The organism is Prosthecobacter sp. (genome assembly GCF_044236155.1).
In the GTDB taxonomy this organism is placed as follows: domain Bacteria; phylum Verrucomicrobiota; class Verrucomicrobiia; order Verrucomicrobiales; family Verrucomicrobiaceae; genus Prosthecobacter.
In genome coordinates, this window is record NZ_JBIIHA010000034.1 from 1 (window position 1) to 46812 (window position 46812).

Below are 46812 nucleotides of genomic sequence, written 5' to 3' on the forward strand. Positions count from 1 at the left end.
AGCGGAGTTTATTTGCCAGTTTGCAGCAATCCCAAAATCATTCTGAAACACTCCAAAAGCCGCAGTGTTGTTAGCCCCGAGGAACGCATTGTTGATCGCCGGCCGCATGGACATACGATCATAAATGGTAATATAAACAGGTCCGGCTTTGATATCGAAAGCCAATGTGCTTCCAGGAAGCAGATTCAGCATGGTGCCACCGCTGCCGTAGGCGGCAAATTCGGGGTGGTCAAAATAATGGTCCACCCCAACACCCGCAGTGAAACTCAAGACATTGTTCTGAGTCACGCGATAATTGGCGCTCACATTGAGCAGCGTGCTGCTAATGAAATCAGAAACAGCAATCGGAGCCCTTTGAACATTGCTATTGTATTCAAATCCTTGATAAAGTCCCAAACCAATATTCACAGGACCTAATTTCATGTTGCGCTTGCCCGAAAGGAAAGGATCCGAAGTGTAAGTTGGAGCAAAGTAACTCAGCCCTTGGGAATATTGTCCGGAATAACTGGTGTAATCCCCGACCGCACGAGCCGCAAAGGCGGAGCTGCCGCTTCTAACGGATGGCTGCGAAATCTCCCGGTCGGAACGCAAAAGCTGCTGAAGGCTTTGGAAGCCCTCCTGATCTTCCTGGCTGACATAGGCACCCTTCTCATAATCATACACAACATCCCCACTTCGGGCGGCTTGGGCATTCTTCTTCAATTGCCCCGTTCGATTACGGAAGTCATTGAAAAAGTTGCTTGTCTGAGATGGTGAGACTCCAAACTGAGCATTTGCAACTGAAGTCATCAGAGCGACAGCAATAAAGGCGCTCGCTTGCCAAAATGAAAGCAACCGAGCGCAATGGGAGAAATTGATCAGCATGGTGGGAGAATGATGGATCGGGATTTAAATGGTCATAAAAGCAATTTCACGGTCTTTTGTCCATACCAAATTTTTTTCCTTTTCGTCACATTCATATGTTCATTTTCAAGTATTTGAGAATCACATCCTTAGTAAAAAAGATTTGGAGGCAAGAATGTCCAGCACCTCTTGTTTAGCAGTCGAATTCGGTAATTCAGTTTTTGCAAGAACGCCAAACAAGCACTTAATCAGTCGACTGTTTCCAGAGTCCCCTCTCACAAATTTCCTTCATCCGAGAAAACGTACACGCGCTTCCAACATAACTCTTTTATCCTCATGCATTTAGACCCATTGATAGCCACCTCCCCTGCCCGCATCAGCATTCCCAAATACGCCATGGCGCTAGCCCATGTGGCCAGCCTCCGGTCCGAGGACCCGTTTCGCAAAGTTGGGGCTGTGGCGATTGACTTCGACAACCGCGTCATCGGAACGGCCTACAACGGCCTCGCCCCTGGGTACAATGCCGACCCGGAATTCTGGGCGGATCGCGATGCGCGACGAAAATACATGCTTCACGCCGAGGTGAACCTGTGCAGCCTCTTTACCCGTGGAAACGTCAAACTCGTCGCGTGCACCACAAAACCGTGCACCAGCTGCATGCAGATGCTCTGCGCCTACGGCGTGAAGGAGGTTTATTTCCGCGACGACTACCCGGAGTCAGAGGCCGACGCCATTGCCGCTCGCTACGACATTCCGCTTATTCAGCTCGCCGACTACCCGCACGTCCTTTCGGAGCCGCAGTGATCAGAGCGCCCTCACCACGCCCTGCGCGTGAGATTCCAGCGCGGCGGCGAAAATCTCCTGCGTGGCGATGGCCTCCGCAACTGTGGCACAGCCGAAGCGACCATTCAGCAGACCCTCCCGCTCCATCAGGAACGCCGCCCACATCTGCTGGATCATGTCCGGGAAGCCAGGCTCGAAAATTCCGCCTGTCACTGCCTTGAAGGGCATGCCGAAGCCGAGGTCCGTCTTCTTCCAGAACTGCTCCTTGCTGTTCTCGAAGAGCCAGAGCGTTTTGGGCTCCTTCGTGCTGTAGCGTACGCCCCCCTCCGTGCCGAGCACCTCGATGAACCATGTGTTCGTCTCGCCGGGGGCTAGTCGCTTCATTTCCAGGCGCAACGGCACCTCGTTAGCTCCGATCTCCGTCCAGCAGTGCAGCAAGGCGTTGTCCCAGGTGTCACAGGCCGCCATGCGGCCCTTCCCGTCCGGGCGCTGCGGAAAACCTTTCTGCAATTGCGCGAACACACGCCGCGGCCTCCAGCCCAAACGAAGCGGGATGTGGCATGCATGCATGCCCAGATCTCCCAGGACACCGATCTCCCCGCAAGTCGCCGACTTGCGCTTCCAGTTCGCAGGTTTCGTCGCATCCAAGTCACTGCTGTGATGAAAACCCGATACCACCTCCAGAACACGTCCAAGCTTGCCACTGGTCGCCGCTTGCATGACGCGCTGCGCACCCGGCAGGAAGGGAAATTCCGAGCTGCACCGCACGAAACGCCCCGAAGACTCCGCCGCCGCCGCAATACGACGCGCTGAACCGAGATCGACGCCAAAGGGCTTCTCCGCGAACAAATCCTTTCCGGCCGCGAGCACATCGCAGTAAATCTTTTCGTGAAGGTTGTGCGGCACCGCCACATACACCACCTCCACCGACGGATTCGCCAGCAGTTCGTGGTAGTCCGCCGTGATTTGCACGCAGGAAGGGATGCGCCGGAACCAGTTCCGCACATCCTCCACGAGGTCGGCCACCGCCACCAGCTCTGGCTGTACCTCCACGTCCATCAGGGCGCACCAGCGTGCGAACGCGCTCGCCATTTCCCGGCCCATGAGGCCGCCGCCGATGATGCCGATGCCGACTTTTTTCATGATCCTCTTCTTACGTTCGAAAATTCACAGTCCTGCGGTCGCGTTGCGCACAGCCAGCTCATGCCGCGCCAGCTCCAGGTCGGCGTCCACCATGATCTTGACCAGTTCCTTGAACTTCACCTTCGGCTCCCAGCCCAGCTTCTTCCGCGCCTTCGCCGGGTCACCGATGAGCAGGTCCACCTCCGCCGGGCGCTCGTAGCGGGCGTCGTACTTCACATGCTTCTCCCAGTCCAGGCCCAGCAGGCCGAAGGTCTCCTGCACGAACTCTTTCACACTGTGCGTCTCGTTCGTCGCGATCACGTAGTCATCCGGCTCGTCCTGCTGGAGCATCATCCACATCATCTCCACATAGTCCTTCGCGTAGCCCCAGTCGCGCTTCGCGTCCATGTTGCCGAGGAAAAGCTGCTCCTGCAGGCCCATCTTGATGCGCGTAGCCGCACGCGTGATCTTGCGTGTCACGAAGGTCTCCCCGCGCCGCGGGCTCTCGTGGTTGAAAAGGATCCCGCTGCTCGCGTGCAGCCCGTAGCTCTCCCGGTAGTTCACCGTCAGCCAGTGGCCGTAAACTTTTGCGCAGGCATACGGCGAGCGCGGCCAGAACGGCGTCGTCTCGATCTGCGGCACCGCCTGCACCTTTCCGAACATCTCCGACGAGCTTGCCTGATAGAATCGCACCCTTCCCACCAGCCCCGTCTCGCGGATTGCCTCCAGAATGCGCTGCGTTCCCAGACCCACGATGTCCCCAGTGCTCTCCGGCACGTCGAAGGAAACCCGCACATGGCTCTGCGCCCCGAGATTGTACACCTCGTCCGGCTTCAAGTCGTAGAGCAGTTTCACCAGCGCCACCGAGTCCATCAGATCCCCGTAATGCAGGTGCAGCCGGTCCGCCGGCAGATGCGACTCCGGCCGGAACAAATGCTCCAACCGCCCCGTGTTGAAGGACGACGCGCGACGGATGATCCCATGCACTTCATAGCCTTTTTCGAGCAGCAATTCGGTGAGGTAAGATCCGTCTTGGCCGGTGATGCCGGTGATGAGTGCTTTCTTCATGGTCAAAAAATCGAGCGCGGATGAGACAGTACCACCCCTGCTTCCGCAAGGGGAAAAGCAGGAACATATCAGTTGCGCCCCGCCCTGCTTCCCTTATTCTCCGCCCCCTCCGAAACCCGCCCCGTATCTTCCCATGAGAGCCGACCTCGTCGAACAAGCCGCGCAAATCGTCAAAGACCCGCCCATCCTCATCAACATGGTCTCCAAGCGCGTCCGCCAGATCGCCCAAGGCCGTCCCCCGCTCGTTGAGCGCCGCCCCGGACTGCGTGAGGCCGACCTCGCCCTGCTCGAGATCATCCAAGGCAAGATCACCGTGCAAAACATCGACGGCAACTGATCCATCCGGCCGCACAGGCCTCCGATCCCTTTCTGGCTCCATGTGTCCACGGTCACATGGAGCTTCTTTTTTTGCGGCGCTCAGCATCCCCTTTTTGCTCTTTTCTCTTTTTCAGCCATCCCTGATCGTTGATCCCTCATCCCTCTCGTGAACCGCGACCCGAAAACAGCGACTCCCACCATCGAGATCGCCACCAACCGCAAAGCTCCCCGCGACTACCACATCCTCGAAACCTACGAGGCCGGCATCGAGCTCCGCGGCACCGAGGTCAAATCCATCCGCCTCGGCAAGCTCAACATCTCCGACGCCTTCGCCCGTGTCGAACGCGGCCAGGTCTGGCTCTACGGCTGCGACATCCAGCAGTATGAAAAGGCCAGCCACGAGACCCACGAGCCACGCCGCTCCCGCCGCCTGCTCCTGCACAAAAACGAGATCATGAAGCTCCTCGCCGCCACGCAGCAGAAGGGGCTCGCCCTGCCGGTGCTGCGCGCCTACTGGAAAGGCCCCCGCATCAAGCTCCAGATCGGCGTCGGCAAAGGCAAAAACAAAGGCGACCAGCGCCAGGACCTCAAGGAAAAGGCCGAAAACCGCGAGGCCGCCCGTGTCGTCGCGAGCTTTAACGACAAAAACCGTCGCTGAGCCGGGCCGCCATCAGCGGCTGCGTTTGGTCACGGACATTCTCACCGCTCCACCTCCGCCGCGCCCGCTGCCGCTTCACGTGCGTCCGCCGCCACGGCCAGGGCCTTCACCTGCCGCAGGTCCGTCTTCCCGGTGCCCAGCACGGGCAGCGACTCCACCTTCACAAACTGGTCGCGTTTCGGCTTCCACAGATTTGGCAGATCGGCCTTCGCGAGCGCTTCTAGCACGCCCTCGAGGGCCGCTTCACCCAAGACATGCAGCACCATCAGCTTCTCACCCTTCTTCTCATCGGGCAGGCTGGTCACCGCGAAAGCCTGCGTCGGCATTTGCGCGATCTCCTGCAGTTGCTCCTCGACCTTGATGTGCGGCACCATCTCGCCGCCGATCTTGCTGAATCGGCTCAGCCGGTCCGTGATCGTGATAAAGCCGTCTTCGTCCACCGCGGCAATGTCCCCCGTGCAATACCAGCCGTCCTTCAGCACCTCCGCGGTCTTGGCCGCGTTGTTCAGGTAGCCGCGCATGATGTTCGGCCCCTTCAGCAGCATCAGCCCGGATTCTCCCGTCGGACGCTCGACCCCGGTTTCCGGATCGACGATCCGCACGCTCACGCCGGGCAGCGGATGACCGATCGTGCCCCGCTTGCCTCCCACCTGCCGGAAGCCAGCCGCGCGGAAGTCCTCGCGGTTCACGCTCACCGCCGGCGCGCACTCGGTGCAGCCGTAGGCTTCCATCGGACGGAAGCCAAACCGCTCCGCAAAGGCCGCCGCCAGTCTTTCCGGCAGCTTCTCCGCGCCCACCATCGCAAAACGCACGCTGCCGAACTGCTCCGGCTGGCAGCCGCGCATGTAGAGCTGGAGGAACGTCGGCGTGGCCAGCAGGAAGGTGATCTCGTGTTCCAGCACCAGCTCTCCCACCACCTTCGAGTCGGTCGGGTTGAAATGATACGCCACTCCCAGCCCCAGCACCGCCGACGCGCCCAGCGTGCCGGTGAAGCCGAACGAATGAAAAAACGGCAGGATGCCCAGCACACGATCATCGCCGGCAAAGTCGAACACCTGCCCGATCTGCTCCACGTTCGAGACGACGTTGTAGTGCGAAAGCATCACGCCCTTGGGCTCTCCCGTGCTGCCGCTGGAGAAAATCACCGTCGCCAGATCATCGATCTCACGCTTGCGGCGGCTGCCCAGCACCCGTTCGATCAGCGCCACGGGAAAGAGCAGCGCCATCGCCAGTGCCACCATCTTCTCGCCCATGCCGGGCTTCGCCGCCACGTCCTCCAGCAGCACCGTCTCCACCGGCAGCTTCAAATTCAGCCGCGAGAGGAATTTCTGCGAGGTCAGCACCGTGCGCACATCGCTCTGGCGGACGCATGAGGCGAGCGCCTCCTCCGGCAGCGTGTAGTTCAGATTCACCGGCACCTTGCCCATCAGCAGCGCGGCGTAGTTGGCGAGCGCTCCGGGGACTGACGGCGGCAGCAGCAGCCCCACCGTCTCCTGCCCCTTCCAGACCGTTTTGAGCCTTCGCCCCAGAAAAAGCGTCCGCGTCAGCGCCGTGAAAAAGCGCAGGCGCGGCGAACTCGCATCCGCCATCGCAAAACGCAGCGGATGACGCCGCGCCGTGCGCACAAAAGCACGATGCAGCGTGGGCAGATGGTCTTTGCGGAACTCCCAGGCGGCCGCGCCCAGCTCCGCCACCGCCCGGCGCACCTTCTGCGGCTCCGTGCTCGCCGGCAGCGCCGCTCCGAAACTCACCGTCACCGGATAAGGCAGCGTGCGCGGCAGCTTGGTGTGAAAACGGCCCTTCTCGAAGCTGAAGATGCTTCCCCACACCTGATCCAGGTTCACAGGAATGATCGGCGCCTCCACGCCATCCATGATCCGGCTCATCCCGCGCCGGAAAGGCAGCATCTGGCCGATGCGCGAGATCTGCCCCTCCGCGAAGATGCACACCACATGCCCCTCCTGGATCCACCTCGACGCCGTCTTCAACGACTGCAGCATCTCCTTCGGCCTTGATTCGGGGCTGATCGGCAGCGTGTTCAGCACTCGCGCCAGCGGCCGCACCCACCATTTCTCGTGAATGCCCTTGTAAAGCATGAACCGGATGCGCCGCCTCGTGGACACCATCAAAAAGCAAGCGTCCATGAAAGACAGATGATTGCACACCAGCAGCGCGCCGCCATGCCGCGGCACATGCTCCTCTCCGACAACGCGGACGCGGTAGAACACGCGGACAAACAGCCGCACGAAGGCGCGGAGCAAAAATTCCGCCACGAGGGAGCACGAGGAAGGCTTGGGATTCATGCAGTAATGCTCCCACCACCATCTCCAAGTCACCAATTGATATAACATGACTACTCATTGAGCCGGGCAATCGCGCCTTCATCCCCATCGACGCGGCCGATCACATCATCGCCATTAACGATTCGCCGGTCATTCCAAAGCGCGTGAGGCTCTCTCCGCATCCCCAGCCACCCGCACCTCATCCGCCATGACACTCCGACAAGTCACCCTCCTCGCCCTCATCGGCATCATCACCGCTCTCGCTTGCTCCCTCACGAACTTCGCTGCCAGCATCGCCCGTGGCAGCCTCCACTCCAGTTTCTGGTTCGCCTTGGGCAGCGTGCTACTCCGCGACGGCTCGCTCATCCTCCTCCTTTCCCACCTGTACAGCCGCAGCGCTCCCAAGTCATGAACTCCGAGTCTGAATCCTTCCTTCAGCTCGACGACGAGCCCAAACCCGCCCGCGCCTGCGGGCCGCTCTGGAACATCCTCTCGATCCTCCTGCCTGCGGTCGGCTGGTTTGTCGGCTGGGCGTTTCTGAACGGCCCCTCGGGCCACGGCTTCACTCTCTACAATGGCAGCATGGGCGGCACCGGCCTTCTTCTCGCCGCATTTCTAGTCGTCCTTCCCTCCGCCGTCATCGGATTCCTCTGCACCATCATCGCGATTGTGCGGCAGGAGCGGCTCATTCCCCTCACCGTCCTCGGATTCCTCATCAATTTCCCGCCCCTCATGCTCCTCCTCGCCTTCACCATCTACCTGATCTGACACCCGCACGCCTCATGCCGGAGCAATCTCATCCAATGCGAAAAGGAGGCAGCAGGTGCAGCGACTCAGCAGCCTGACATCCGGCAAAAGACAGCGCCGCGCCCAGCACCACGCTCGCCGCCAGCAGGAAAAGGCACATCAAGACCACGAACCACAGTCCATGGCCGCGCTTCCGCGCCACGCACCGCGCCAGCCAGATCGACGTTCCTGTATGGCAGATGAGTGAGACAGCCAGAAGCCATGGCGCCAGCCACCGGCACCCCAAAACCGACAGTCCATACAAAACCGGCGGCACCACGCAGGCCAGCAACCAACCAAACCACGGCTTGGCTGTGGACGTCACCAGATCAGCCGTGGGCTTCATGTCAGGCACCATGGGATCACCCGCTCCAAACGCAAACCCTGCTTTTTGCCGCCGACGCCACGGCTTGAGTGCCATGTGACATCGATTCCGGCTTTCATCTCCCTCCGCCATCCGCTAATCAGCCTCCACCATGAGCCGCTACGCCAGCAACCAGGATGTCGTCCGTTTCTTCGCCACCCACGGCATCACCGTCACTCATGTCCGGCGCGAAGGCGATCTGCGCCACCTCCGCGTCCACGGCAAGGCACTCACCCTCCCCATGCCCGCCAGCCCCGACGAATGCCTCCGCATCATCCGCGATGCCATCGCCGCCCAGGGCCCCTCATGCGCAGACAGTCCTCAGTGATCTGTCATCCGCATTCGGCAGACGGATGGCCGCCCCCCCCCTATGCGGCCACACGCAGCGGACGCGCTTCACTTTTCGGGGCTTCCCCGAGCAATTCCGCCCCATCCAGCCTCGCCCCGCGCAAATCCGCGCCCACCAGTTGCGACCAGAGCAGCCGGCAGCCGCCCAGATCCGCGTCACGCAGATCCGCGCCCGCGAAACTCGCTCTCCGCAGGTCCATGCCGTGAAAATTGCAGCCCCGCAGACACGCCCCCGCGAGTTTAACCCCGTTGCACCGCGCCCCGCGGAAGTCCGCGCCCTCCGCCCTCGCGCCGCTCGCATCCGCGCCGTCCAGATTCGCCCCGCGCAGATCCGCAAAGCTCAGGTTCGCCCGCGTCAGTTGCGCCAGGCTCAGCTCCGCCCCGCCCAGGTTCGCATCCCGCAGATCCGCGTCCGCCAGGTTCGCCCGCCGCAGCATCCGGCCCGCCAGTTCCGCGCTGCGTAGATCAGGACTCGTCAACTCCTGGTCGAGACGGAACGCATTCCAGGCAAACGGCCCTTCTTCCAGGAGGTCGGCAAACACTTGGCTGATCATGCCGCAAAGTTGCCGGGACGCACCAGCCGCATCAACGCCCGTATTGTAATCTCTTTGTGCCGCGCTTGTCAGACGAATCTCTCGCAAGCACCTCGTCCCCTGTTGCGGCACCTCTCACCAACCCTCGGGATCCTGCGCTCCCGTCGGATCATAAAACAGCGTGCCGTCCGGACGACGGCCCAGGTAACGATATGTGCGCCGCGCATCCGCCGCCGACATCGCCGCCACAAACAACCGGTGCGCGAACGCACCCTCCCTCGGCTTGCGACCCTCCACCACCGCCGCCACCACTGTCGCCACATTGCCCGGCGGCCATGGCACCCGCGCCGCGCTTCCCAGGCTGTAACTCTGCACGATCGCCTGCGCATGGCGCTTGTCCCGCTGGCGCTGCTGCTCCGCCTCCATCCGCAGCACGATCACCGACGTCATCACCCCCAGGATCATGAGCACTGTCACCAGTTCGATCAGGCTGAAGGCAGCGCGGCGGCAGCGGCGGCGTTCATCATCTGGGAGATGGATCATCATGGCGGCAGCAGGAGAAAGTGGCGGACTCCGGAGAAAGCCACCGCTTCCACTGTGAGCCGCATGTAAATTTCACCTCATCCGCGTCAGCGTCTTGTAAGACGTTTGCAAACCTGCTCAAGCCCCGCTGAAAACTCCTCGTTCCGCATCTTCAACTTCTCCCAAACGTCCGCGCCTCCATCCATGCTGCCACCTGGCGCGCATGCAGCACCTCCAGCCGCTCGTTAACAGCCCGCCACCTCACGCCACGTCCTGATACAGATACTTCTGGAAGCCCTTGAAGGCTTGTCCCACATCGTCTCCGAGATCGGCCACGGCATCCTGGATGGAGTCGTGATACTTGAGTTTGAGCAATGGCGCGAGCTTGTCTGGGGCCAGCTCCTCCACACCGACGCTGACGTAGTGCGATAACACGAAGTCGAGGAAGACCTGCTGCTTGCTGTTGAAGTGCGTGCTGATCTCCACCTTCGCCTTGGCGGCACGTTGCTTGCGGGTAAGCGGCGGCAGTGTCCAGGCAACGTAGGCCAGCACGTCGAAAAGGTCGCTGTGGGTGGCGTCGATCACCGTTTGCATCTCGGTGAGCTGGTCTTTGCCGAATCCCTTCTCCGCCAGACCTTCGAGCAGTTTCTTCCGTGTGTCCGGCTGGCTCCAGAGCGTGCGCAGCTCGGCCTCGTCGTGGAAGAACTCGGGCAGCTTGCCATACAGCAGCTCGATGAACTTCTAGGCGCTCATCCAAGCCGCGACACGATCGGCTGGCAAGGGCTCTCCACTTTGAGCCCCACCCCTTCCCCTCCGGTCCGAAAAAAAGGGCTCGATATGGGCAAGTCTGCCAATAGACGAAATCGCCGCAACCCCTGAAAATGCACGCCCCAACCCAGCGCGCGTGCCATGAAGACGAAGTCCTCTTCACCCACGGAACCTGAACCGAACGGCCGGAAGGCCCCCAAGCCGCGGAAGCACCGCCTCCGCGTGCCGGAGGTCAAGGCGGGCGAAGGCATCGTGGGCCTGCTGCCGGAGGAGGAGGCCTTCATCCAGGAGGAGATCGCCCTGCGCACGGAGCTGGGCTGGTCGCAGGCCAAGGTGGCGAAACTGTCCGGCCTGGACCGCGCCACCGTGCAACATTACGAGCACCGCCGGCGCGGTCCCAGCCTACGGGCGGCCATTCTCATCAGCCGCGCCTTTGGCCGGAAACTGGAGGACTACCAGCGGCAGGCGCGGCGCTGGCTGCCGACGCTGCAACTGCTCTTTGGCTCGCTGGTCCTGACCGCCGTCGCGTGAGCGTCAAGGCGACATCTGTCGCGGCGACCCGGCGCGGCGGCGGCTCCAAGATCGCCCCATGAGCGCGACACCTCCGCCCGGCCGGCATCTTCCAGGCTCCCGCCGGAGCTTTCCAGCCTCGCGCCGGAGCTTTCCAGCCCCGCGCCGGAGCTTTCCAGCCCCGAGCCGGACCTTTCCAGCCTCGCGCTGGAGCCTTCCAGCCCCGCGCCGGAGCTTTCCAGCCTCGCGCCGGAGCTTTCCAGCCCCGCGCCGGAGCTTTCCAGTCTCGCGCCGGACCTTTCCAGCCTCGCGCCGGAGCCTTCCGGCCTCGCGCCGGTGCTTTCCAGTCTCGCGCCGCAGCCTTCCGGCCTCGCGCCGGTGCTTTCCGGCCTCGCGCCGGTGCTTTCCAGCGGCTCGTCGGCAGCCGCCGGTGCCGCGCCGGAAAGCCTCTGCCACCCTTTGCCGGAGGTCCGGATGATGCCGCGGTGGAACGACGGCAGCACCTGGAACTCCGGAGCCCTCTGGGGACCGGCAGCCCCGGCCAGTCCCCTCATTCCCAACCCAAAACGCAACAAACGCACCATGAAACGCCAGCCCTACTACCCCAAACTCATGCCCCAGCAGCCCGAGTGGCACCACAACTTTGCCAGCAAGCTGCCCGGCTATGCCACGGCGCTCGGCCTGGACACGGCCGAGGTCAACGCCGCCGTGGCGGACAACCTCCTCCTGGCCTACGCGCTGGGAGACTGGATCACGAATGTGCGGAACTTCGCCCCGTCCTGCACCTCCGCGCTGGAAGACCTGACCGGCGGCAACGGCAGCGAGCCCTTTGCCTTCCCGGCCTACGCCGCCCCGACACCGCCGGCGCTGCCTAGCGGGATCACCGAGGTGGCGCCCGGCGCGCTGGACCGCACCTTCCTGCTGGTGAAGGAGATCAAAGGCAAGAAGGCCTACAATGAGACGATGGGCCTGGACCTCCGGGTGGTCGAGGAGGAGGACGCGGCGGAGCACCCGCGGCCGGAATTCGCCCTGAAGACCGAGGCCGGGGACGGCTGCCACTGCGTGAAGGTGCGCTTCAAGAAATTCGGCCACTACGCCGTGGCGGTTTACAGCAAGCGCGGCAGCGGCGGCTGGGAGCTGCTGGGGATCGACTCCAGCAGCCCCTATGAGGACGACCGCCCGCTGCTGGTGGCCGGCCAGCCGGAAATCCGGGAATACAAGCTGCGCTTCTGGGACGCCGGGGAGGAGAACGGGGACTGGACGGACGTGGCCAGCATCACGGTGAGCCTGTGAGCCGCCCGGTGTTCCACAGGGGTGCGGAAACGCTCCTTCGCCGCAGGTTTTCCCGACCTGCGGCCAGGAGCTCCCCCGCCCCCCGCCCCACCCTCGGCGACCGTGCCAGCACTGCGGCTGGGGCGGCACTTAGCATCGCTCAAGCCGTCACTTCATCGTTACATTCCAGCTTATGAACAACTTGTTCACAACCTCCCGGCAGGACGCCAGGGCTGCCACTCGACAAGTCTGGCGGCCTGATAGAAGACCGCCATGTCTTTTCAGGTCAACCGGCTTCCGCAGATGCTTTTCGGTCTAAACGATGAATCATGCCATTTGCGTGTTTAATTATCCTTAACCGCTTATTCGATTGATTTAAACCTTGGTTATCCAAACTCATTTGACCCGCCAGAATGTAACGCTTCCAAAACACCCTTCCAGGAAGCCTAGTAGAACTCTACTAACTTTAGTAACGTTACATTCAAAGCAATTCACAGCAGACCTGAAACCGCTTTCCGCCGCCCGCCAATGTCCCGCTAGGCTCATTCTTCACCTCAGAGGGTTACCGCCCGTCAGTCGCCAAAACAGGCTCGACGCAGGAGGCGCGAGCCCCGGCCTGCTTGCACTTCCTCACCCGTGAACCGTTACATTGAACCCGTCAACGACGCCTGACTTCTCCACCGTCCGCACCGCCTACCAGCGTCTCCATCCTGGCTGTTCCACAGTCTCAACCCGACGCCCGTTCACTGGGCCTCGGAAGCATTTCATTACGACTTCATCGTTACATTTTAACCCGCCTACATGCTCAAAACGGCCAACTCGAGAAGGGAGCGCGGGCACTCTTGCCCGCTATTGAGGAACCACCAAAGCGGGCAGGCTGCGAAGCCGCGAAGCGAACGCCCGCGCCCCTCTCAACCACTAACCCATATCCCGTAACTCATAACTCGTAACTCATAACCCCCAACCAAGAACCAGGAACGCCCCATCTCCTTCTCTTCTGAAACACCATGTCCTACGACCCCACCCTGCCCCAACCCGGCACCGAAATGGACGCCGACCAGATGCGCGCCCAGTTGAACGGCCTGAAGGCTCTGATCGACGCCGTGAGCGGCGTGACCAGCGCGGTGGTGGACGCCGTGAACACCCTGCCCGCCGGGTCCCCGGCGGCGGTGACGGTGGGCGTGAGCGGGAACGTCCTGCACCTCACTTTTGACCTGCCTCAGGGCGGCGACGGACCGCCGGGAGCCGCGGGCCAGAACGGCAGCGACGGAGCCCCAGGCCAGCCGGGAGCGCCGTTCACGAACTTCATGGTCGATGGCGTGAGCACGCTCAACCCCGGCGACAACGCGACGGTGCAGGCGAACTACGACGGCAGCGCCGTGCGGCTGAGCTTCGGCATCCCGCGCGGCTATCAAGGCGATGCGGGGCCGCCCGGCACCAACGGCATTGACGGCTCCCCCGGACCGCAGGGACCGCCCTTCACGAACTTCGTGGTGGATAACGTCACCCAACTGCCCCCGGGAAGCTGGCCGAACGTGTCGGCCAACTTTGATGGCAACGCGGTGCGGCTGAACTTCGGCATCCCGCAAGGCCCCGAGGGGCCGCAAGGCTCTCCAGGCCCGCAGGGGCCGCCCTTTGCCGGCACGGTCGTCGATGGCGTGACGACGCTCAATCCCTGGGACGCGGCTTATGTGAACACGAGCTTCGACGGCTACAACGTGCGCTTCACCTTCGGCATTCCACGCGGCCAGACCGGCACCGATGGCGGCCCGGGACCGCAAGGCCCGCCCGGCGAGGTGACCCAGATGCAGCTCGACACTGCGATCGGCAACACGAGCCGCAACAGCAACGCGGTGGCGCTCCTTGGCATGACCGTGAGCGATCCACCCGCGCAGTGGGAGGTGCAGCAGATCGCGAACAAGCTCGATGAGCTGATCAACGCGCTGAGGAGGTAGGAGGGCAAGACAAGGAGACCATCAGACAAGGAGATGGGGAGAGCCGACGATTCATCCTTCGCAGATGCTTTCATCCTTCGCAGTAGCCTCCGTTCTCCGTAGCAAGACTGCGAAGGATGAATGCTACGGAGAACGGACCGGAGAATGGATTCATCGGCCTTGCCTGAATGGCGATGAATCATCGCCGCTCCAAAGCGGATGAAGCGCCGCCACTCCAAAGCGGACAAGAGGTTTGACTTCGCTGTCCGCTTCGCCCTCCGGGCTGCCGTTGGCAGTTTGCCTTCGGCTATCTCCACTTTGTTCCGGTTGTCTCGCTCCGCTCGGCCGCGCTCCCCTCATAACCAGTAACCAGTAACCAGTAACCAATAACCATTACCCCCCCTTTCCTCTTTTGGGCCGGCTCATCCCAAGGACAGGACGAGCGCCGCTCGACGCGGTGGTTTTTCTTGCCGGGCTCGGGCGGCGGCCTAGCATCGCCGCTCCCAACCCAGCCGCTCAACCAACCATGACCCACCCCCTGCTGAAACGCACCGGGAGCGGGGCCGCACGGATTTCCGCCGTGATGGCCGCGCTCGTTCTTGCCACCACCTCCGCGCACGCCGCCGACGGTTCCACGATCAACAGCGGGGACACCGCCTGGCTGCTGGTCTCGACGGCGCTGGTGCTCTTCATGATGATCCCCGGCCTGGCGCTGTTCTACGCCGGCTTGGTGCGGGCGAAGAACATCCTCTCCATCCTGATGCAATGCTTCGCGCTGACGGCTGTTTTGAGCCTCGTCTGGCTGGCCTGCGGCTACTCGCTGGCCTTTTCCGACGGCTGCTCGGTCGTCGGACGCTTCGGCAAGGCCTTCCTCAGCGGCGTGACGCCCACCTCGGTGCGGAGCGACTGCCCGACGATCCCGGAGCTGCTGCACTTCGCCTACCAGATGATGTTCTTCCTCATCACGCCGGGCCTGTTCATCGGCGCGTTCGCGGAGCGCATGAAATTCAAGGCCATCCTGGTCTTCAGCATCGTGTGGAGCCTCGTCGTCTATGTCCCTTGTTGCTACGGCATGTGGCACAAGGCGGGCGCGTTCTTCGGTCTCACAGGCGTGATCGACCTCGCGGGCGGCATCGTCGTCCACATCACCGCCGGCGTGGCCGCGCTGGTGGCCTGTGTGATGGTGGGCCCGCGCAAGGGCTTCCCCGGAGCCCAGCTCATGCCGCACAATCTCGCGCTCACGATCACCGGCGCGGGCATGCTGTGGGTCGGCTGGTTCGGCTTCAACGCCGGCAGCCAGCTCGCCGCGAACGGCGCGGCGGCGATGACGCTCGTCGTGACGCACCTCTCCGCATGCGCCGCCTCGGTGGTGTGGATGCTCATTGAGTGGGTCCGCAATGGCAAGCCTAGCGCCCTCGGCATCGCCACCGGTTCCATCGCCGGTTTGGCGGCGATCACGCCCGCCTCCGGCAAGGTGGGACCGATTGGCGCGGTCTGCATCGGCAGCCTTTCCGCCCTGCTCTGCTGGCTGGCCTGCGCGAAGCTGAAGAAGCGCTTCAATTACGATGACTCGCTGGACGTCTTCGGCGTGCATGGCGTGGGCGGCTTTGTCGGCACGATCCTCGTCGCGGTCTTCGGCTCCACCGCCTTTGCCGGCGGGTTGGGCGACTTCAGCATCGGGAAGCAGCTCGTGACTCAGATGCTGGCCTCCGTTTACACCATCCTGCTCTCCGGCATCGCCAGCATCGTCATCCTGAAGGTGATCGACCGCACCATCGGCCTGCGCGTGAGCCCCGAGGAGGAAAACCAAGGCCTCGACCTCGCCGAGCACGGCGAGGCGGCCTACAACGACTGATCCCGCATCGCATTCATGGCGGAGACGATCCAGCGGGTCGTCTCCGCTTTTTTTGGCTCACGGTTTCAGCCAGTACTCGAAGAAGCGGTAGATCTGCTCGTTCGATTCCTCGTTGGGATCGTGCTTCTCGCGGTTCGTCATCGCCACGCGGCTTTTAGCGCCGAGCAGATCGTTCACGGCGATGGTGTGATTCAGCACGGTCCAGCGTTTCGGCGGGTCCTCCGCGCCGCCGGAGACGAGAAACGGCCGCGGGGCCATCAGCGCGTGCAGTTCCTGCAGGTTGTGGCCTTTTTCGATGAGCGTCTTGTATGCACCCGTGCGCGGACTTTCGGCACTGACGAGGCCCGGTTTGCGTGTGAGTGCCGGATCGAGGCCGAGATACCAAGGCTCCTGGTAGTTGATGCTGCCGCGGGTCTCATCAAAGACGATGCCCGGATCACTCCACGCCGCGCAGGCATACTTTTCCCACAAACAGGAGCCGAACAGCGACCACTTCCCGCCATACGAGTGCCCCACGATGCCGATGCGGGCCGCATCCACCTCCGGCAGCCCGGCGAGCGCATTCCACATGTTCGCGCAAATGTAGCCGAGATACGAGAGCGGCTGGCATTTCGCCTCCGCGCTCAAAACAGGCTTCCGCGCATCACCGCCGGGCGATCCGATGCTCAGCGTCACGAATCCACGCCGCGCTAGCTGCCACGCGAAGTCACGCAGCGGCTTCTCGCTCAGGCCGGCGCTCGTTTCAGGATCGTAGTAAGGCACGAACACCGCGGGGCGCTTCCCTTCCGCCGCAGGCAGCAGCAGGTAGCCCTCGCCCGTCTGTCCCGGCGCGATCTCGACGCGCACCTTCCGCTGCGTCACACCGCCGTCACGTTTCGTCGTCTCCAGCACCTCGATCCCCGGCTTCTCGATCACCGCAGGCCAGGCGCCCATGATCGCATGCCAGTCCGCCAGGATTTCCGCGCGGCGCTTCTGCCAATCCTCCGCGTTCGTCACCTTGCGACCATCATTGAACACCAGCGGTGACTTCCCCGGTGAAAACTGCCCGGCAAACTCGGCGGGCACCTGCGTGAAGGGCAGGTCGGCGGCGGCATGCAGCGTCAAAGCGGCGGCGAGGAGGAAAGAGAAGCGGACATTCATGAGGTTGGAACCCTCATCAACGCTGATTAACGGAGGTTCCATTCTCGCGAACATGCCCATGGAACACAACCTCGTTTGCATACGGAACGATGACTCTCCGTGCGTCCAGAAATGGTCAGGTTACCTTCGCCGCCGCAGGAACAAAATCATCACCCCGGCCAGGCAGAGCAGGATTCTCGAAGGCTCGGGAGCGACGGAGGCCTGGATGGAAAACTTGAGAGCCTGGTTGGGCTGGGAGATCCAGGGATTGAGAGGGGCCCCGGCCGACGTGAGGATTTGGCTGCCTATCGTCCATCCGGACGGACTGACGAAGCTCGTGTCCGTCGTCGTGTCCACGAAGTAATTGGAAAGCGTCGAGCTGCCGTTGATGAAGCCGAGCACCAGCCAGTAGGTCGTGCCAGCCGCCAGCGTCTGCGGCACAAAAGGAGTGTATTGGTAAACACCCGCCGTCGTCGGCGACTGCTCGCCCGTCAGGCCAAAGCCGGAGAGAATGTTGGGGGCGTTTGCAAAGTCCTCCCGGATGGCCACCGGGAATTCGGTGCCGCTGCCGCCACCAGCCATGGACAACGTCAGGCTTTCCAGGTTCACAGCCTCAGTTCCGGTGGTGAACGCCATCGCGGCCTGCGTGTTGCCGGTGAACAGGAAAGGAGTGGTTGAAATCACATAGCTTCCCACCTGGAGGGGCGTCGCGCTGGTGTTCGTCCCATTTCCCAACACCGTGGCCCCCTGCATGGTGGCCGCACCGCAGAGCACCATCAGGAACAGGATCAGTCTCGAAAGAGCACATGTCATAAATGAGCTTTTTTAACACGCCGTCTGCTTCGAAGGCAAAACCATTCAACCAAGCGTGGGCATCTTTAAGAGCTGCCTCAAGAATACGATGCCTCGGCTTGATCTCAGACGGCCTGGGAATGCCTCGGGCCTTTTCTCACCGTGGACTGAATTCTCCCTCCCGAAGATGCTCCCGCAGCACGCGGACGACCTCCTGCACGACCTCGGGCTTATCGACGCAGCCGTGCCAGGCCTGGATGATCTTTTCGGACTCGGCGCTGTCGAGGTGGGAGCTCCAGTAGGGCACGACGCCGTCGGATTCGCGCAGCATGCCGCCGTTGCCCAGGCGACCGATGATGGAGTGGTGCTCGACGGGAATGGGAACGCTGTTGAGCCCCTGGTAATACGGATGCTTCTCAGAGAGCATGCCGAGACTGAGGAAGCTATAAACGCCCCAATCGCGGATCTGCGGGGAGAGCGCGTCGGTGTTCCCGCTGAGCAACTGCTCCGTCATGAGCAGCGTGTCGAACGGCAGGCGGATGAGCGAGGAGAGGCGGCGGATGATGTTCTTGCTGGCGATGTTGCTCCCGCGATGCGGGGTGGTGATGAAGACGAGGCGGTCCACGCCGGGATCAGGCTTGAACTTGAGCGTGCTGACGAGGCGCTGACGCACGGCATCGGAGACATTCAACTGCTCCGGCGACTTCGTGAACATGGCGTTCCAGAGCTTGTCACCGGGGTCGATGGTCTGCATGCGGCTGAGCAGGCCGCCCATGCTGTGGCCGACGAGCACCATGCGGCGCATGCCGGGGTCGTCGTGCTCGGGATCGAAGTGCTCGCGTGCCTGCCGCAGTGACTCGCGCAGACGGGCGGAGGTCTGCGGCACGTCCATGGCGGTGGGATACAGGAAATACCACGGCTGGTAAGCGGCGCGCAGCTCGGGATCGGAGCTGATGGCGTTCACCACGTTCAGCCAGATGTGCGGATCGGAGAGCAAACCATGAACAAAGACGACGGGGATGCGCCGCGGATCATAAACATCCATGCGGTAGAGCTGGCAGTCGCTGAGCGCACGCTCGGGGAAGAACATGCCGAGCCATCTGAAGAAGCTCAGCGACTTTTTCGAGAGCGCGAGCTGCTTGGAAGCGGTGAAGTTCGCGGCGAGCAGTCGCTCGTCTCCGCCCAGCTTCACGGTTTCGACATTGAGTGCGTTGTGCAGGTGCAGTCGGCAGCGGCGGGGCTCGTCGGGGCCGCGCGGCGCTTCACCCATCTCCAAAATCGCGGTGAGGGTGAGATTGCCGCCGTTCGGCGGAAGGAAGGGCAGCTCCTGCCGCGCCTCGCTGGTGCGGCGGATGTGGCCGACGACGGGAATGCCCACGCCGGGCCGCTGGGCGAGCGTGTCGGCGACACGCGGCTTCACCCGCGAGGGAAGGATGATCTCGTCGATGCGCGCGGGCGTCACCTCGCGACGCGGATCGGAGCTCGTGTCGAAGTCGATCTGAAACGATTGCGTTTTCGAGGTGAAGACGGTGCCCGGCCGCCAGTAGCGCGGGCTTTGATGGTCGTCCCACTCCCGCAGGAAGGCGGCGAGCGCCTGGTCGTAACGATCCTGCGCCTTGCGCCGCTCGCTGATTTTTCCGCGCTGCATGCCGTCCCAGCCGGCGGCCATTTCATCGAGCAAACCGGCAATGTGGCGCTTCTCGCGCTCCGTGAGCACGGTTTCAGTCCGTGCGGACGCGTCGCGTGTGAGCGACCCGCATGAAACGAGGCTGCCGCAGGCCGCGAGAGCCAGCACGCGGATCGCAAGGAAGGCGCGCATCACTTCTTCGCCGGGAGGGGCTTGAGCTTCATGTTGCGGATGGCCGCGGTGGTGTTGAAGGTCGTGAGCGAGAGCGGCAGGTAGCTTTCGATGGGGCCGGGCCGCACGCCGATCTTCTTCTCCTGGATGTCTTCGTCGATGACCTGCTTCTCACCGATCCAGACACTGAGGTTTTCCGGCGTGACACGCAGCTTCACGGCATACCACTTGTCATCCTCGTAGCGCTGGTAGCTGGAGGTGTTGTTCTCGGAGGCATCGAGGCCGTTGATGGAGGAGATGCCGGTGACGCTGCCGCCCCAGCCGCCGCAGACGAGCGTGGCGCAGTGCTTCACATCCCCGACGGGAAAGGTGAGGCCGACGAAGAAATCGACGCCCTGCAGGCGCTTCGCCTCCAGCGTGATCTCGTAGTTCGTCATTGGCAGCGCGGCGGCTTTCTTGTAAACAGCGCCGCTCACGCTCTCGCCCTGATTGATGATCATCACCCCGCCCTCCAGCTCCACCATGCCGCTGCCGCCGACATCCACGCTCTCCCAGTCGTCGAGCGACTTGCCGTTGAAGAGCACGAACTCCTTCGGCGCCTCCGCGGCGGGCTTGGCGTCATCGGCGGCAAAAGCGGCTCCAATGAGCAGCACGGCGGGCAAAAGAAGGCGTTTCATGATTTCGCCGCGCATCCTCCATGACCTCGCCATCAACGTCAAGCTGCTACCCGGCTCCCTTTCGCATGCCTTCTCCTGATCTGAAAACCATCATCATCATGGGCGTCTCCGGCTCCGGAAAATCCGTCGTCGGCCGCCTGCTCGCCGCGAAACTCGATGCCACCTTCGAGGACGGCGACGACTTCCACCCGCCCGCAAACAAAGCGAAGATGTCCGCCGGTACACCGCTCAACGACGACGATCGCTGGCCCTGGTATGCCGTGCTGCGCCAGCGCATCGAGGACATGCGCCATGTCACGCCCATTTACATCCTCGCCTGCTCCGCGCTCAAACCGATCTACCGGGAGAAATTGCGGGCGCATGATGCAGATCAAACGCTGCGCTTCGTGCTGCTCGACGGCAGCCGCGAGTTGATCTCCAGCCGCATGGCAGCGCGCAAAGGCCACTTCATGCCGCTCAGCCTGCTGGAGAGTCAGCTCGCCACGCTGGAGCCGACGCCCGACCTCATTCGTGTGCCCATCGACGGCACGCCGCAGGAAATCGTGGCCGACATTGTGCAGAAACTCGCATGAGCAAAGCCGTCCAGCGCCTCTTCTGGGGATGGGACGCGCCGGTCCTGGAGAAGGCCGTGGACTTTCTCTGCCGCGGATGGGATCAAGCCCGCGCGCTCGACCTCGGCAACACGCTCATCCTCGTGCCGAACGGCGAAGCCGGCCGCCGGCTGCGTGAAGCGCTCGCGGAAGTGACCGACAAGGCCGGCACCGCCGCCAGCGTGCCGCACCTCTGGCTGCCGGAGCAGGCGCTGCTGCCGCAAAGCCGCCGTTTCGAGGCCGCGACGCCGCTGCAATCGCAAATGGCCTGGCAGCGCGCGCTGGAACGCGTCGCGCTCGAAAAACTCGACGCCCTCTTCCCCAAACTACCCGCCGAGCGCGGCTGGGGATGGCATGCGGAGACGGCGCGCATGCTGGCGGATTTGAAAATGCTGCTCGGCACCGGCGGCCTGACCTTCGCCGACACGACTGCCATGCCCGCCGTCCAGCGTGACGCGGCACGCTGGCGTGATCTGGCCGTGATCGAACGCGCTTACTTTAACGAACTCGCCAAGGCGGGTGTCGCTGACGCGCAATCGCTCAAACGCCGCAACGCGACGGCTCCCGCCCTGCCGGAAGGTGTGAAGCGCGTGGTCGTGCTCGCCTCGCCGGATTTACCGCCGCTGCTCGATGACTGGATCACCGCATGCGCGGAGCGCGGCTTGCAGGTCGTCATCGCCATCCACGCGCCTGCATCGCATGAGCACAGCTTTGACCGCTGCGGCCGTCCCCTGCCCTCGCATTGGGGCGAGGATGCCGATTTGAACCTGCCTGTCGGCAACGAGCAAATCCACGTCGCCCGTGATCCCGCCGCCCAGGCCACACAGGCGCTCAATCTCATGCGCGAACTCGTTCCGCAGGGCAAAACAGCCCTCGGCGTGTGCGACAGCGAGGTAGGCGGCCTGCTGCTGGAAAAACTCACGCTCGAAGATGCGCGCAGCTTCGAGCCCGGCGGCATTCCCGTGCAGCGTGAGGGCTTGTGGCATGTGCTCGACTGTTTCCGTGTGCTGCTCGGCGCGGGTTCATGGCGCGCCTTCGCCGCGCTGCTGCGGGTGGCCGAATTCCGCGACGCCCTGATGCCCGAGGGCACGAGTGTGAGCCAGTTGCTCAAGGAGGCCGACGATTTCGCCGCCAGTCATCTGCCCGTCACACTCGCGCATGCCACGGAGCTGCCGCTGGGTGATTTTGAGGCCTTGCAGCCCATCGTGACGGCGACACTCGATCTTCTCGGCTCGCTGCGCCGCCTGCCGCCGTCGAAGGCCGCGCGCGCGCTCATCCTCAAACTTTTCGGCGAGAAGGAATTCCGTCCCGCATCTCCGGAACAGCATGCGCGCGCCGAACTCGTCGCAGAATGGCTGCGCATCACCGAAGAACTCGAAAACGAGGCGAAGCGCTTCGAATTGAAGCCGAAGGCCGAGGACGCCTACACACTCTCGCTCGAATGCCTGTCGCAAAGCCGTCTCGCCGAGCCCCGTGGAGACATCGACCTCGTGCTGCAGGGCTGGCTCGAACTGCTCTGGGAAAAAGCGCCGAATCTCGTCGTCACCGGACTGAACGAGGAAAACGTGCCGGGCATCTTCATCAGCCATCCGTTTTTGCCTGACGCGCTGCGCGAGGCGCTCGGCCTGCCCTGCCAGCAGACACGTTTCGCGCGTGATGCCTTCATCCTCGCCGCGCTCGCGCATCAACGTGAGTCCAAAGGCCGCCTCGAACTGCTCTGCGGCCAGTGGAGCGATGACGGCGATGCCTTGCGGCCCTCGCGGCTGCTTTTCCTGTGCGATGACAAAGCCCTGCCTCAACGTGTGGCACATCTGTTTCCCAAGGAGGACGCGCAGCACGTCGAAGCCGAGCCGCCGCGCACACTCGCATGGCCCTTGCGGCCGGACTGGATCACGCGCCCGCTCGAAACCATCTCGCCTTCGCGCCTGCGCGAGTATCTGGGCTGCCCCTTCCGCTACTACCTCACGCATGCGAAGGGCATGAGCGCCGTCGAAACGCAGAAGCGGGAGCTGGATGCCGCCGAGTTCGGCCAGATCATCCACCACGCCTTCCACCGGCTGTTTCTCGAAAGCGGCATGCGCGACAGCACGCATCCGGCAAAGATCGCGGATTTTCTCGAGGAAGCCGCGCGCGAACACGTGCGCGAACTTTTCGGCCAGCGTCCCGCACCGCTCATCACGCTGCAACTTGAGAGCATCCTGCAACGTCTGCGCCAGGCGGCGAAAATCGAGGCCGTCAGCCGCCAGCAGGGCTGGCAGTGCGTCGAAGCCGAGCTGCAAATCGGCACGAAGGAAGATGCAGCGCCGTTCTTCATCGCCGAGGCGCGCTTGTCCGGCCGCATCGACCGTGTCGAACGCCACGCCGACGGCACGCTGCGCATCGTGGACTTTAAAAGCTCCGACAAGCCGAGGAAGCCGCATGAATCGCACTTCAAAGCCATCACGGCCCGTACCAAGCTCAACGAGGCCGACGCATGGAAGTGCTTCGACCTTCCCGAAGGCAGACGCGGGATGTGGCTGGACCTGCAACTGCCGCTTTACGCCGCCGCCTTGCGCCAGCGCGGCCTGAACGTGAGCCGCGTGGCCTACTTCGCCCTGCCCAAAAGCATCCAGGAGACGGAAATTCTCGAATGGGACGGCTTCGACGACGCGCTGATCGACGCGGCGCTCGATTGCGCCGCCGAGGCGGTGAAACGCATCCGCGCCGGTCAGTTCTGGCCGCCTGCGGATCGCTCCCCCAATGACAGCTTCGATGAAATCCTGCTGCACGACCCTCTGCACAGCGTGGAGGCACCTCTTGCATAACTCCGGCAGCCGTTTATCAGCCACCCGTCATGTCCGACCTCAAACTCCTCATCACTGGCTGCAAAGGCCGCATGGGCCAGGCCATCATCCGCGCCGCCGAATCTCAAAACGTCTCCGTCGCCGCCACGATCGACATGGGCGACGCCCTTTCCCCCGCCCTCGCCAAGGCTGACACCGTCATCGACTTCACCTCGCACCACTTTTGCGATGAACTGCTCGGCGAATGCCTCAAGCAGAAGAAAAGCATGATCATCGGCACCACCGGTCACACGAACGCGCAGCTCGCCGCCATCCGCGAAGCTTCGAAGACGCTGCCCATCGTCTTCGCCTCGAACTACAGCGTCGGTGTGAACACGCTCTTCTGGCTCACCCGCAAGGCCACCGAGCTGCTTGGGCCTGAATTCGATCTCGAAGTCGTCGAAATGCATCACCGCATGAAGAAGGACTCCCCCAGCGGCACCGCACGCACACTGGTCGAGATCCTCGCCGACGTGCGCGGCCTCGAATACGACAAGGACTGCCGCCACGGCCGTTTTGGCGACGTGGGAGCACGCACGCCGAAGGAAATCGGCGTCCACGCCCTGCGCGGCGGCGATGTCGTCGGTGATCACACCGTCATTTTCGCCAATGTCGGTGAACGCGTCGAGCTCACGCACAAGGCCAGCAGCCGTGACACATTCGCCAACGGCTCCGTCCGCGCCGCGAAGTGGCTCGCGGGCAAACCGGCGGGTCTTTACGACATGCAGGACGTGCTGGGCCTGAAATAACCTGCCCTCGCATGCGCTTTGGCATCGCACTCGGCTCGAATCTCGGTGAGCGCGCCGAAAACATCCGGCGTGGCATCGAAATGCTGCTCGCAAGCGTGCCGCATGTGAAGCTGGGCGCCAGCGCGCCTGTGTATGAAACGGAACCGGTGGATTGCGCTCCCGGCACACAGTCATTTTTAAACACCGTCATCGAAATCGAGGCGGATTGCACCCCGCAGGAGCTGCACACGCATCTCAAGGCCGTCGAATCCGCGCTCGGACGCCCGGAGCAGCGCGAACGCAACTCGCCGCGCACGCTCGACCTCGACCTGCTCTACGCGGACGATGTGGTGAGTGATGATCCCGCTTTGATCCTCCCGCATCCGCGCCTTCATCTGCGCCGCTTCGTTCTTCAGCCGCTGGCCGACATCCGGCCTGATCTGCTCCTGCCGGGCCAGACGCAGTCCATCGCCGGATTGCTGGCGCGGCTGCCTGCGTGAAGAAGAAACGGTTACGCGCTTGTCGGGCGGGCAAAGCGATGCTTCTTGGCGGAGCATGACTGACGCCCCGCCGACCTCCGCCGACCCTGGACGCTGGATCCGCTTCGCCCTGGTCATGCTGCCTGTGGGCACGATTTTTCTCGGCATCGCGAGCTTTGGCATCTGGCAGTGGAAGAAGGACCAGGCGGCGGACCGCTCATTCAAATACGCGATGGCGCTGCGCCGACCGATCACGCTCGAAGGCATCCAGCGACATGCCGGCATCGTGCGTGAGGCGCTGGCGAAGCCCGACTGGCCTCTGAGCATCCCCGGCTACCTCGAATCGACGATGGGCGCGGAAAACATGGGCTACACCGTGCGACGGACGCGGCTCGGCGACGAGCAGTCGATCATCGACGCGGAACTCACCGGCAAAACACGTCCGCGTGAGATCGTGATGGCCCTGGTGATTTACGATGGCGATCCGACACGGCTCATCCGGACAGCGAACACCATCGCGGCCTTGTTGGGCATCGCGCACGAGACCACGGGCGAGTCTGTCGTGCGCTCGCTGCGTTTTGCGCTGATCCCCAGCAGCCCCGAGGCGCTCACGCGGATGAAGGAACAGCTCCGTCGGGATGACGAGCGGCTCATGCATCTCTTCCTGCTCGGCAATCCGTCCGCCGATGTGCTGAAGCAAATCCATGACACGTTTGAGACCGCCGCCAGGGGGACGCAGGTGGTCGTTCGTCCCGCAACCAGCACGCCGCAGGAAGCGCTGCCAGCCGCGCAGGAACTCAAGACGCTGCTGCTGCAAGCCGCCGAGAAGCCATGATCGTCACCTGCCGCCAGATGCAGCAATGCGAGGAGGCCGCGTTCGCGCGCGGTGTGAGCGCGGCGGCATTGATGGAGCAGGCAGGCAAAGGCATCGCGAACGTGGTGCGTCAGTTCGCGCCACGTCCCGGATCGCTGGTGCTCTTTCTTGGCAAAGGAAACAACGCGGGAGATGCGCTCGTCGCGGCGCGGGAACTTCTCGCCGATGGCTGGAAAACGCATGTGCGGCTGAGTTGCGAGCCCGAGGACATGAAAGAGCTGCCACGACGGCATTTGGCCTCGATTCGCAGCCATGCGCGGGTGATTGAAGATGCGACGACGTTTGATTTCGACGCGGGCCCGATTGTCAGCCTCGATGGTTTGCTTGGCATTGGCGCGCAGGGACCGATGAAACCCGAGTTGCAGGCGCTGGCACGCGAGATGAACGCGCTGCGCGCGCAGAAGCACGCGCTGACCATCGCGATGGACATTCCCTCCGGGCTCGACGGTGATCATGGCGATGTTTGCGAGGACGCAGTGATCGCCGATGTGACCGCCGTGGTCGCGCAGATCAAAGCAGGCCTGCTCGAAGACGGCGCGGATCATCATGTGGGACGCATCGCGCTCGTGCCGCTGGCTGATTTGGCGAAATGCGAGGGCGATTCGTCCGCGCAGGCGCTCACGCCGGCGATTTTGCGTTCCTGGCTGCCACGTCGTGCGAATGACATGCACAAGAGCGAAGCCGGGCGCGTCGGGATCATCGCCGGATCGCGCGGATTTCTCGGCGCGGCGGAGCTGGCCTGTCGCGGTGCCTTGAGCGCTGGCGCGGGCCTGGTCACGCTGCTCGTCAAAGAAGACGTGTATCCGCTCATCGCGTCACGCGTGCCAGCGGAAGTGATGGTCAAGCCCATCGACGACTACCGCGACGTGCTGGAGATGAAATTTGACGCGCTGGCAGTCGGACCGGGCCTGGGCCTTGATCACGAGAAGGAAGTGCTCGAGGTTTTGAAGCAGTCGAATCTGCCGGTGATCGTGGATGCCGACGCGCTGACCATGCTGGCCGAAAATCCGCAGATTCTGGACAAGACGGTCAAACTTCCGCGCCTCCTGACGCCGCATCCGGGCGAGCTTGATCGGCTGCTGCGCAATTATCCGGGCTGGCATGGCATGAGCCGCCGCAAGGTGACCGAAGCGCTCACCGAACCGGCGCCGGGACGCACGCTGCTGCTGAAGGGGGCGCGCACGGTGATCGCCACACGCGGTCAGCCGACCTTTTTCAACACCACCGGTCATCCCGGCATGGCCAGCGGCGGCATGGGCGATGTTTTGACGGGTGTGTGCGCCGCGTTCGCCGCGCAAAATATGCCGCTGCATCGCGCGGCAGGCCTTTCCGCATGGCTCTGCGGCCGCGCGGCGGAAATCGCGCTGGTTCGTGATTGCATCGCCGCTGAATCGCTTTGCGCGGGAAATGTGGCGGCGCGTCTCGGCGGCGCATTGCTTGATTTGAAGCAAGCCTGCTTCTAAATGGCTTCATGAAACGACGCTTTTTTCTCACGGCGTGTTTGGCATCCCTGGCCGCCTGCAAACGCGGCCCCAAACCCGCGCTAATGACAGCTCGTTTTGAAATCTTGGGGAAAGTAGCCGATGTACATGACGGCAGGCCGCTCGACCTTTTCGATGTGCGGGTCACCTTGACCAATCCCGCGCATTCACCGCTTTATCTGGAGCAGTTGAAGACAAACTACCTGTCGGATTACCTAAAGCTGCGCAATCCTGAGAAGGTGTGCCACATCGTGCAACGCCGTTTGAAAGACGACTGGACTGGCACCGGCCAGGGGTACACTGGTTTTCCAATGCAGCGCAGGCTACTGCCGGCAGGCGGCCAGTTTCAATTCGTCTGCACCATCGCCTGGAGGCTCATCAAGACTCCTGACACCTTCCGCATCCTGATCCGTCATTACGAGAGCAGTGACGGCGGCCGGCCTTGCGAACTGTTTTCACCCGAGTTCTCCATCGAAGCCTGATCTCGACGCATGGCCGCCCACGCTGACCAGTTTTCCATCTCCACCCGTGGCAAGGGCACTTACGAGATCACGGAACGCTGCCAGCAGATCGTGCGGACGAGCGGCATTCGCACCGGCACGGCAACGGTCTTCGTGCAGCACACGAGCGCGAGTCTCGTGATCTATGAGAACGCCGATCCATCCGCACGCACGGATTTGCACAGCTTTTTCGATCACCTCGTGCCGGAGGACACGCCGTATTTCGTGCACACGTATGAAGGGCCGGACGACATGCCGAGTCATCTGCGCATGGCGCTGACGCGAACGTCGGAGGTAATTCCCGTGGTGAATGGACGCCTCGCCCTGGGCACCTGGCAGGGCATTTTCCTTTTCGAACATCGCCGCGCGCCGCACACGCGGAGCATCGTGGTCAGCGTGGTGGGAGAATGAAAAATGACGAAACCAGAGCCGAGCGAAGCGAGACAGACGACTGAAAGGAGCCCGCAGGGAAGCGAAGCGTATCAATGGCGAATGATGAATGAAGGGCCGAATGAGCAAATTCGACATTCCTCATTAGGATTTCGTCATTCCGGCCGCTCTCAAAGCGCCCGCAGATAATCAAACGTGTAGAGGCCGGTATTGTGCCCGTCGCTGAAGTCGAACTGGATGGCGTAGCCGCCGACCATGCGCCAGTCCTTCACGGTGACTCCGGGGAAGCTCTTCTGGTTCGTGCCGCCGATCTTGTTGCCAAGCAGGTCGCGCTCTCCTGTGTTTTCGGCGCTGGGTGAGGCGGCGCGGAGTTTTTCCATCGGAATGAACTGCTCCGTGCCGTCCTGCCACAGGATGGCGACTTCAGAGCCGATGAGTTCGAGACGGGTGGGATGCATGGAATAAAGAATGCAGTGATGGATGACAAAGTTCGCCCGGAAAAGCAAAAGGGACGCCCGAAAGCGTCCCTTTTGAAGATGGTCTGCTGATCGGTGAGGATTAGCGGGAGTAAAGCTCGACGACGAGCTGCTCGTTGGCGATCGGGTTGATCTCCTCACGAACGGGGACGCGGTTCACGGTGCCGCTCATCTTGTCGCGATCGACGGTCATCCAGTCAGCGGCCGGGGTGCCCTGGGTCATTTCGAGGAAACGACCGATGAGCTGCTGGCTGCGCTGGCTGCTGGCACGGGCGGCGACGACGTCACCGGGCTTGCACTGGTAGCTGGCAATGTTCACGACCTTGCCGTTCACGGTGATGTGGCGGTGGCTGACGAGCTGACGGGAGGCGAAGCGGGTGTTGGCAAAGCCCATGCGGAACACGACGTTGTCGAGGCGCAGTTCGAGCATCTGCAGGAGGTTCTCACCGGTCACGCCCTTGCGGCGCTGGGCTTCGGCGAAGAAGCGGCGGAACTGCTTCTCCATGAGGCCGTATTGGAAACGGAGCTTCTGCTTTTCAGCCAGCGCGGTGCCGTATTCGGACGTTTTGCGGCGGGTGTTGCGCGCGCCGTGCTGTCCGGGCGGGAAGTTGCGGGTTTCGAGAGCCTTGGAAGGGGCGAAAATGGCAATGCCGAAGCGGCGGTTGATTTTTTCGCGGGGACCAGTGTAGCGAGCCATAATGAGTTGAGAAAAAGGTGCGTGAAAGATTAGACGCGGCGGGCCTTGGGCGGACGGCAGCCGTTGTGCGGCACCGGGGTCACATCCTTGATGGTGGTGACTTCGACACCGAGAGCCTGGACGGCACGCACGGCGGACTCACGGCCCGAACCCGGACCACGAAGACGAACTTCAGCCTCACGAAGACCATGGCCCATCGCCTGACGGCAGGCGTCCTGGGCGACAACCTGGGCCGCGTAGGCGGTGCCTTTGCGGGAGCCGCGGAAACCCATCTTGCCCGAGGTGGACCAGCCGATCACGCCGCCATTGCGGTCGGTGATGGTGACGATGGTGTTGTTGAACGTGGCGTAAACGTGGACAATGCCGCTGGTGACGTTCTTGGCGCCTTTGGCCTTCGTGATCTTTGGTCCTTCGGCGGATTCACCACCGATTTCGAGCCAGATGCTTTGGGAGACCTGCTTGTCACCGCTGGTGGAGGGACGCTGCTCGGCTGCGGGTGCGGCAGCAGGAGCGGCAGGTGCCGCGGCCGGAGCAGGCGCTGCGGCGGCGGGAGCGGCGGGGGTCGTTTCGTCAGCCATAGTGTGGGGAACGGATCGTTGCGTGAATGATTATTTGGAGGCCTTCTGGGCACCGACGGTCTTGCGCGGACCTTTGCGTGTGCGGGCGTTCGTATGGGTGCGCTGTCCGCGCACTGGCAGGCCGCGACGATGACGATGAGCGCGGTAGCAGTTGATGCCAAGGATGCGCTTCATGTGGATCTGAATCTCACGACGAAGGTCGCCTTCAATCGGGATCTTGAGCGCCTGGATGGTCTGCGTGATCGCGGCGATCTGCTCGTCGCTCAGCTCACCCGCACGGATGTTCGGGTCGATGTTGGTGGCGGCAAGAACTTTGCGGCTGAGGGGAAGACCGATGCCGTAGATATAAGGCAGCGAGTATTCGATCTTCTTTTCGTTCGGGATTTCGACTCCAAGCAGGCGGGCCATAATTCAGTAAGGTGTATTGGGGAAAGTTGGATCAACCCTGACGCTGTTTATGGCGCGGGTTTTTGCAGACGACACGGACGACACCTTTGCGGCGGATGACGCGGCAAAGTTCGCAGAGGGGTTTGACGGAGGTACGGACACGCATACGAGGATGAGAGAAAAGAGTGAGTCTGGGGGAACTCAAAACCCCGCCTTGGAGCGGGGGGAGGGATGTCTAACACACCCGAAAACCCGCGCAAGCTGGATTTTTGCAGTTTTACACAGGTGTTTGAGCCTCTCTGAACAAGTGCGGAGAGCAGTTGCCGCCGCGTGGATGGGAGGCATCATGCGCGCGCATGAAAACCGTCCTCTGCTTCGGCGACTCGAACACCTGGGGCTTCATCCCTGAAAGCATCACCGCTCCCTACCCTGCCAGGCATCCGCACGATGTGCGCTGGACCGGCGTGCTGGCGAAGAAACTCGGCCCGGGTTTCCGTGTCATCGAAGAAGGGCAAAACGGACGCACGACGGTGCACGATGACCCCTTTGCCGCCGTGCGCAACGGCAAGGCCGTGCTGCCGGCCCTGCTCGAAAGCCACAAGCCGCTCGATCTTGTCGTGATGATGCTCGGCACCAACGATCTCAAAGCCGTCTTCGGCGTCTCGCCCGGAGAGATCGCCACCGGTGTGAAGGTGCTCGCGCAAATGATCCTCGCCAGCGACTCGGGCCCCAAGGCGAAGCCCCCCAAGCTCCTGCTCCTATGCCCGCCGGCCATCGGGCAGCACAACCATCTGCCGGACATCGCCGCGAAGTTCCCAAACGCTTTTAATGACAGCCGCGAACTGCCACGGCACTACGAGGCGCTGGCCTCCTCTCTCGGCTGCCCTTACTTGAACACGCAGCCGCTCGTCAGCGCCGGCAGCGACGGCATTCATCTCGACGCAACCGCCCACGCCACGCTCGGCAAGGCAGTCGCCACGCTGGTCAAATCCATCCTTCCTCCCGACGCATGACCTTGATCGAAAAATTTTACCCGGTGATGAAGCCGTGGCTCTTCCGCCTCGACGCAGAGAAAGCACACACGCTCACCGTGAAGCTCATGATCGTGGCGCACCGGCTCGGCATGCTGCAGTCCGTTGTCAGCAAGCCGCGGCAGTCTCGCTCGGTGATGGGCCTCACGTTCCCGAATGTCCTCGGACTCGGTGCCGGCATGGACAAGTCCGCCAGCGCGGTCGATGCCTGGGGCGCGCTCGGTTTTGGCTTCGTCGAAGTCGGCACGCTCACACCGCGCCCGCAGCCGGGAAATCCAAAGCCGCGCCTCTTCCGCCTGCCGGAGCACGAGGCCTTGATCAATCGCATGGGCTTCAACAATCCCGGCATTCACTCCGCCGTCGCCAAGCTCAAGCACCGCAAAACCAAAGCCGTCGTCGGGGTGAATATCGGCAAGAACTTCGACACACCGAATGAGAAGGCCGTGGACGACTACCTCTATTGCTTGAAGGCGGCGTATCAGGTGGCCGACTACATCGCCGTGAACATCTCCTCGCCGAACACGAAGGGGCTGCGCGATCTCCAGGCCGAGGATGCCGTGCGTCAACTGATCAGCGCTTTGAAGAAAGAGCAGGCCGCCTTGAGTAAAGAACATGGCAAAACCGTGCCGCTGCTCGTCAAGATCGCCCCCGACCTCAACGACATGCAGATCGAGGCGCTCGCCCGCGTCTTCAACGAGCAAAACATCGACGGCGTCATCGCCACCAACACCACCATCGACCGCGAAGCCGTCGCCGGACATCGCCTCGCACAAGAAACCGGCGGCCTGAGCGGCGCGCCGGTTCGCGAACGCTCAAATCTCGTGCTGCAGGCCTTCCGCATGTTGTTGAAGGAAAAAACGCCTCTCATCGGCGTCGGTGGCATCGTCAAAGGCGAGGACGCGGTCGAAAAGCTGAAGCTCGGCGCGTCGCTCGTGCAGGTTTACAGCGGACTCGTCTATCGCGGGCCAGGACTCGTGCGCGAGGTGCTGGAGCAGGTTCCTCAGTCTTAATCGCGGGGTCTTCGCCCTCTTGACGCTTCTTCCATCTCCTGCCAGACTCGTAGTCATGGAAACACTCCCCAAGATTCACGAGAAACAACCTGTCGCCGTCGAACTGCCTGCTGGAGACCACTGGTGGTGCGCGTGCGGACTGAGCGGTCATCAGCCAAGCTGCGACGGCAGCCACAAGGGCACCGGCTTCGGGCCGAAGAAGTTCACGCTGCCGGAGGCGAAGAAGGTCTGGCTGTGCAACTGCAAGCACACGAAGAACCCGCCCTTCTGCGACGGCTCGCACAAGGCTCTGTAACGCCCTTTTTCAAGCTGATCGGAATAAGGCTGCCGCGGCGTTCTCTCACGCAGCGAACCCCTCCACCCTGCTCCACGCCCATGAAGTACCTTCCCGTCGTTTTTCTCGCCCTGCTGGCCATTTTCGCCAGCGGCCAGGGCCTTCCGCTCGAACCCGGCCTGCTCGGAGCTGGTGCGAATGACAAGGTAGGGCTCGTCACCTCCGCGTTGATCACGGAAGCGACCGCAGCGGCTCCTGGCACGACGTTTCGTGTGGCGGTGAGGCTGGAGCATGCCAAAGGCGCTCACACCTACGGCAAAGTGCTGCCGCCGGAGATCATCGGCAAGCCCACCAAGCTCGTCTGGACGCTGCCGGAAGGCTGGAAGATGGACGAACTGCCCTGGCCTGCGGTGCATCCTTTCAAGGGAACCGATGGATCGCCCAGCGAAGGCTACGATGGCACGGTTTATCTGCCCGCCGCGATCACGCCCCCCGCGAACGCGGCCGCCGGTTCCAAAGCGGAACTGCAAGTGAAGGTGGACGGGCTCGTGTGCGATGACAAAAGCTGCATGCCCTTCAAGCAGGAGCTGAAAGTCACCATCAGCATCGCGGCGCAGGCTGTGAATGACGCGGCGCAGGCCACCGTTTTCGAAAAGCTGCCGCCTGTGAAAAAAAAAAGCGCTGAGCCCGCGGTGACCCAGGGCGTGGAGACGCCGCCGACGTTCCTTTTCATCATGCTCTCCGCCTTCATCGGCGGAGTGATCCTGAACATCATGCCCTGCGTGTTTCCGGTGCTCGGCATCAAGATCGTCGGCATCGTGCAGCAGGCGGGCGAGGACCGGAAACAGGTCGTGCTGCATGGGCTGATCTACACGCTGGGCATTCTGCTCTCGTTTTGGGCGCTGGGCGGCATCGTGGTGGCGCTGGGCAAGGGCTGGGGCTTCCAGCTCCAATCCGCCGGCTTCAATTACGGCCTGGCCGCGTTCTTCCTCATCTTCGGCCTGAACATGGCCGGCGTGTTCGAGATCGGCGCGTCCGCCGTGGGCGTCGGCGCGAATTTGCAGGCGAAACACGGCCTCGGCGGCTCCTTTTTCTCCGGTTTGCTGGCCACGATGGTGTCCACGCCATGCTCGGCACCGTTTCTCGGCACGGCGCTCGGTTTCGCCGTCAAGCTGCCCGCGCCGCAGGCGATGCTGCTCTTCACGCTGATCGGTCTCGGCCTCGCCAGCCCGTTCCTGCTGCTCTCCGCGTTTCCGAAGCTGGTCAGAGCGCTGCCGCGCCCCGGCGCATGGATGGAGAGCTTCAAGCAGGGCATGTCCTTCCTGCTCTTCGGCACGGTGTTTTACATGCTGTGGGTGCTCACCGGCATGGTGGAGGGTTTGCCGCTGCTGTGGCTCATGCTCGGCCTCGTGCTCGTGGCGTTGGGCTGCTGGATCTACGGTCGCTGGTCGCTGCCGCACAAACCGGCGCGCACAAGGCTGATCGCCGTGGTGCTCGCATTGGCCGCGGCGGCGGGTGGATTGTGGCTCGGCTGGCCGCATGTGGAGAAACAGCCTGCCGGGACGCATTCCGCGAAGTTTGAAAACGGCCTGCTGTGGGAGCCGTGGTCGGAGGCCAAAGTCCAGGAACTCCTCGCCGCCGGAAAACCGGTGTACATCGACTACACGGCCAAGTGGTGCCTGACCTGCCAGGTAAACAAGCGCGTCTATCCTGATGCGAAGATTCAGGAGCTTTTCAAAAAGCACGGCGTGGTCGCTTTGAAGGCCGACTACACCAACGAGGACGAGGTCATCAAGAAATCCTTCGAAGCGCTCGGCAAGGGCGCGGTGCCCGTGAACGCGCTCCACATCCCCGGCGTGAAGGAACCCCATGTCCTGCCGGAAATCCTTACCGTGGACAATCTGAGCGCGGCGCTGAAGCTGCTGGAGAAGTGACCCGAGCGCTCAGCATAAAAAACGGAGTGATGCGGCCGGCATCACTCCGTGGCTGGTCAAAGACGTGAAGAGGCGTCTCGTCGCGGATTACTTTTTCGCCGCCTCGGGAGCGGGTTTGTCAGCTTCGGCGGGCTTTTCGCCGGTCACAGGATTGGAGCCGGGCGCGGGAGCTGGTTTGATCTCCGTCTTGGGAGTTTCCGGCAGCGGCGTGGCAGACGGCGTCCTCAAGGAAGGTGCCGGGGTGGGTGCTGGCGCCGGGGCGGCCGCCGGAGCGGGCGCCGGAGCGGGCGCCGGAGCGGCAGGCAATGACTGCAGCATCTTTTTAACATCAGGCAGGCCACCGGCTGGAGCGTCGCCCGTGGCGGGTGCGGCGGGCTTTTCAGGCTCGGCGAGTATTTCGGAGCGCTTCTTGAGCAGGTTGCTCACCGTGTACTCGCTAACCTCATAAACCCAGCCTTCGAGTTTTTTCTCGTTGGCGAGCTTCTCCTCCTTCTTTTTCTTTTCCTCGGCGAAGGCATCGTCGTTTTTCTTTTTGTCCTCGGCCTTCTCATCCTTCACTGGAGCGCGTTCCTTGGCGATGTCCGCGCTGACGGCGACGGTGATGTAGTATTTGTCACCCGCGCCGTCTTTGCCGGCCTGTTTCACGGCCTGAACATTGTAGGTGAAGCCCTCGAAGGTGACGAGCTTCGCCTTCACAGCATCCTTCATCGTCGTGGCGGCCTTGTCCTTGGCGAGCACGTCGTTGAAGGTGGGGCTGGACAGGAGGCTGGTGAGGTTGGCCTTGCCGTTGTCGAGTTTCTCGCCGGGTTTGGCGGCTTCGAGGGTGAACTCGTTGTCTTCTTCTTTGGCGCGGGAAGCCTTCCAGGAGTCCTCGTGCTTCGCGGCGGTGATTTCGACGGACTTGAGCTTCTGCACGTCGAAGAAGGCCTTTTCGAGCCACGAATCGGCCTTGCTTTCGAGATCGGCGAACGTGTTGCTGATCGTCCAGATGGTCTCGCCATCCTCAGGCATGCGGACGAGACGCTCGCTGCTGCCACCAAACGGCGACGCGTTCTGATTGCCGGAACTGGTGACGTTGCCGCCGAGAACGAGGGATTTTTTGAGGTTCCCTTTGGCGTCGAGCAATTCAACGAGGGTGCCGATGCCGTAGCCGTTCGGCTCTCCGGGAGGCTGGACGCCGATCTTGCCCCAGGACTCCTTGCCCACGAACTGCTTGCGGCTGATCTTCTGCTCCTTGAGGGCGAGAAGGGCGCGGCTGATTTTGTCAAAGCTGGCCTCGTAACCGCCACGCTCGGCGACCGTCCAGACGTTGCCGTTGAGCGAGACGTTGACCTCGTTCTGGGCGTCCTTGACGCGGATTTTCTGGATGCTGTTCACGTCAAAGTCCGGAATGAGCATCTCGCGCATCCCCGTTCCCTTGCGGGAGCCTGTGCTGAGGCGGGATTTGCGGTCCTTCTGCTGATAAAGAGCGGCTCCGATGAGCGCGACGAGCACGACGATCAGAATGATGATCTTTTTCATGATGTGTTAAGCAGGGGTGAAAGTGGGAGGGAAGGATCAGACCGCGGCGGTGGCGGCACGACGGCGGATGGCGAGCAGAATGCCCGCGCAGCTGACCAGCAGCGGGACGGCGAGGAAGTTCAACCACTTGAGCATGGTCTTGGTGTACTCGATCTCCTTGTTCTGATCCTTTTTGATCTCACGCACCTTGCGCGAGAGATCGATGTCATTTTGCATGAGCGCCTCGAGGTCCTTCTGCTGCTGGGGATCGACGATGAAGCCCTTGCCTTTGGAGTCGCGCTTCAAACGCAGCGCGCCCATTTTTTCGGCGATCTTCTCGCGCTCGGACTCCAGGGCCATGAGCTGCGGACGATAGCGGCTTTCCACCTTTTCACGCATCTCCTTGAGCGTGCTGAAGGGGCGCACGGCAGACTTGCGGTTGCGGACCTGGAGAAGGTCGCCACCGCCGGAGAGGACTTCCACGGCATTGAGAATGGCGGGCAGGTTGCCGGTGCGGGAGACGAGCATGCCGGTCATGGGATCCTGCTGCACGCAGAAGGCGTCATAGAGCATGTCCACGTCGGAGAACAGGATGACCGCACCCTCGCTGTTGGCGGATTCCTTCAGCGAGCCGTCGTCTTTCTTCGGCTCCTCCTTCTTGGGCTCTTCTTTTTTCTCAGCAGCAGGAGCGGCGGCCGGTGTTGCTGCGGGAGCGGGTGCCGGGGCTGCGGCGGCCGGAGCGGTAGCAGCAGGAGCTGCGGGAGCCGCAGCGGGTTTCGCCTCGTCCTGCGCGCCGCCTGTTTCAGGGCTGCCGGCGGGCTTGGCTGGCTTGCCGTTGGGGAAGGCGGTCTTGAATTTGCCGGTGAGGCGGAGGGCTAGGATCTGCTTGCGGCCTCCAGCGGTGAAGTTGGTCAGGCCCTGCGGCGAGCGCGCTTTTTCGGCGTCGGCGAGGTCGATCATGGCGGACTCCTCCGAGCTGCTGACGAGGGGCTTCGCGTCGATGCCTTCGCGCTTGTCGATGCTGAAAGACCCGGCAGTGACCATGACGAGGGAATTGAGGCCGGAGGTGATGCGATCCTCGCGGTTGATGGCGTCCGCCGGCAGTTGCAATGCGGTGGGGTTGTTGCGGCCTTGCAGCATGCCGCGGTAGTTCATGTCGGCGACGACGAGGTCGTTCTTGAAGCCGACTCCCCAGGCGGAAAGCAGCTTTTTCAGGTCGGAGGAGGTGTTGATCTGACCACCTGGCTGGCCGGTCATCGGATTCGGCTGGCCGCTGAAGGCTTGGGCGACGACGCTGTTGGGATCGACGAGGGCGATGACCTTGCCACCGCCGAGCAGGAACTGGTCAATGGCGTATTCAGCACCTTCGGAGATGTCCGCAGGATGGATGACGAGCAGCACCTTGATGTTGCTGTCGATCTTGTCCGTGCCCATCGGCACTTCGACGACTTCGTAGTCAGCACGAAGCTGCTGGACGACGACCCACGGCTCCTGCCCCCGCTGGCGCTGGAACGGGAACATCGGTGAGCCCATGACCGGGATGGCGCTCATGACGCCGATGACGTTTTTGGCCGGCTTACTGACCTTTGCGATGGCGCGGGCAATGTCATACTCGATGGAAGAACCTTCGCTCGGAGACGGCGGATTGAGGAAAGGGATGACTTCCTTCTGATCGAGGCACTGGATGGCGAGACCGAAGTAGATTTTGTCACCTTCCTGATTCACGGGCCCCATGTCCTGGATTTCGTCCTCACGAGCCTTGTCTTCCTCCTCCGTGTTCGGATTCGGATGGATGGTTTCGAGGATGATCTTGTCACCGGAGGCTTTCACGAGCTCCAGCAGCAGGTCCTCGACGGCGCGGACATGCGGCTTGAGCACGTTCGGCATGACGCGGTCGTCCGTGGTGTGGTAGAAGCGGATGGTGACCGGCTCGTCCTCGTTGAGGCGGCTGAGGATGTTTTTCGTGCCTTGGGAGAGGGTGTAGATGCGGTCTTCCGTGAGGTCGATGCGGAAGTTGCCGAAACCAAGGCCGCCGACGAGGAAGTTCAGGACGACGACGATGGCAATGACCAGGATGGCGGTGATGCCGGTGGTGGCTTGCTTGCTGTTCAGATTCACGCTCATGGGATCAAATCAGGTTTGTGGTTGGCTTGAGGGTGAAAATCAGGCGCGCTTCGAGCGAAGAGCCTGGTTTGTGATGAAAAGAGTCACCACGATGACCGACAGGAAGTAGAGGACGTCACGGAAGACAAAGATGCCCTTTGTCAGCTCGTAGAAGTGGTCCATGAAGCTGAAATAGCTCACGAAACGCACCACGCTCTCCGCCCAGGACGGCACGGTGCTGACAATGGCCTGCGTGACGCCGGGATCTCCGATCAGCGCGATCACGATGCAGAAAGCGACGCTGACGATGAAGCACACCACCTGGCTGCGAGTGATGGCGCTGACCGCGCAGGTCACCGAAAGGCACGCCATCGCGTAAAGATAACTGGCGATGTAGCCGCTGATGATCGGGCCCATATCAGGCTCGCCGAGGTAGCAGACCGTCCATACGATGGGGAAGGTCAGCGTGAGGCCGATGAGCCAGACGCAGGCTGCGGCGAAGAATTTCCCGAGAATCGCCTGCCATGGCGAGACGGGCATGGTCAGCAGCAGCTCGATGGTGCCGAGACGATGCTCCTCGGACCACAAGCGCATGCCCACCGCCGGGGCCAGCACGGTGTAGATCCACGGATGCCAGACGAAGAAACGCTCGGTGAGGGACACATCCTCGCTGTCGAGGATGCGCGAGAAGAAGAAGGGAAAGCCCATCGCCGCCAGCAGGAATATGACGACGATGACGTAGAGCACGGGAGAGTTGAAGTAAGCCAGGAACTCCCGCTTGAAGACGGCCAGTGTGTTTTGGATGTCTCGGTTTCGCATGGTGGTTGGAGATGGGGTGAAAATTTGGTGGAAAGGAGAAATCACGCGGCCTTCTTGTGCGTGTCAGGCTTGGTGATGCTGCGGAAGACTTCGTCGAGAGAGTTTGCACCAGGAACGAGCTTCTTGAGCTTCTCCGGCGTGCCGTCTGCGACGATTTTGCCACGGTCGATGATGATGGCGCGGGAACATGCGGCCTCGACTTCCTCCAGGATGTGGGTGGAGAAGATGATGGCCTTGTTCTGGCCCATGCGCTTGATCATGCCGCGCACCTCATGCTTTTGGTTGGGATCGAGGCCGTCCGTCGGCTCGTCGAGGATGAGCACGTCGGGGTCATGAATGATGCTCTGGGCGAAGCAGGTGCGGTGACGGTACCCCTTGGAGAGCGTGTCCACGCTTTGATTGCGCACGCGGTCGAGGAAGCACAGGTCCAGCACACGGTCGATCGCCTTCGTGCGCTCCGCACCGTGCAGCCCGCGCATCTCGGCGCAGAAGCCGAGGAAGCTCGCCACCGTCATGTCGGAGTAGAGAGGCGCGTTTTCCGGCAGATAACCGAGGCGCTGTTTCGCCTCCTCGGGGTTCTCCAGCATGTCAATGCCGCACAGGCTGACGCTGCCGCTGGTGGGGCGGAAGTAGCCTGTGACCATGCGCATGGTGGTCGATTTGCCGGCGCCGTTCGGCCCGAGGAAGCCGAGCACTTCTCCTTTTTCCACGGAGAAGGAAATATCATCGACGGCCACCTTGGTGCCGAATACCTTGATGAGGTTTTTGACTTGGATCATAACGTCGTTGGATCGGTTGGTTGGGAGTTAACGCCGCAAGGAGGCGGTCATGTGTCCCGCGTCCTCCGGACATTCAATCGCGGAGCGGTGTTTTAGGGGGTGACTTGATCTTTTCAACTGAATTTTAGGAGTCTGCCGGGGCGGCTTCAACACGACGGATGACAATCAGGTTGCGCGAAAATTTTCAACGTGACGCCACCTTCCGACCACCTACATTCCACGCCCTCCGCGACCAGCCCATGCTTTCCAACCAGAATATCGACCCGACGAAGGATTTGTCGCGAAGGCCTTTCGTGCTGTGGCGTCCGTTCATCGCCGCGTGGGAATGGCTGGTGCCGCCCACCGTGGCGCACCGCGACCGGCAGTCCCCGCTGGCGCGCTGGATCGCAGGATTCGTGATCGTCAGCATCAGCGCCACGCTTTTGATTCTCGGTGTCGTTTATGCCAGGCCTCTGAAAAACTCGTACAAGAACATGCGCGCGGAAAGCATGGTGAAGGAAGCCCGGCGGATGATGGAAAACGGCCAGGGCGTCAACGCGGTGATGAAGGCACAGGAGGCTTACCAAAAAGCGCCCGAGAGCCTGGAGGCCATCCGACTGAACTTTGAGTACTTCACCCTGATGAAGCGCGACACCGCGCTCTACTTCTATGACAAACTCAAGGAGCTCGAGGCCCTGAACTCCACCGATGAGCAACTGCATGTGCGATGCCTCCTCAATCTCGGCCGCCCCAAAGAGGCATCCACCGCGCTCGAAAAAATCATGCAGGTCGAGCAGCCCAGCGAGGCGTTGATGAAACTGGCCGAGGAAGTCTGGGGCAAACGCGAGCAGAACAAGCAGCTCCTCAACATCCTGCGCAACTACTGCCTGACACACCCCGAGGACAAGGAAAGCCTGCTGCGCCTTGCCAAGGTGCAGATCAGTTCGAGCAGTCCTCTCGAGATCGGCGAAGGCATGGACAATCTCTGGAGCCTCGCGGACCAGGATGATGTTCTAGGGCTGCAAACCTTGGAATTCATCAACAGCCTCCCCTCGCTGACACCAGAGGACACCACCAAACTTGTACAACGCCTCAAAACTCATCCCAAGGGCGACGAGCGGCATTATGTGACCGCCTTGAAACACGAAGTGAGGCAGTCGCCAGGACGCAAAAAAGAAATCGTGATGGAGGCGACAGAAAAATACCGCGGGAAAAAACGCGATGAACTGGCGCCCTTCGTCCGCTGGCTGGTAGAAGAAGGGGAATTCGCCCAGGTGCTCACCATTCTCCCGGAAGAGGAGGCGAAGTCCCACCAAGGACTGCTGGAAAACTACCTCAACGCCCTGAGCATGCTCCAGCGTTTCGGAGATGTGGAACGCATCGTCAATGATCCCAAGATCACCAGCATCCTCGACCCGACCACCATCGCGATGTTCCGCGCACATCTGGCTTTTGTGCTGAAGAAGCCGTCCGAGGAAATGCGCTCGAAGCTGATCCTCGCGAAAGACGCCGCCGAGGTCAACGGCCGCTACCCTGCCCTGCTGCAAATCGCCCGTTACGCCGAGGAACGCGGCCATTTTGACATCGCCGAGGATGCCTATCGCCTTACCATCAAAGCGGCCCGCCGTGCCTCAGCACCGCCGCGTATCGAGCGTGAGGCCTTCGGCGGGCTGATCAAGGCATGTGAGGCCAACCACAACACCGAATCCCTCCTCCAGGCCACCACCGAGGCCGTCCAACGCTGGCCTGACGACAACACCTTCATTGAGCGCCACCTTTACACAAGCCTCCTGGCGGGCAAAAACATCGAACTGGCCCTGCGTAACTCGCAGGAACTCCTGCGCATCCAACCCAAGGACAATCTGCGCAAACTCACCGTCGCCCTCGCGTTCTGGCGGCTGCAGGACATTCAGCAGGCCGTTTCATTCCTTCAGTACATGGACCTGAATCTTCTCACCGAAGGTCAGCGGGCCGTCTTCGCCGCCATTGCGGACAGCGGCGGGTTCCATGACGAAGCCAAAGGTGTCATCAAGGCCATCAGCCCGCAGGCGGATATGCTGCCGGAGGAACGCCGCTGCTACGAGGCTCCTTTGAAGCAATAATTGATTGGCTCATGGAGGCTTCTGGTCTGCGGCACAAAAAAGGCCGCCTTCTTGAGAGGCGGCCTTGAAAAAATCCCAGTGGCGGAGCGGACGGGGCTCGAACCCGCGACCTCCAACGTGACAGGCTGGCGTTCTAACCAACTGAACTACCGCTCCTTTGCCGTTTGGGGCCGCGATAGTAAACGCTGCCCCCTTTCTGGCAAACGGAAACTTCCACCACCCGCATTTTCCCCCGAAATAACTCACAGGCTTCATTCTGCCGTGCGTTTTCGTGGAAAAACAGCCGAGGCTAGCAGCGGCGTCATGCATCAATGCCATGAATGGGAAGACGAACGAGTCGTCGGCTGACCTTTCGGCAAGGACTCAGGGGACCTCTTCGCCGGAGCCGGTGTAATACCAGCCGACGACCCTGCCATCGAGAGTAACAGCCTGGGCTTCGACGGGCTGCGGGCCAAAGATGGTCTTGGCGTTGTAATTAACCTTCACCACCCAGCCGGACTTACCCTGCACAGGAGCGGGTTGCGCCTCCTGCCAGTGGGTGATGTTTTCGGGAGTGATTTCCGTCACCTGGCCGTTCTGCATGCTGGCGATGAGCAAGGGGTAGGTGCCATTGCCTGCACGCACCGGCTTGCCACCGGGCTCAACCTCGCTGCTGGAGGGGGTCGTGGCAGGCGAAACGGCACGCGTGGCCTGCTGCTGCGCCTTGCGCGCAGCGATGGCCTTCAACTCCTCCGCACGCAGCACCTTCCACTTCTCGTAGGCGTCGTTGAGTTGGGCCTTCAAATCCGTGGCATCGAGAGGAAGCCGCGCCCGGGCCGGGGAGGTGGCGGTGGGGGCCAGGACCAAAACACCGTTCTCCGCACCGAGGGCGGTGGCCTTGCCGCCGGCGGCGACCTTACTGGCACCGACGCTCATCTTGAACTCGGCATCCTGCAGGAGTTTCACCTCACGCGGGAAGGCGGAGGGCGGGATTTTAAGCCAGTTGCCGGTCAAAACTTCGATGGGGTCGAACTTGGGCCCTTTGGAAGCAACGTCAGGCGTGGACGGTGCCGGCGCGGCGGTTGCGATGGTGGTGGCAGGCATCGTAGACTTTGGGGACTCCTGCTTGGCGACCGGAATGGGTGACGGCGCGGTTTCGAGCGCGACGGGCGGCGCAGTCTCCACGTTTTTCACAGGATCGTTCTTGGGCTTGGGAGGATTGAGGCTTTTGAAGACAATTTTCTGTCCGGGCGGCGCGAGGAAGTAATCGTAGGCGCAAAAAAGACCGCCGATGATGAGGATGGTGTAAACGAGGGATTTCATGATTTGGGGGAATGACTCATGCCACGCGCATGTGTGAGCGTGGAGTTACTTCAACTTCTTGGGCAGGCAGTTACATTTTTCTGTAAAAAGTGCCCAAAAATATCCAGCGGGACACGAGGCTTGCGGGCGCGGATGCACGCGCTACATAGCGCGCATGCCTCAGCCCAACCTGCTCCTCGGCGTGAACATCGACCACGTCGTGACCCTGCGTCAGGCGCGCTACCGCGCCATGCTCGATTCCCCCAACGCGGAACCTTCCGTCCTCAGCGCGGCGCTGGAGGCCGAGGCGGCGGGCGCGCACTCCATCACCGTGCATCTCCGGGCCGACCGGCGCCACATTCAGGACGATGACGTGCGCCTGCTGCGCCAGAGCATCCGCACAAAGCTCAATCTCGAAATGGGCAACACCCGCGAGATTCTCGACATCGCGCTGGCCGTGCGTCCGGACTTTGTCTGCATGGTACCGGAAAACCGCGAGGAAGTGACCACGGAAGGCGGACTCGATGTGGCGGGACAACGCGAAGCGCTGCGCGCCACGGTGGAGGCGCTCGGAGACAACGGCACCCGCGTCAGCATGTTCATCGATCCAGACCTCGACCAGGTCCGCGCCAGCGCGGACATCGGCGCCGCCATGATCGAGTTGCACACCGGCACCTTCGCCAATCATGCTGGAGATCAACGCCGGGCCGAGGTGGAGCGCCTGCGCGCCGCCGCCGAGCTCGGACACGAGCTGGGCCTGCAGATCAACGCCGGCCACGGCCTCACCACCCGGAATCTGCCGGATCTCTGGCCCGTCCCGCACCTCGCGGAGCTGAACATCGGCCACCACATCGTCTCACGCGCCATTTTCATCGGACTGCAGGCCGCGGTGAAGGAAATGCTCGCCGTCATGGCCGCCTACCGGGGCTGATCTGAGATGAAAGCCACAGGCATCGGCATCGACCTGGTCGAAGTGGCCCGCATCCGCGAGATGCTGGAGAAGCACGGCCCGCGCTTCAAGGAACGCACCTTCACCAGCGGCGAGATCGCCTACTGTGACTCCTGTGCCGACCCCGCCATGCACTACGCGGCGCGCTTCGCCGCGAAAGAAGCCGCGGCGAAGGCGCTCGGCACCGGCTTGTGGAATGAAGGCGTGAACTGGACCGACATCGAAGTCTTCCGGGAGGAAAGCGGCAGACCCGTTCTCATCCTCCACGGAGCCGCGAAGAAACATGCCGGTGACGCCGTCTGCCTCGTCAGCCTCACCCACACACGTGAACTGGCCATGGCCCAGGTGCTGCTGAGCTGAGCTTTTTCTTTCCGCTCCCCCTTCCCTCCGCTAGACTCCGTCCCATCCTCCCATGCGACGCGCAATTTATCCCGGCAGCTTCGATCCGCTCACCAATGGACATCTCGATGTGCTCCAGCGCGCGGCGGGCATTTTTGACAGGCTCATCATCGCCGTCGCACGCGACAACGCCAAACAGAGCCTCTTCAGCGTGGAAGAGCGCGTCGAACTGATCCGCTCCGCCACGGCGGAAATCAACGGCATCGAGGTCATTCCCTTCGAGGGCCTGCTGGTGAACTTCGCCCGCGAGCACCGTGCCTGCGCCCTCGTGCGCGGCCTGCGCGCCGTGTCTGACTTTGAATTCGAGTTCCAGCTCGCCCTCATGAACCGTAAACTCGAGCCGAACCTCGAAACGCTCTTTCTCATGCCACGCGAAGAATACACCTACATCAGCAGCCGCCTGGTGAAGGAAATCTGCCGCCTGGGCGGGCACATCGAGCAGTTTGTTCCCCCAAACGTGGCCGCCGCACTCCGCGCCAAGCTCCAATCCTAAATCACCCGCCATGCACCGCCCGTTTCAAATCGACCTGCGCTCCCTCCCCGACGAAGGCAGGGACATTGTAGGCCAGGAACCGCCCTCGTTTTTCGGTCTGGACGAAAAAGACCCGATTCAGGCCGTCTCCCCTCTCAAATACGAACTCCACATCGAGCGTGACGGGGGCGACCTGATCGTCACCGGACGCTTGGAGGCCGTTTTCAGCCTCGAATGCGGCCGCTGCCTCGAGCGCTACGAGCATCGCGTCGAACTTGCCCATTATTCCGCCGAACTGGAGATTGAGAAGGATCCCACGATCAACTTGACGGATACCATCAGGGAAGATACTCTCGTGGCCCTTCCGAGCTACCCACGCTGCGAGGGCGGCAATGTCCGTCCCCGTCAGTGTCCCGCCGAAGGCAGGTTTGAAAACGTGCTGGAAACAGCCGAGGACGAACCTCAAAGCGCGGGCCCGGGTGTGTGGGAAGCCTTGAACAAACTGAATTAGACCCCCACCCCGACACTCTCATGGCCAATCCGAAGCGCAGACAATCCAAGAGCCGCCAACGCATGCGCCAAGGCGCAAAACGCTGGAAGGCACCCACCCTCAAGAGCTGCCCTGAATGCGGCACCACCGTCCCCGGCCATGTCGCCTGCCCGTCCTGCGGCTACTATCGTGGCCGTCAGGTCATCAGCAAAGTCGCCGGCGAAAGCTGATCATACTTCAATCAGTCCTTTCACCCGACACGTCCTTCCGACGTGTCGGGTTTTTTGTTTTTCCTCCCCGCTGTAATTGCGCAGAAAGGCGACGCAATCAGCACATTTTTGATCCAGTTCGGCAACCATCCCAGCAGCCGAGCCGGAACTGACGAGAGCTTCAGCAGTTCTAAGGCGTCATGGTGTTGGAGTTGCCCAGTGTTACTGCGGAAGGAAGGCCATCATTCCAGGTTATTGGCCGAAAAAGAACTGTCCGCGTGATCCGGCTGCCTCTTTGGACTTCAAAGAGTGGTGCTCGGGAAGGGACTCGAACCCTTAAGCCTTTCGGCACAAGATCCTTAGTGCCTCCTGCAGGATCAATGATTTGCGCTTCTTTGCTGAAAATGAGTTCTGTATGCTCCTCGTTACCGATCAGGATTTCGGCGTTTTGGCAAGGATCGGCAGGAATCGGTTGGTTCGGTGTCATGCTCTGACATGCCACAGAAGAAATGCTCCCTCAAACCCCATCGAGGGTGTCCGGGGGTGCGGGCAGTTCACGAATCCAGCGGCGCAAATCACGGGCGCATCACAGATCGAAAATCTAATGGGCACCAGATGCGCAGGGTGCGAGGCAATGTGGAATTTTGCAGGCGCGAGTGGGGGTGCGAGAACCGGAGGCGCACCGGTTATGTCATTCGTCGTCATGCCAGTTCTCGTTGCGCAACAACCTGCACGCATCCGAAGGTGCATACGGTGGTCGGCGGTGCCTCGTTTTGACATGCTAGCATTGGCATGGACAATCCAACATCTGCCGCCAAAAGCTCATCACCCATAGCTGAGGTATCCTCGCCCGATGTTCTCTGGACCATTGATGACGTAGCGCGCTACGCGCGATGCAGCGTCCGCCACATCACTGAACTCCGCCGCCAAGGCCTGCCCTACCGAAAGCTCGGCCACCTGGTCCGATTCAGTCCCGAAGCGGTGAAACGGTGGTTTGAGGATTAGGGCGTGTTTTAAAATTGTACAGATAGAGCAACTGGTGTAGCGAGAAGAATGGAATTACATCCAAGCTATCAGTTGGCGGTGCCCAAGCTGGCCCGTGTTATAAGAGCCATAGATTCCTAAAT

General features: G+C 62.1%; 50 protein-coding genes, 1 tRNA gene and 1 pseudogene. 29 read left to right on the forward strand and 23 right to left on the reverse strand.

Going from position 1 to position 46812, the window contains the following annotated elements:
* The coding region (locus ACILSE_RS20485; protein WP_395719304.1) for a hypothetical protein at positions 1–864 on the reverse strand (864 nt) is incomplete at its 3' end.
* 315 nt (positions 865–1179) lie between these two features.
* Between ACILSE_RS20485 and ACILSE_RS20490 the strand changes: the two genes are divergently transcribed.
* Positions 1180–1647: a deoxycytidylate deaminase gene (locus ACILSE_RS20490; RefSeq protein WP_395719305.1), complete on the forward strand. Its 468-nt coding sequence runs from the start codon at positions 1180–1182 to the stop codon at positions 1645–1647.
* Here ACILSE_RS20490 and ACILSE_RS20495 read toward each other — a convergent pair whose 3' ends face one another.
* On the reverse strand, positions 1648–2769 hold the full coding sequence (locus ACILSE_RS20495; protein WP_395719306.1) for a Gfo/Idh/MocA family protein: 1122 nt from the start codon (positions 2767–2769) through the stop codon (positions 1648–1650).
* A gap of 24 nt (positions 2770–2793) precedes the next feature.
* Complete coding sequence (gene gmd / locus ACILSE_RS20500) at positions 2794–3816, reverse strand: GDP-mannose 4,6-dehydratase (protein ID WP_395719307.1); 1023 nt, start codon at positions 3814–3816, stop codon at positions 2794–2796.
* A gap of 133 nt (positions 3817–3949) precedes the next feature.
* Between gmd and ACILSE_RS20505 the strand changes: the two genes are divergently transcribed.
* Both ACILSE_RS20505 and smpB read left to right on the forward strand, forming a co-directional pair.
* Complete coding sequence (locus tag ACILSE_RS20505) at positions 3950–4153, forward strand: DNA-directed RNA polymerase subunit omega (RefSeq protein ID WP_395719308.1); 204 nt, start codon at positions 3950–3952, stop codon at positions 4151–4153.
* Between the two features lie 147 nt (positions 4154–4300).
* Complete coding sequence (gene smpB / locus ACILSE_RS20510; protein WP_395719309.1) at positions 4301–4792, forward strand: SsrA-binding protein SmpB; 492 nt, start codon at positions 4301–4303, stop codon at positions 4790–4792.
* A gap of 41 nt (positions 4793–4833) precedes the next feature.
* Here smpB and ACILSE_RS20515 read toward each other — a convergent pair whose 3' ends face one another.
* Positions 4834–7095 carry an AMP-binding protein gene (locus ACILSE_RS20515; protein WP_395719310.1) on the reverse strand — a complete coding sequence of 754 codons (2262 nt, stop codon included), beginning with the start codon at positions 7093–7095 and terminating at the stop codon, positions 4834–4836.
* A gap of 187 nt (positions 7096–7282) precedes the next feature.
* Here ACILSE_RS20515 and ACILSE_RS20520 point away from each other — a divergent pair, with 187 nt between their 5' ends.
* Both ACILSE_RS20520 and ACILSE_RS20525 read left to right on the forward strand, forming a co-directional pair.
* Positions 7283–7486, forward strand: coding sequence for a hypothetical protein (locus ACILSE_RS20520; protein WP_395719311.1), 204 nt, complete (start codon positions 7283–7285; stop codon positions 7484–7486).
* Positions 7483–7842 carry a hypothetical protein gene (locus ACILSE_RS20525; RefSeq protein ID WP_395719312.1) on the forward strand — a complete coding sequence of 120 codons (360 nt, stop codon included), beginning with the start codon at positions 7483–7485 and terminating at the stop codon, positions 7840–7842. Before ACILSE_RS20520 ends, ACILSE_RS20525 begins: the two co-directional genes overlap by 4 nt.
* A gap of 28 nt (positions 7843–7870) precedes the next feature.
* On the opposite strand, the gene ACILSE_RS20530 is transcribed toward ACILSE_RS20525, so the two are convergent.
* The gene (locus tag ACILSE_RS20530) at positions 7871–8206 is read right to left on the reverse strand and encodes a hypothetical protein (protein WP_395719313.1); all 336 of its coding nucleotides are present in this window, start codon (positions 8204–8206) and stop codon (positions 7871–7873) included.
* Between the two features lie 130 nt (positions 8207–8336).
* On the opposite strand from ACILSE_RS20530, the gene ACILSE_RS20535 reads away from it, so the two are divergent.
* Positions 8337–8552 (forward strand): hypothetical protein, encoded by a 216-nt coding sequence (locus ACILSE_RS20535; protein ID WP_395719314.1) that lies wholly within the window; start codon positions 8337–8339, stop codon positions 8550–8552.
* A gap of 40 nt (positions 8553–8592) precedes the next feature.
* On the opposite strand, the gene ACILSE_RS20540 is transcribed toward ACILSE_RS20535, so the two are convergent.
* The 3 genes and pseudogenes from ACILSE_RS20540 to ACILSE_RS20550 form a co-directional block, all read right to left on the reverse strand.
* The gene (locus ACILSE_RS20540) at positions 8593–9126 is read right to left on the reverse strand and encodes a pentapeptide repeat-containing protein (protein ID WP_395719315.1); all 534 of its coding nucleotides are present in this window, start codon (positions 9124–9126) and stop codon (positions 8593–8595) included.
* A gap of 114 nt (positions 9127–9240) precedes the next feature.
* Complete coding sequence (locus ACILSE_RS20545; RefSeq protein WP_395719316.1) at positions 9241–9651, reverse strand: type II secretion system protein; 411 nt, start codon at positions 9649–9651, stop codon at positions 9241–9243.
* Between the two features lie 237 nt (positions 9652–9888).
* A pseudogene (locus ACILSE_RS20550) lies at positions 9889–10368 on the reverse strand (type I restriction-modification enzyme R subunit C-terminal domain-containing protein); the annotation flags it as partial.
* Positions 10369–10536: 168 nt separating this feature from the next.
* Between ACILSE_RS20550 and ACILSE_RS20555 the strand changes: the two are divergent.
* The 4 genes from ACILSE_RS20555 (at position 10537) to ACILSE_RS20570 (ending at position 15966) form a co-directional block, all read left to right on the forward strand.
* Positions 10537–10926 carry a helix-turn-helix transcriptional regulator gene (locus tag ACILSE_RS20555; RefSeq protein WP_395719317.1) on the forward strand — a complete coding sequence of 130 codons (390 nt, stop codon included), beginning with the start codon at positions 10537–10539 and terminating at the stop codon, positions 10924–10926.
* Positions 10927–11241: 315 nt separating this feature from the next.
* A complete protein-coding gene (locus tag ACILSE_RS20560) occupies positions 11242–12198 on the forward strand; it encodes a hypothetical protein (RefSeq protein ID WP_395719318.1) in 957 nt (318 codons plus the stop codon).
* Positions 12199–13184: 986 nt separating this feature from the next.
* Positions 13185–14132, forward strand: a complete 948-nt coding sequence (locus ACILSE_RS20565) for a hypothetical protein (protein ID WP_395719319.1) — start codon at positions 13185–13187, stop codon at positions 14130–14132.
* A gap of 505 nt (positions 14133–14637) precedes the next feature.
* Positions 14638–15966, forward strand: coding sequence for an ammonium transporter (locus ACILSE_RS20570; protein WP_395719320.1), 1329 nt, complete (start codon positions 14638–14640; stop codon positions 15964–15966).
* Between the two features lie 57 nt (positions 15967–16023).
* Here ACILSE_RS20570 and ACILSE_RS20575 read toward each other — a convergent pair whose 3' ends face one another.
* The 4 genes from ACILSE_RS20575 to ACILSE_RS20590 form a co-directional block, all read right to left on the reverse strand.
* Entirely contained in the window at positions 16024–17106 is a 1083-nt protein-coding gene (locus tag ACILSE_RS20575) for an alpha/beta hydrolase family protein (protein WP_395719321.1), read from the reverse strand.
* A gap of 120 nt (positions 17107–17226) precedes the next feature.
* The gene (locus tag ACILSE_RS20580; protein WP_395719322.1) at positions 17227–17898 is read right to left on the reverse strand and encodes a choice-of-anchor R domain-containing protein; all 672 of its coding nucleotides are present in this window, start codon (positions 17896–17898) and stop codon (positions 17227–17229) included.
* 136 nt (positions 17899–18034) lie between these two features.
* Positions 18035–19696, reverse strand: coding sequence for an esterase/lipase family protein (locus tag ACILSE_RS20585; protein WP_395719323.1), 1662 nt, complete (start codon positions 19694–19696; stop codon positions 18035–18037).
* Positions 19696–20352 carry a DUF1080 domain-containing protein gene (locus tag ACILSE_RS20590; protein WP_395719324.1) on the reverse strand — a complete coding sequence of 219 codons (657 nt, stop codon included), beginning with the start codon at positions 20350–20352 and terminating at the stop codon, positions 19696–19698. Before ACILSE_RS20590 ends, ACILSE_RS20585 begins: the two co-directional genes overlap by 1 nt.
* A gap of 65 nt (positions 20353–20417) precedes the next feature.
* On the opposite strand from ACILSE_RS20590, the gene ACILSE_RS20595 reads away from it, so the two are divergent.
* Genes ACILSE_RS20595 through ACILSE_RS20630 form a run of 8 tightly spaced genes read left to right on the forward strand, consistent with a single transcriptional unit; the run spans position 20418 to position 28237 of the window.
* Complete coding sequence (locus ACILSE_RS20595; RefSeq protein WP_395719325.1) at positions 20418–20924, forward strand: gluconokinase; 507 nt, start codon at positions 20418–20420, stop codon at positions 20922–20924.
* Entirely contained in the window at positions 20921–23746 is a 2826-nt protein-coding gene (locus ACILSE_RS20600) for a PD-(D/E)XK nuclease family protein (protein ID WP_395719326.1), read from the forward strand. The genes ACILSE_RS20595 and ACILSE_RS20600 overlap by 4 nt, the downstream gene beginning before the upstream one ends.
* A gap of 29 nt (positions 23747–23775) precedes the next feature.
* Positions 23776–24513: a 4-hydroxy-tetrahydrodipicolinate reductase gene (dapB, locus tag ACILSE_RS20605; protein ID WP_395719327.1), complete on the forward strand. Its 738-nt coding sequence runs from the start codon at positions 23776–23778 to the stop codon at positions 24511–24513.
* Positions 24514–24524: 11 nt separating this feature from the next.
* Positions 24525–24992, forward strand: coding sequence for a 2-amino-4-hydroxy-6-hydroxymethyldihydropteridine diphosphokinase (gene folK / locus ACILSE_RS20610; protein ID WP_395719328.1), 468 nt, complete (start codon positions 24525–24527; stop codon positions 24990–24992).
* A 55-nt stretch (positions 24993–25047) separates the two neighbouring features.
* Positions 25048–25806 (forward strand): hypothetical protein, encoded by a 759-nt coding sequence (locus tag ACILSE_RS20615; RefSeq protein WP_395719329.1) that lies wholly within the window; start codon positions 25048–25050, stop codon positions 25804–25806.
* Positions 25803–27308 carry an NAD(P)H-hydrate dehydratase gene (locus tag ACILSE_RS20620; RefSeq protein ID WP_395719330.1) on the forward strand — a complete coding sequence of 502 codons (1506 nt, stop codon included), beginning with the start codon at positions 25803–25805 and terminating at the stop codon, positions 27306–27308. Before ACILSE_RS20615 ends, ACILSE_RS20620 begins: the two co-directional genes overlap by 4 nt.
* 8 nt (positions 27309–27316) lie before the next feature.
* Positions 27317–27808, forward strand: a complete 492-nt coding sequence (locus tag ACILSE_RS20625) for a hypothetical protein (RefSeq protein ID WP_395719331.1) — start codon at positions 27317–27319, stop codon at positions 27806–27808.
* Between the two features lie 9 nt (positions 27809–27817).
* Complete coding sequence (locus ACILSE_RS20630; protein WP_395719332.1) at positions 27818–28237, forward strand: secondary thiamine-phosphate synthase enzyme YjbQ; 420 nt, start codon at positions 27818–27820, stop codon at positions 28235–28237.
* A gap of 149 nt (positions 28238–28386) precedes the next feature.
* Here the strand turns inward: ACILSE_RS20630 and ACILSE_RS20635 are convergent, their stop codons facing one another.
* The 5 genes from ACILSE_RS20635 to rpmJ form a co-directional block, all read right to left on the reverse strand.
* Positions 28387–28674: a gamma-butyrobetaine hydroxylase-like domain-containing protein gene (locus ACILSE_RS20635; RefSeq protein ID WP_395719333.1), complete on the reverse strand. Its 288-nt coding sequence runs from the start codon at positions 28672–28674 to the stop codon at positions 28387–28389.
* Positions 28675–28774: 100 nt separating this feature from the next.
* Positions 28775–29389, reverse strand: coding sequence for a 30S ribosomal protein S4 (rpsD, locus tag ACILSE_RS20640; protein ID WP_395719334.1), 615 nt, complete (start codon positions 29387–29389; stop codon positions 28775–28777).
* 29 nt (positions 29390–29418) lie between these two features.
* Positions 29419–29967 (reverse strand): 30S ribosomal protein S11, encoded by a 549-nt coding sequence (rpsK, locus tag ACILSE_RS20645; RefSeq protein WP_395719335.1) that lies wholly within the window; start codon positions 29965–29967, stop codon positions 29419–29421.
* A gap of 30 nt (positions 29968–29997) precedes the next feature.
* Complete coding sequence (rpsM, locus tag ACILSE_RS20650) at positions 29998–30375, reverse strand: 30S ribosomal protein S13 (protein WP_395719336.1); 378 nt, start codon at positions 30373–30375, stop codon at positions 29998–30000.
* Positions 30376–30406: 31 nt separating this feature from the next.
* Entirely contained in the window at positions 30407–30520 is a 114-nt protein-coding gene (rpmJ, locus tag ACILSE_RS20655; RefSeq protein WP_133796336.1) for a 50S ribosomal protein L36, read from the reverse strand.
* A gap of 190 nt (positions 30521–30710) precedes the next feature.
* On the opposite strand from rpmJ, the gene ACILSE_RS20660 reads away from it, so the two are divergent.
* The 4 genes from ACILSE_RS20660 to ACILSE_RS20675 all read left to right on the forward strand — a co-directional run bounded on the left by ACILSE_RS20660 (position 30711) and on the right by ACILSE_RS20675 (position 34603).
* Entirely contained in the window at positions 30711–31367 is a 657-nt protein-coding gene (locus tag ACILSE_RS20660) for a GDSL-type esterase/lipase family protein (RefSeq protein WP_395719337.1), read from the forward strand.
* On the forward strand, positions 31364–32395 hold the full coding sequence (locus ACILSE_RS20665) for a quinone-dependent dihydroorotate dehydrogenase (RefSeq protein WP_395719338.1): 1032 nt from the start codon (positions 31364–31366) through the stop codon (positions 32393–32395). The genes ACILSE_RS20660 and ACILSE_RS20665 overlap by 4 nt, the downstream gene beginning before the upstream one ends.
* Positions 32396–32450: 55 nt before the next feature.
* Positions 32451–32690 carry a CDGSH iron-sulfur domain-containing protein gene (locus tag ACILSE_RS20670; protein ID WP_395719339.1) on the forward strand — a complete coding sequence of 80 codons (240 nt, stop codon included), beginning with the start codon at positions 32451–32453 and terminating at the stop codon, positions 32688–32690.
* Between the two features lie 80 nt (positions 32691–32770).
* Complete coding sequence (locus ACILSE_RS20675) at positions 32771–34603, forward strand: cytochrome c biogenesis protein CcdA (protein WP_395719340.1); 1833 nt, start codon at positions 32771–32773, stop codon at positions 34601–34603.
* An 87-nt stretch (positions 34604–34690) separates the two neighbouring features.
* On the opposite strand, the gene ACILSE_RS20680 is transcribed toward ACILSE_RS20675, so the two are convergent.
* Genes ACILSE_RS20680 through ACILSE_RS20695 form a run of 4 tightly spaced genes read right to left on the reverse strand, consistent with a single transcriptional unit; the run spans position 34691 to position 39804 of the window.
* The gene (locus tag ACILSE_RS20680) at positions 34691–36124 is read right to left on the reverse strand and encodes a DUF4340 domain-containing protein (RefSeq protein ID WP_395719341.1); all 1434 of its coding nucleotides are present in this window, start codon (positions 36122–36124) and stop codon (positions 34691–34693) included.
* 36 nt (positions 36125–36160) lie between these two features.
* Positions 36161–38227 (reverse strand): GldG family protein, encoded by a 2067-nt coding sequence (locus ACILSE_RS20685; RefSeq protein WP_395719342.1) that lies wholly within the window; start codon positions 38225–38227, stop codon positions 36161–36163.
* Between the two features lie 39 nt (positions 38228–38266).
* The gene (locus ACILSE_RS20690; RefSeq protein ID WP_395719343.1) at positions 38267–39025 is read right to left on the reverse strand and encodes an ABC transporter permease; all 759 of its coding nucleotides are present in this window, start codon (positions 39023–39025) and stop codon (positions 38267–38269) included.
* Positions 39026–39066: 41 nt separating this feature from the next.
* On the reverse strand, positions 39067–39804 hold the full coding sequence (locus ACILSE_RS20695; protein WP_395719344.1) for an ABC transporter ATP-binding protein: 738 nt from the start codon (positions 39802–39804) through the stop codon (positions 39067–39069).
* A gap of 239 nt (positions 39805–40043) precedes the next feature.
* On the opposite strand from ACILSE_RS20695, the gene ACILSE_RS20700 reads away from it, so the two are divergent.
* Positions 40044–41885, forward strand: a complete 1842-nt coding sequence (locus ACILSE_RS20700; RefSeq protein WP_395719345.1) for a hypothetical protein — start codon at positions 40044–40046, stop codon at positions 41883–41885.
* Between the two features lie 79 nt (positions 41886–41964).
* Here ACILSE_RS20700 and ACILSE_RS20705 read toward each other — a convergent pair.
* Positions 41965–42041: transfer RNA gene (locus tag ACILSE_RS20705), tRNA-Asp, on the reverse strand.
* 207 nt (positions 42042–42248) lie between these two features.
* The gene (locus tag ACILSE_RS20710) at positions 42249–43187 is read right to left on the reverse strand and encodes a hypothetical protein (RefSeq protein ID WP_395719346.1); all 939 of its coding nucleotides are present in this window, start codon (positions 43185–43187) and stop codon (positions 42249–42251) included.
* A 154-nt stretch (positions 43188–43341) separates the two neighbouring features.
* Here ACILSE_RS20710 and ACILSE_RS20715 point away from each other — a divergent pair, with 154 nt between their 5' ends.
* The 6 genes from ACILSE_RS20715 (at position 43342) to ACILSE_RS20740 (ending at position 46690) form a co-directional block, all read left to right on the forward strand.
* A complete protein-coding gene (locus tag ACILSE_RS20715) occupies positions 43342–44097 on the forward strand; it encodes a pyridoxine 5'-phosphate synthase (RefSeq protein WP_395719347.1) in 756 nt (251 codons plus the stop codon).
* 6 nt (positions 44098–44103) lie between these two features.
* Positions 44104–44475: a holo-ACP synthase gene (gene acpS, locus ACILSE_RS20720; RefSeq protein ID WP_395719348.1), complete on the forward strand. Its 372-nt coding sequence runs from the start codon at positions 44104–44106 to the stop codon at positions 44473–44475.
* A 52-nt stretch (positions 44476–44527) separates the two neighbouring features.
* Entirely contained in the window at positions 44528–45007 is a 480-nt protein-coding gene (gene coaD, locus ACILSE_RS20725) for a pantetheine-phosphate adenylyltransferase (RefSeq protein ID WP_395719349.1), read from the forward strand.
* 10 nt (positions 45008–45017) lie between these two features.
* The gene (locus tag ACILSE_RS20730) at positions 45018–45497 is read left to right on the forward strand and encodes a YceD family protein (protein WP_395719350.1); all 480 of its coding nucleotides are present in this window, start codon (positions 45018–45020) and stop codon (positions 45495–45497) included.
* A gap of 20 nt (positions 45498–45517) precedes the next feature.
* Positions 45518–45706, forward strand: coding sequence for a 50S ribosomal protein L32 (gene rpmF, locus ACILSE_RS20735; protein ID WP_395719351.1), 189 nt, complete (start codon positions 45518–45520; stop codon positions 45704–45706).
* A 771-nt stretch (positions 45707–46477) separates the two neighbouring features.
* The gene (locus tag ACILSE_RS20740; RefSeq protein WP_395719352.1) at positions 46478–46690 is read left to right on the forward strand and encodes a helix-turn-helix domain-containing protein; all 213 of its coding nucleotides are present in this window, start codon (positions 46478–46480) and stop codon (positions 46688–46690) included.
* Positions 46691–46812: the final 122 nt, after the last annotated feature.

Excerpts from the sequence above, each read along its gene's own strand:
- ACILSE_RS20570 (WP_395719320.1), top strand. The coding sequence starts at position 14,638 with ATGACCCACCCCCTGCTGAAACGCACCGGGAGCGGGGCCGCACGGATT.
- ACILSE_RS20600 (WP_395719326.1), top strand. The coding sequence starts at position 20,921 with ATGAGCAAAGCCGTCCAGCGCCTCTTCTGGGGATGGGACGCGCCGGTC.
- ACILSE_RS20635 (WP_395719333.1), bottom strand. The coding sequence starts at position 28,674 with ATGCATCCCACCCGTCTCGAACTCATCGGCTCTGAAGTCGCCATCCTG.
- acpS (WP_395719348.1), top strand. The coding sequence starts at position 44,104 with ATGAAAGCCACAGGCATCGGCATCGACCTGGTCGAAGTGGCCCGCATC.
- ACILSE_RS20730 (WP_395719350.1), top strand. The coding sequence starts at position 45,018 with ATGCACCGCCCGTTTCAAATCGACCTGCGCTCCCTCCCCGACGAAGGC.
- ACILSE_RS20595 (WP_395719325.1), top strand. The coding sequence starts at position 20,418 with ATGCCTTCTCCTGATCTGAAAACCATCATCATCATGGGCGTCTCCGGC.
- ACILSE_RS20505 (WP_395719308.1), top strand. The coding sequence starts at position 3,950 with ATGAGAGCCGACCTCGTCGAACAAGCCGCGCAAATCGTCAAAGACCCG.
- ACILSE_RS20615 (WP_395719329.1), top strand. The coding sequence starts at position 25,048 with ATGACTGACGCCCCGCCGACCTCCGCCGACCCTGGACGCTGGATCCGC.
- ACILSE_RS20625 (WP_395719331.1), top strand. The coding sequence starts at position 27,317 with ATGAAACGACGCTTTTTTCTCACGGCGTGTTTGGCATCCCTGGCCGCC.
- ACILSE_RS20665 (WP_395719338.1), top strand. The coding sequence starts at position 31,364 with ATGACCTTGATCGAAAAATTTTACCCGGTGATGAAGCCGTGGCTCTTC.
- ACILSE_RS20545 (WP_395719316.1), bottom strand. The coding sequence starts at position 9,651 with ATGATGATCCATCTCCCAGATGATGAACGCCGCCGCTGCCGCCGCGCT.
- ACILSE_RS20700 (WP_395719345.1), top strand. The coding sequence starts at position 40,044 with ATGCTTTCCAACCAGAATATCGACCCGACGAAGGATTTGTCGCGAAGG.
- ACILSE_RS20710 (WP_395719346.1), bottom strand. The coding sequence starts at position 43,187 with ATGAAATCCCTCGTTTACACCATCCTCATCATCGGCGGTCTTTTTTGC.
- rpmJ (WP_133796336.1), bottom strand. The coding sequence starts at position 30,520 with ATGCGTGTCCGTACCTCCGTCAAACCCCTCTGCGAACTTTGCCGCGTC.
- ACILSE_RS20575 (WP_395719321.1), bottom strand. The coding sequence starts at position 17,106 with ATGAATGTCCGCTTCTCTTTCCTCCTCGCCGCCGCTTTGACGCTGCAT.
- ACILSE_RS20495 (WP_395719306.1), bottom strand. The coding sequence starts at position 2,769 with ATGAAAAAAGTCGGCATCGGCATCATCGGCGGCGGCCTCATGGGCCGG.
- ACILSE_RS20660 (WP_395719337.1), top strand. The coding sequence starts at position 30,711 with ATGAAAACCGTCCTCTGCTTCGGCGACTCGAACACCTGGGGCTTCATC.
- ACILSE_RS20620 (WP_395719330.1), top strand. The coding sequence starts at position 25,803 with ATGATCGTCACCTGCCGCCAGATGCAGCAATGCGAGGAGGCCGCGTTC.
- ACILSE_RS20680 (WP_395719341.1), bottom strand. The coding sequence starts at position 36,124 with ATGAAAAAGATCATCATTCTGATCGTCGTGCTCGTCGCGCTCATCGGA.
- ACILSE_RS20565 (WP_395719319.1), top strand. The coding sequence starts at position 13,185 with ATGTCCTACGACCCCACCCTGCCCCAACCCGGCACCGAAATGGACGCC.
- ACILSE_RS20525 (WP_395719312.1), top strand. The coding sequence starts at position 7,483 with ATGAACTCCGAGTCTGAATCCTTCCTTCAGCTCGACGACGAGCCCAAA.
- gmd (WP_395719307.1), bottom strand. The coding sequence starts at position 3,816 with ATGAAGAAAGCACTCATCACCGGCATCACCGGCCAAGACGGATCTTAC.
- folK (WP_395719328.1), top strand. The coding sequence starts at position 24,525 with ATGCGCTTTGGCATCGCACTCGGCTCGAATCTCGGTGAGCGCGCCGAA.
- ACILSE_RS20520 (WP_395719311.1), top strand. The coding sequence starts at position 7,283 with ATGACACTCCGACAAGTCACCCTCCTCGCCCTCATCGGCATCATCACC.
- ACILSE_RS20630 (WP_395719332.1), top strand. The coding sequence starts at position 27,818 with ATGGCCGCCCACGCTGACCAGTTTTCCATCTCCACCCGTGGCAAGGGC.
- ACILSE_RS20555 (WP_395719317.1), top strand. The coding sequence starts at position 10,537 with ATGAAGACGAAGTCCTCTTCACCCACGGAACCTGAACCGAACGGCCGG.
- dapB (WP_395719327.1), top strand. The coding sequence starts at position 23,776 with ATGTCCGACCTCAAACTCCTCATCACTGGCTGCAAAGGCCGCATGGGC.
- ACILSE_RS20675 (WP_395719340.1), top strand. The coding sequence starts at position 32,771 with ATGAAGTACCTTCCCGTCGTTTTTCTCGCCCTGCTGGCCATTTTCGCC.
- coaD (WP_395719349.1), top strand. The coding sequence starts at position 44,528 with ATGCGACGCGCAATTTATCCCGGCAGCTTCGATCCGCTCACCAATGGA.
- rpmF (WP_395719351.1), top strand. The coding sequence starts at position 45,518 with ATGGCCAATCCGAAGCGCAGACAATCCAAGAGCCGCCAACGCATGCGC.
- ACILSE_RS20535 (WP_395719314.1), top strand. The coding sequence starts at position 8,337 with ATGAGCCGCTACGCCAGCAACCAGGATGTCGTCCGTTTCTTCGCCACC.
- ACILSE_RS20490 (WP_395719305.1), top strand. The coding sequence starts at position 1,180 with ATGCATTTAGACCCATTGATAGCCACCTCCCCTGCCCGCATCAGCATT.
- ACILSE_RS20530 (WP_395719313.1), bottom strand. The coding sequence starts at position 8,206 with ATGAAGCCCACGGCTGATCTGGTGACGTCCACAGCCAAGCCGTGGTTT.
- rpsM (WP_395719336.1), bottom strand. The coding sequence starts at position 30,375 with ATGGCCCGCCTGCTTGGAGTCGAAATCCCGAACGAAAAGAAGATCGAA.
- rpsK (WP_395719335.1), bottom strand. The coding sequence starts at position 29,967 with ATGGCTGACGAAACGACCCCCGCCGCTCCCGCCGCCGCAGCGCCTGCT.
- ACILSE_RS20715 (WP_395719347.1), top strand. The coding sequence starts at position 43,342 with ATGCCTCAGCCCAACCTGCTCCTCGGCGTGAACATCGACCACGTCGTG.
- ACILSE_RS20695 (WP_395719344.1), bottom strand. The coding sequence starts at position 39,804 with ATGATCCAAGTCAAAAACCTCATCAAGGTATTCGGCACCAAGGTGGCC.
- ACILSE_RS20540 (WP_395719315.1), bottom strand. The coding sequence starts at position 9,126 with ATGATCAGCCAAGTGTTTGCCGACCTCCTGGAAGAAGGGCCGTTTGCC.
- ACILSE_RS20515 (WP_395719310.1), bottom strand. The coding sequence starts at position 7,095 with ATGAATCCCAAGCCTTCCTCGTGCTCCCTCGTGGCGGAATTTTTGCTC.
- rpsD (WP_395719334.1), bottom strand. The coding sequence starts at position 29,389 with ATGGCTCGCTACACTGGTCCCCGCGAAAAAATCAACCGCCGCTTCGGC.
- ACILSE_RS20590 (WP_395719324.1), bottom strand. The coding sequence starts at position 20,352 with ATGAAACGCCTTCTTTTGCCCGCCGTGCTGCTCATTGGAGCCGCTTTT.
- ACILSE_RS20580 (WP_395719322.1), bottom strand. The coding sequence starts at position 17,898 with ATGACATGTGCTCTTTCGAGACTGATCCTGTTCCTGATGGTGCTCTGC.
- ACILSE_RS20740 (WP_395719352.1), top strand. The coding sequence starts at position 46,478 with ATGGACAATCCAACATCTGCCGCCAAAAGCTCATCACCCATAGCTGAG.
- ACILSE_RS20585 (WP_395719323.1), bottom strand. The coding sequence starts at position 19,696 with ATGCGCGCCTTCCTTGCGATCCGCGTGCTGGCTCTCGCGGCCTGCGGC.
- ACILSE_RS20690 (WP_395719343.1), bottom strand. The coding sequence starts at position 39,025 with ATGCGAAACCGAGACATCCAAAACACACTGGCCGTCTTCAAGCGGGAG.
- ACILSE_RS20685 (WP_395719342.1), bottom strand. The coding sequence starts at position 38,227 with ATGAGCGTGAATCTGAACAGCAAGCAAGCCACCACCGGCATCACCGCC.
- ACILSE_RS20670 (WP_395719339.1), top strand. The coding sequence starts at position 32,451 with ATGGAAACACTCCCCAAGATTCACGAGAAACAACCTGTCGCCGTCGAA.